This is a genomic window from Paenibacillus artemisiicola (assembly GCF_017652985.1).
GTDB lineage: Bacteria > Bacillota > Bacilli > Paenibacillales > Paenibacillaceae > Paenibacillus_Z > Paenibacillus_Z artemisiicola.
Genome location: NZ_JAGGDJ010000047.1, coordinates 1 through 44308 on the forward strand (window position 1 = coordinate 1; position 44308 = coordinate 44308).

Below are 44308 nucleotides of genomic sequence, written 5' to 3' on the forward strand. Positions count from 1 at the left end.
GACCCGCGAACCGTCCCGCGCCGATGGCGCGGAGGGCGGCCGGCCGGGCGAGGAGCCGGTCAGCGCGCTGCTGACGCAGGCGAAGCAGTACATCCGGGACCACTACGACCGCAGCTTGACCTTGAAGGAGGTCGCGGAGCAGGTGCACGTATCCGGCAGCCATCTGTTCGCGCTGTTCAAGAACTCCGGTCAGACGTTCCTCAGCTTCCTGACCTCGATCCGGCTGCAGCGGGCCATGGAGCTGCTGAGCGGCACGAATCTCAAGATTTACGAGATCGTCGAGCAGGTCGGCTATTCCGATCCGGCGTACTTCACGGAAGTGTTCAAGAAGCATACGGGCAGGACGCCGCATGAATACCGCAGCCGATCGCGCTAGCATCCGGGGGGAGACATCATGATCAACCGGTTCGGACCGACGCTGAAGCGCATCGTCATCCTCGCGTCGGCGCTTACCCTCGTCACGCAGCTGGCGCTTGCCTATATCGGCCTCACCTATATGGACGCCATCGACAAATCGCTGCACGAGAAGCGGACGCAGGACATGCTCTACCAGTTTCAGCAAAACGTGCTCGTCCAGCTGAACAACATCGACAACCTGATGCTCCTGCTTCAGACGCCGGAGTTCAGCGATTATTACAAGAACCTGATGCGCCTGCGGAGCGACGGCGTCGCGGAGCTCGGGATGCGGGAGCTGCAGCAGAAGTTCGACACGCTCGACCTGCCGCCGGATTCCGTGCAGGCGGTTTATTTCCTGGGCCAAAGCTTCGTCCAGCGCTCCATGGTGCAGCGGATCGGCTCCGGCTTCGTCGACCTGCCCCGGCTGGATCAGGACCGGCTGCATTATTCCAAGCTGGACCGGCTCATCCTGCCGGACCGCGAGCAGCTGACGCGGTATACGCCGGAGGATTTCGCGGGGGCGTTCCGCACGGGCAACCCGATGCTCGAGAAGAGCGACGTCAAGCAGCTGCAGTCGTTCATGGCGGCGCTGACGGGCCGGCTCGTCTTCTCGAACGGCAACGAGAACGGCGTGCTGACGATCATCGTGCTGAGCGACGACTTCTTCCGGCAGGCGATTCCGGCGCAATCGCCGGAGGGGACGTACTTCTCCGTGCTCGGCAAGGACAAGCGGCTCCTGTGGACGACGGCGCCGTCGAATCCGCTGACGGAGCCGGCTTCCGGCGCAGCCGGCAAGGGCGCCGACGCTATTGGCGCCGCCGAAAACGGTGCCGGCAAGGGCGCCGACGCGACCGACGCCGACGCGACCCGCGCTACCGCCGCGACGAACGCCGCGAGGAATCCCGCCGCGTCCGCCGCGACGAATCCCGCGGCGCCCGGCCTCGCGGACGACCCGTCCTACAACAACGCGGTGCGGCAGCTGTCGCCGTTCAACCTCAGCATCGTGTACACCGACAAGGGCGGCGCCGCGGGCGCGGTCCGGGGCGAGCGCCTGTACCAAGTGGCGGTCCTCTCGCTGGTGACGCTGCTGATCACGGTGCTGTTCGGCTGCTTGTACCTCAAGCAGGTGTTCAAGCCGTTCCGGATGATCTCCAAGCAGATCAAGAGCTTCTCGCTCAGCAGCGACTGGCTGCTGCGCTCCCTGCCGGACGACCTGATCAAGAAAGGCTTTCACGCCGTCTCCATGCGGAACAAGATCATTCTCGCGCTCATCGTCGCGGTCGGCGTGCCCGCCGTGGCGGACGGGGTGCTGTACGCCTGGCTGTCGAAGCACGACATCCGGCGCGAGATGCAGACGTCGGTCGACGTGACGGGGCGCTTCTCCGCGGTCAGCATCCATAACCGGCTGCAGTTCACGGAGACGATCCTGAAGGAGATCTCCGCCAGCCGCCAGCTGCAGGACTACGTCACGAACGATTACACGACGCCCCTCATGATGGGCGGTCTCCCGACCAATCTGCTCATGTTCCCGGGGCTGAACGACATTTCGTACTTCGTCCTGCTCGACGACAGCGGCAACTGCATCTATTCGTCCATCTTCTCGAACAACAAGAGCGCCTTCAACACGGACACGGACTACCTGGAGGACCGCGACGACCCGTACTGGATCACCAATTACAAGAACGTCTTCAACCCGCTGTCGACCGCGCTCGTGAAGCGGCTCGAGGGCTCCGGCGCGAACGGCGAAGCCACGTACCTGCTGATGGTGCCGAAGCAATCGATTTTCGAGAACCTCGATTCGGGGCTGATCAACACGTCCTACGCCATCTCCGACGCCAAAGGGCACACGATCTACGAGTCGGACGCGAACGCCGCGCTCGGGGACGCCGGCCGGTACTTCTACGCGAGCGGCATCCCGAACACGGACTGGAAGCTGAAGATCGGCTTCGTCTTCGGCGACGTGCTGGAGAAGAACCGGGAATACCAGGAGCAGTTCCTGCTATTCACGTCGATCGTGCTGCTGCTCGCCATCGCCGTCGCGGTCGCGATCGCGATCCAGCTCGTCAAGCCGATCCACCGGCTGAAGGAGACGATGCTGCGCGTCGGCGAAGGCGACCTGTCGCTGCGGCTCGAGGACGTCGACAACACCGAGATCGGCGGCATCGTGCGCAGCTACAACCGGATGATCGACCAGCTCGACCGCGTCATGCGCGAGGAGAACGAGCTGATCGCGATGAAGACGCGGGCCGAGCTCGACATGCTGCAGGCGCAGATCAATCCGCATTTTCTGTACAACACGCTGGAGGTCATCAACATGCGCAGCATGAAGACCGGCAACCTCGAGGTGAGCGCGATCGTCGGGGCGCTGGCGGACCTGTTCCGCTACAGCATCGCCAAGGGCTCGGACATCGTGGAGCTGCACAAGGAGCTGACGCATGTCGCGAACTACGTTACCATCCAGCAGATTCGCTTCGGCCACAGCTTCGAGGCGGCGTACGAGGTGCCGGACGAGCTGCGGAACCTGCCGATCGTGCGCTTCGTGCTGCAGCCGATCATCGAGAACGCGATCAAGCACGGCTTCGAAGGCTGGGAGGAGGGCGGCCTGATCGTGATCTCGGCGTCGGCGGCAGGCGGCCTGCTGCAGGTGCGGATCGCGGACAACGGCGTCGGCATGGACAAGGAGACGCTCGCGCTCGTGCGGGCCGACATGGAGCGGGAGGACGGGAAGGCGCACGGCGGGGAGAACGGCATCGGGCTGCGCAACGTGTACCGGCGCCTGAAGCTGACGTACAGGGAAGGGACGTCCATGACCATCGCCAGCGCCGAGATGCGCGGGACAACCGTCACCTTGACGGTGCCGCTGCTGACCTTGTAAGGTGCGCCGGGCACCCGTTCGCTCTCCCGCGGAGACGGCGCGATCGACAGGGATATCGACAACGTCCGGGCATGCCGGAAGTAAACGCAGCGGCTGTCCGCGGCTCCGAGAGGACCGGCGGACAGCCGCTTTCGGTTGGCCGGCGCCGGGTCGAATCCCCCGTGAAAGCCCGCCCGAACACCGTATGATTACCCCGTAAAATTGGAGGATCATCGTATACAAACGCTTTCATTTCCCATGCTATCCTTAATGCAGCAAGAAACCATCATCATAACTTCTCCGAGGGGGAAAAGAACTTGAGAAAATGGTCCATCATGCTGACGGCGGTCACGGCCGCGGCCGTCGTACTTTCGGGCTGCGGCAGCAACAACGGCGACAACGGGGGCAATGCCGCAACGAATAACGGCGGCAACGCCGCGACGACGAACGGCGGGGCGGACGGCGGCAACGCCGGCGGCAACGCGGCGGCGGGCAACGGCGGCGGCGCGAGCAGCGGCGAGGTCGTTACGATCCGCACGAACATCACGGACGGCGAGCTGTCCAAGGACCAAATCGCCGAATTCGAGAAAGCGCATCCGAACATCAAGGTCGAGATCGAAACGGTCGACGCGACCAAGCTGGCCGCGGAGCTCGCGACCGGCGACGCGCCGGACGTCATCCGCCTCTCCGGGGTGTTCGACCTGCCGAACTACGTCATCAAGGGCATCGCGCTCGACCTGACGGACCGCATGAACACGAGCGCCGTCATCAAGCAGGACGACCTGCTGCCGATCACGAACGTGTTCCGCTTCGACGGCAAGACGGTCGGCGCCGGCCCGATTTACGGCCTGCCGAAGGATTGGTCCAACGACTACGCGATCTTCTACAACAAGAAGCTGTTCGACGCCGCCGGCGTCCCGGTGCCGGATCCGACGAAGCCGCTCACGTGGCCGGAGGTCATGGACCTGGCGAAGAAGCTGACGATCAAGGACGGCGACAAAGTGAAGCAGTACGGCCTGGCCGCCAACGAATGGGGCAAGACCGAGCCGAACTTCAACAACATGCTCCAATACCTGCTGAGCGCGGGCGTCGACGTCAGCGCGGCGGACGGCGCCTCCGTCGACTTCAACCAGCCGGCGGTGAAGGACTACATCAACCTGTGGGTCGACGCGGTGAAGAACAACGTCGGACCGAACTCCGTCAACAACGACCAGACGTCGGGCGGCGACCTGTTCTTCAAGGATCAAGTCGCGATGATTATCGACGGTTACTGGTACAGCGGCGCGATCCGGAGCAACGAAACCGCGAAGACGCATCTGGCCGACTACGGCATGCTGCCGACGCCGACGGCGCCGAACGGCACGCGCGTGGCGCCGACGGGCGGCGCGACCGGCGCGATCATCAACAAAGCGTCGAAGCATCCCGACGAAGCGTGGACGTTCTTCGAATGGTTCTTCGGCGGCAAGCCGGCCGACGACCGCGCCTCGACCGGCTGGGGCCTGCCGATCTTCAAGAGCAAGATGGACCTCCTGCCGAAGGACACGGACTTCGACAAGCAAGTCAACGCGGTGCTCCAAGACGAGCTGAACTACACGAGCCAATACCTCAAAGTCAACCCGTACCTCGCGGGCGGCGGCTGGTCGATCTTCGACAAGTACGTGCAGCCCCTCTACTTCGGCAAATCGAACCTGGACGAAGCGATCGGCGGCATGACCAAGGACGCGAACGTCGCCATCCAGGAAGCGAAGGACGCCGTCGAAGCCTCGCAGTAATCCGATGCCTCGCAGTAACGCCTACCGGGGAGAGTTCCCAGCGGAACTCTCCTTTCTTCGCATAAAGGAGTGGAAAGCATGAAGGAGAAGACGAAGCGTACGATCGCGTTCTATTCGATGATCTCGCCGTGGTTCGTCGTGTTCATCATTTTCGGGCTCTACCCGATGCTGTACGGGCTGTACCTCAGCTTTACGAACTACTACGGCTTCAACATCAAGCATTTGAAATGGATGGGCCTGCAAAACTACCACAAAGCGTTCACGGATTCCGATGCCATGTATTCCCTCGGCCGGACGCTCTACGTCACGGCCTTCAACGTCCCGCTCAGCGTGGCGATCGGCCTCGGCCTCGCGCTGCTGCTGAACCGGCAGGTGCGCGGCGTCAGCGTCTACCGGACGATCTTCTATCTCCCGTCCATCGTGCCGGCGCTGGCCAGCGTCATCATGTGGAAGGTCATCTTCTCCAGCAACAACGGCATTCTGAACGGCATCTTGAAATTGATCGGACTGCCGGAAGTGAACTGGCTTGGCTACGACTATGCCACGACGTCCCTGCTCATCTTGCTTCTGTGGGGCGCAGGCGGCGGCGTGTTGATCAATCTGGCGGGGCTGAAGGGCATCCCGCGGGATCTATACGAGGCGGCTTCCATCGACGGCGCGACCCCGATCAAGCGGACGATCTACCTGACGCTGCCGCTCATGACGCCGGTGATCTTCTTCAACGTCATCATGGGCATCATCGGCTCGCTCCAAATCTACATGCAGCCGATCCTGCTGAACGGCACGGAGCTGCTCGCGCGTCCGATCCAGCCGAACTACCTGTATTTCGTGCACGCTTTCCAGCAGATCTTCGCCTTCCAGCGGTTCGCCTACGGCATGGCGCTGCTGTGGATCCTGTTCCTGGCGATTCTGGCGCTGTCGGTCATCGTCTTCACGACGAGCAAATACTGGGTTCATTACGAAACGGATCAGGAGTGATAGGACGTGAATACGCAATCGCAAAAAGGAAGCGTCCCGCTGTACGCGGCGCTGATTCTGTTCTCCGCCGTCTTCTTGTTCCCGATGTACCTGGCGGTCGTCAACGCGTTCAGCGCCTGGAATACGACGCCGGGCCTGCTGCCGGCGGGCTTTCACCCGGAAAACTTCAAGTACGCGGTAACCATGATCGACTTCTGGAAATTCGCCCGGAACTCGCTCATTCTGCTCGCGATCACGCTCTGCACCTCGACCTTCACGAGCGGGCTCGTCGGCTACGCCTTCGCGCGGATCGTCGCGCCGGGGCGCAACGCGCTGTTCATGATCGTGCTGTCGACGATGATGCTGCCGGGCATCGTGACGCAGATTCCGCAGTACATCCTGTTCCACAATTACGGCCTCCTCGATACGTTCTGGCCGTGGGTGTTCTGGGGCATCGGCGGCAATGCCTTCTACATCTTCCTGTACCGGCAGTTCTTCGCCTCGGTGCCGAAGGAGCTCGAGGAGGCGGCGCGCATCGACGGCTGCTCGATCCTGCGGACGTACTGGAACATCTTCCTGCCGATGTCGCTGCCGGTCGTGGCGACCGTCGCGATCATGAATTTCCAAGGCTCGTGGGGCGACTTCATCGGCCCGTTCATGTTCCTGAAGCAGGACCATTATCCGCTCGCGACCGCGCTCAGCACGATCAGCTACACGCAGAACGGCTCGAAGCTGGTGCTGCAGTCGGTCACGACCGCGGCGGCGCTCCTCATCCTGCTTCCCGTGCTGGTCATCTACTTCTTGGGACAGCGCTTCATCGTCGAAGGCATCGTGACGACGGGCGTGAAAGGGTAAGCCGGGCTTGAAGGCACGAGGTGCGCATCGGACAACCGGTGCGCGTCCCGTCCGCTTCCCGTCCGGCCGGCGTTCGCGGAGGACGAACGGCATGACGCCCACGCCGGCTCAAACGCGCAAAAAAGCCATCCCCGGCCGCTGCCGAGGATGGCTATTCGCGCTGCGTATCGGCGCGGAGACGGAACCCGCGCCGGCGGCTGCCGGACGGGCGCCCGCGCGGCCGTTCCGCCAGACGGAACCGCGCGATATCGCGGCTCGCCTGCCCGCCGCCGCTTCGCCGGCCTGCCGGCGCGGCGCCTAATCCAGCGGCGACCGGGGCGCCCTTACCGCCGCCCGCACAGCGCCGACAGCTCCGCGAGCTCGCGCAGCTCCTCCGCGTCCAGCGCGAACGTCATCGCGCGGACGTTCTCCTCCGCGTGACGCGGCTTGGAGGCGCCGGGGATGGCGAAGACCGTCTCGCCGTTCGCGAGGATGAGCCAGTTGAGCGCCACCTGGCTCGGCGACGCGCCGTACTTCGCGGCCAGCTCCTCGAGCCGGTCAATCAAGGGCAGCGTCCGCTGCAGGCCGGCGGCCCGGAAGCCGGGCGAGAACCGGCGCGGTCCCGAGAGGCGCTTGACCAGCCCGGGATCGCGGTGGAACTTGCCGCTCAGCAGCCCTTGCTCGAGCGGCGAATAGGCGATGATGGCGACGCCGAGCTCTTTGGCGGTCTCCAGGACGCCATTTCGTTCGATGCGCCGGTCGAGCAGGCTGTACTTGACCTGGTTGGACGTCAGGCGCAGGCCGTGCGCGCGCAGCGCCCGGTCGGCCTCGCGCATTTTCGCCGCGGAGAAGTTGCTGACGCCGACGTGCCGGATGCGTCCGGCCTTCGCCAGCTTCGCCATCTCGTTCATTTCGGCGGTCGCCGAGGAGAACGAGAACGGCTGATGCACCTGGTACAGATCGATCGGCCAGCCCTTCAGCCGGCGCTCGCGCTCGCCGATCGTGCGCGGAATGCTGCCCGCCGTCCGCAGGACCGGCCACCATTTCGTCGCGACGCGCGCGTCGCCGGGCGAGGCGCCGATCGCGTTCAGCGCGTCCGCCAGCGCCTCCTCGGAGCGTCCGCCGCCGTACACCTCGGCGGTATCGAACCAATTGATGCCGCCCGCGAGGCTGATGCGCACGATCGACGCGATGTCGGCGTCGCTTAAGGCGGGCCAGAACTTGCCGACCAGCCCGCTGCCCTTGCTGAACTGCCAGCAACCGAGGCCGAGCGGGGACAGCTCCAGATCCGAAGCCCCCATGCGCCTGCGCATCGCCGGTGCGGCCGGCCGGCCGCCATCCTGCCGGTTCCCCGGCTCCTTACGGCCGTCCTGCACGCCGGTCCCGGCCGCCTCGTTCGCCACGCTCGCTTCGTCCTGTCCGTCAACGCGGCGCGTTTCCGTTACTCCCCAGTCTTCCGCCATGTCCGATTCGCCCTCTCTCCCTATAATCAGCGATTCAAACGATTCCTCGGCCCAGGCCCGCCGACGGCAGGCCAACCGGCCCGCCTCGCGAACGAAGCCGCCCGCGGCCGCCGCGTTCGCGCGGCCGCGCCGCGCTTAACGCGCGTAGCCGATCGCGACTTCCAGCTCGAGCGTGCCGCCCGCTTCCAGCTCCGGCAGGCCGTCGCGCGTGTTCAGCGCGGCGTTCAGCGCCATCCACGGCTCCACGCAGACGAACGGCGAGCCGTTCACCTGCCACAGCACGACGTAACGGAACGCGTCGCTGTACGTCAGGACGACGGTGCCGCCGTCCGGTCCCGGGAAGGCGATCCGGCGCTGCGAAGCGTCGAGCAGGGCGACGGATTCCTTCAGGCCCGTCAACCGCACGGGGCCGTCGATCGGCTTGACGGCGTTGTCGTTGTAGTCGAGGTATTTCGTCGCGTCCGTCTCGTAGGCGAGATCCTTGTTTTCCGTGCGGAAATAAGGATGGAAGCCCGCGTAGAACGGCATGCTGCGGTCCGACAGGTTGCGGTACGTCTGGCGGATATGGAGTTCGCCGTCCCGCAGCGCGTAGGTGAACTGCAGTTCGAAGGCGAACGGGAATTCCGCCAGCGTGCTCTCGTCGCTGCGCAGCCGGACCGTCAGCGCCGCTTCGCCGTCCTCGGACGTCGACACGACGTCCCACGGGCGGTTGCGGGCGACGCCGTGGTTGCGCATCGCGTATTCGCGGCCTTCCCATTCGAATTTGCCGCCGGCGAGCTGGCCGCAGATCGGGAACAGCACGGGATTGCCGCCCCGGATATTCGCCTGCGGGTCCAGGAACGTCGCCCGGTCGAGGTAGAAGAGCTCGGTGCCGCGCAGCGCGCAGCCGATCGCGATGGCCCCGCGTTCCGGGCAGATCGTGACCGAGGAGTCCGTCTCGGCGTCCTTAAGCGTGTACAGCGGATAAGCGTCTTCGTGACGCGCGACTTCGTAGCGATGTTGGTGATTCATGCGTAATTGGCCTCCATTCATATCGGTCGGGATAAGAAAATCATACCATATCGCGCCGCCAGTTCTAAAGCGGACCGAAAGGAGGAGGCAGACCGGCTCCGAATCGGTCCCGCCGGCGCGGAATCCGCCCAATTCCGGCGCAACACCGGCCCGACTCCGCCCGGATTCCGTCATTTTCCAACCAGGTATATTGCATTGTTGAATAGCTGATGATATAGTATAGCTGTAACGCGGATAGCCGCTTCTTTTTTTGGCCGGCTATTCTGCATTGATTAATACTCAACGATAACAAATAGGGGCGCTGCGAATGAACGTGCAATTCAAGAAAGGCGTGCTCGATTTGTGCGTGCTGGCTCTGACCGCATGGGAGGACCGGTACGGCTACGAGCTGGCCGTGACGATGTCGTCGAAATTCGAGGTCGCGGTCGGCAGCGTCTATCCGCTGCTGAACCGGCTGACGCAGGAGGGCTTCTTCTCCACGTACCTCAAGGAATCGAGCGAGGGACCGCCCCGCAAGTACTACAAGCTGACGCCGCAGGGGCATTCGCATCTGATGGGGCTGATCCGCGAATGGCGGAGCTTCTCCGTCGCCGTGGACGAACTCATTAAGGAAGGTGTAGAGCGATGATCAGAGAGCAGTATTTGGGCCAGCTGCGGGAGCTGCTCGCGCCCGTGCCGGAGAAGCTCCGGCGGGAGTGGCTGTACGATTACGAAGAGCATTTCCGCGTATCGGCGGAGCACGGACGGAGCGAGGCGGACGCGGCCCGCGAGCTCGGCGATCCCCGGATCATCGCGAAGGAGCTGCTGCTGAACTACCGCGTGGACCAGGCGGACGGCAAGCGCGGCAGCATCACGCTCGTCTCGCGCGCGGTGTTCGCGGCGGTCAGCCTCGGCTTCTTCAATCTGATCTTCGTGCTGGGGCCGTTCGTCGGGCTGCTGGGCGTACTGGCCGGCATCTGGGCCGCCGCGATCGGCGTCGGGCTTTCCTCGCTCGCCGTCATGTACGAAGGGCTGTTCGGCGGCGCGTTCACGGGCATGCAGGCATCGTTCGTCGCCCTCGCCCTAATCGGGCTCGGCATGCTGCTCGGCGCCGGCGCGCACTGGCTGACCCGGGCATTCGCCAAGCTGACGTTGCAATATTTGAAATTCAATTCCAGAGTGATAAGGGTGAGAAAATGAGAAACTGGATCGTTATCGGCCTCATTTTGCTGGTCATCGGCCTGATCGGCACGTTCGGTACCTTGGGCGCGAGCGGGAATTACGCGTTCGGCACGGAGAAGGTCGAACGCGGGCAGGCGGTCGCGGCGGACGGCATTCGCGCCGTCGAGCTCAAGACGGGTAGCGTCGACGTGAAGATCGTGCCCGGCGAGGGAACGGAAGCGAAGGCGAGCCTGACGGGCCGCGCCAGCAAGAAGTACCTCGACAAGCTGGAGCTGAAGCTCGAGAAGGACGGCGACACGCTGAAGGTCGGCTTTCAGGATCATGCCGGCTTCCAATTCGGTTTCAATATCCTGAGCCTGAATCTCAAGCTCGAGCTGCCGAAGCGGACGTACGAGCGGCTGACGATGAACACCGGCAGCGGGGACATCGCCGTCGACGGCGTGCAGGTCGATACGGCCGAGCTGAAGGGCGGCTCCGGCGACGTCGACATCAGCCGGGTGCAGGCGAAGGCGGTCACCGTATCCATCGGCAGCGGGAACCTGCATTTCGAGGATGTCACGGCGGATGACGCCTTGACGGTCAAGGCGGCTTCCGGCGACGTGACCGTCAGCGGCGCGAAGGCGAAGCTGCTGAGCGTGGACGTGAAGAGCGGCGACGTGGACCTGGCCGACGCCGACGCGGAGCTGAAGGTGCAGACGGGCAGCGGCGACATTTCCGCGGAGCAGCGGACGCTGAGCCGGCCCATGAATCTCCGGACGGGCAGCGGCGACGTCGACATCATGACCGACGAGCAGCCGGCGGACGCGGAGATCGCGTACAGCAGCGGCTCGGGCGATCTCGACAACGATTGGGACGGCGCCAAGGGCTCCGCGGACGACGACGGCGTGCACCGTCTCGTGTTCGGAAGCGGGTCCGTCCGGGCGCAGGTCCATACGGGGTCGGGCGATCTCGACGTCGGCCGGCGATAACGGAGACCCTTCCGGGCTTTGCCCCGTCCTCGCGGCGGGCAAGGCCCTTTTTGCGTCTTTGGAACTACATTTTGCCCGGCGGAAAACCGATATTCTGAAGGAGGCGCCGCCGCGGGAATTCGCGGCGGCGAAGCCTCATAACGCCAACAACTTCACTCTGCCTGCGGGCTGCGCGTTCGCGAATTCAAGCCGGCTAGGCCGGACAGAGGGGACCGATTGGACAAAGGGAGAGGATTTTGGATCATGCAGGTTAAACGCACCGCCGTCATCGGCCCGATATTGGCCGCCGTTCTTCCGGTCGTCCTGTTCGAATGGTTCCGCTCGGACGCGGCGGCCGACGTCGCGCTGAAGGCGCCGCAGGGACATTTCTACTTCGTGACGGCGGTCGCGGCGCTCGCCGCGATCGTCGCGATCGCCGTCGGCATCGCGGGCCACCGGCTCCGCAACATCAAGGTCGGCTTCATGGCGCTCGGCTATTTGTCGCTGGCGGGCATCTTCCTCCTGCACGGCCTGACGACGCCGGGCTTCGTCATCCATACCGGCAACCTGCCGGCCATGTTCGCCCAGCTCAGCATCCTGCTGACGTCCTTGTGGCTGTGCCTGTCGGCGGTGTCCTCCGATCATTGGCTCATCCGGCGGCTGTCCGGATGGCGCGAATGGCTCATCCCCGTTTGGCTGCTCTTGCTGGGAGGGCTGGCGGCCTTCACGCTGCGGATGCCGCACGACATGACCATGATCCCGCTCGGCGGCGACGGGCCGTACAAGTGGGCGGCCGTGACGCTGACCTGCGCGGCCTGCCTGTGGACGATGTACCGCTACTGGCAATCGTACCGGCATGCCGGCTTCCCGCTGCAGCGGGCGATCGTCTACAGCGTCAGCCTCATCCTCGCGGCGCAGTACATCATCGTGGCCGGGACGATGTGGCGGCTCAGCTGGTGGCTGTACCATCTGCTCCTGCTCGCGTCCATGCTGGTCATGCTCGTCGGGCTGATCCGGCAGTATTTCTCCCAAGGCTCCTTCAGCTCGTCGCTGCGCGTGCTGTTCCAGGCCGATCCGCGCGCCTGGCTCGAGGCGTGCAAGACGCCGAGCGTGAAGGCGCTCATCATGGCGACGGAGGCGCGGGACGCCTACACGGCGGGGCACAACAACCGCGTCGCGCTCTACGCGCTGCGGCTCGGCGAGGAGATGCAGCTCTCGAAGGACAAGCTGCGCGCCATCGCGCAGGGCGGCGTCGTCCACGACGTCGGCAAGCTGCGGGTCCCGGACGCCGTCCTGAACAAGGCCGGCAAGCTGACGGCGGAAGAGCGGCTCGTCATCGAGCGGCATCCCGTCTCGGGCTACGACATGTGCAAGCAGCTCGGCTTCCTGGCCGACGAGCTGTCCGTGATCCGTTCCCACCACGAGAAATGGGACGGCACCGGCTATCCCGACCGGCTGAAGGGCGAGGAAATCCCGCTGCTCGCGCGCATTACCGCCGTGGCGGACGTCTACGACGCCCTGACGTCGTCCCGTTCGTACCGGCAGGCGATGTCGCACGAGGAGGCGATGGCCATCATCGCCGGGGGGAGCGGCGTCCATTTCTGCCCGGCCTGCGTGAAGGTATGGCAGCGGCTGGCGGCGGAGGACGCCGGTTTTTTCGCCGAGATCGCCGCCAGCAGCCGCACGCTGCGCCTCGTGCGCAAGGAAGCGCGGTAAGGGGTATTTAACCGTGCGCTGCTGTGGCGCACTTCCCCGTTCCTCCGGCGCTACTGCAACGCACCGTTCCGTTTATCTGGCAATGCTTTAATGCACTAAACCGCGAGGGCGCAAAGTCCCGCGGTTTTTGCGTTCAGAGGATATTTTCGGGTTTACGGCCAGATGTCCTGCGGCGCGACTTCCAAGGCTTTGGCGATGAGCAGCGTGGTCTGTCGCTGCGGCCGGCCGATCTTGCCGTTGCGCAGCTTCGAGATGGTTTGAAGCGAGATGCCGGTTGCGGACGAGAGCTGCTGGGCGGACATGTACTTGCGGGCCATCAGCACTTTCAAGGTAACGGATGGGTCCAAGGCGGCGGCTTCGGTTTCGGCGAGCGAGCGGATGTCCGTGGCGATGAAGGCGATGCACTTGAGAGTGCCGTCTCCGTGGAAGAACGGGCGGTACGTGATCTGGAGCTCCAGCTGGACGGATTCGGCCAACCTCTTGGTATGGACGATGAGATGTTCGGTGCGGCGATGGAGGGCGGCGTGTTTGAGCGAAGCGAGGATGCGTTCGCGCTCGCTGTCGTGGAAGAACTGGCTGAGCGATTCCTCTTCCACGGAGAACAAGCGGTCCACGACGGGAGCAGGGTAGTGTTTGTAATAGCGTTCGACCACGAGCCGTTCGTTCAGAATTCCGGACAACAGCACCTGCCCGGAGGCCGCCATGCGATCGATCCACGACTTGGCGCTGATGTCCTCGACGGTCAGCAGGAAGGCCGGTTCGTCCGCGCCGGCGATCGCTTCGCAGGTCAGCACGAGCCGCAGCGGATCGTCGTCGGACCAGGACCGGAGCAGGGACGTCTCATGGCGGTCGTCCGAGCGGAGCGCGCTGCTGCTCCATTCCGAGAACACCCTGTCCGGCGGGAGCCCTTCGAGGACGTCGCCCGAGCACCCGACCAGCCTGGAAAAGGCTTTGTTGGCCAGGTTGAAGTGGCAGTCGTCGTCCTGGCCGACGACGACGGCCAGCGGCGTTTTTAAGTTTTGAAAGACAGCGGTAGTCAGCGTCAAAGGCATTCCCTCACAATCTGTAACTAAGCTGGTTTATAGAACAGTATAAGAGGCGTTATCCGACTTTTCAACCGGGACGAACACAAAAAATTAGAAAGGGTTTTTTTTCGCTTTTAGTTCTGAAGGATCAGATGCCCGCATGCCCGTCCGATCCTCTTCGAAGGGCGGCGGGAAACCTCCGGCGCGCGGAATTCTTCAAAGGAGCCGCCTGCGTTTCCACATGCTGGGTTTCGGTCTGGCAACGTGTTAAAATTTCCAGGCAATTTGCGGCATTGAAGGCTTTTCAAAGCCGGTTCGATCCCGCATAATGATAATCTATCGCGCACCAGAGACTCCTACACCGAGAGGACGAAGCCGGATGGAATTGTGTACCGTCGATGCTTGCCGCAAACCTGTAAAAGCGAAGCGGATGTGCGCGATGCATCATCAGCGCTGGAGGAGACACGGCGATCCGGGCGTCACCAAGGTCCGCCGGGCCGCGGAGCCGACCCCGTGCAAGTGGGTCAACTGCGCCAAGCCTTCCTTGAGCAAGGGGTATTGCTCGAAGCATTACTACATACACCGGACGCGCGCGAAGGCGCGGCCGGAAGCCTGAGCGTCAGCGCCCGCGGGCGCTCCCCCGGCCTTTCCTGGCCTGGCCAGCCTATGAAGCGCTTCCCTCCCAAGGTATAATAGGGCCGATACGACCTATTGTACGGGAGGTTTTTTGCCGTGGGTACCTTTTCGCTCCGGACGAAAGTGCTTGTCCTCATCCTGTTCGTCACGACCGGCGTGCTGTCGGTCGTCGGCTACGGCAATTACGCCGCGGCCAAGCGCGCCATCATGGAAGCGCTCGTCGACAAAGCCGGCACGAAGGTTCAAAACGCCGCGGGCAGCCTGGCGTCCTGGATCGAAGCCCGGCGCGCCGAGGTGGAGGTCATGAGCCGCACCGATCAGGTGCGGTTCGGTTCCTCCGCGGAGCGCCTCGCGTATTTTCGCGGCGAGATCGGGCGCTCCGCTTCGCCCTTCCGCACGATCGGCTTCGCCGACCGGACGGGGCGCGCCGAGCTGAGCGACGGCTCGGTCATCGAGATCGGGGACGAGCCGTCCTTCCCGGCGGCGATCCGGGGCAAGGCGATCGTCACCGACCCCTTCGTCGGCAGATACGGCGGCGGTAGCATCGTCGTCATTCAAATTCCCGTCTACGGCCGCGACAACGCCATCATCGGCCTCGTCGACGCGGCGATCCCCGCGGAACGGGTGTTCCGGGAGCAGCTGAACGTCCGCGTCGGCCGCACGGACCGCGCCTTCGTATACAACGACGGCGCCGCGGTCATCGAGGCGCCGCCCGCGGCCGGCGCGCTCCGGCCGTCGTCGCCGCTCTCTTCGCCGGAGCTGCCCTTCGCGCCCGTCGCGCGGGACATGCTGCGGAATCCGTACGGCACGGCCCGGCTGAGCGGCGGCTCCGCCGGCGGTTCGATGCTGTTCTACGCGGCGGTCGAGGGCACGAGCTGGCATCTCGCCCTGAACGTGCCGCTGCGGGAGATCGAAGCCCCGCTCGCGGCGATCAAGTGGCGCTCCATCCTGTCCATCGCCGCCGCCGAGGCGATCCTCACGATTCTCTTCTTCCTCTTCTCGTACCGCGCCATCGGGCGCATCAAGCGGATTCTCGCCGTCACCGAGGCGGCCGCGGCCGGGCGCTTCGACGTGAACGACGTCCGGGACGCGGGCGGCGACGAGCTGTCGCAATTATCCAAGTCCGTCAACCAAATGAAGCAGCGGCTGAACGGCATGTTCAGTCAAATGGACGCCATGATCAACCAGAATCAGTTCGCGTTCATCGTGCTCGACAGCCAGTACCGGGTCACTTATTTCAGCAAGGCGGCGGAGCGCATGCTCGGCTACGCGGCGGAGGAGGTGCTCTACAAGGCGACGGGGCTTGCCTTCGTCGCGCCGGAGGACATCGTCCGGGAGGCGGAACGGCTGAGCGGGCGGTACGGCCGGCCGGTCCCGCCGGACATCACGGTGTTCGAGCTGCTGCGCAAGGATCAATTCGCGTACGAGCGGGAATGGAACTACGTGCGCAAGGACGGCACGCGCTTCCCCGTCGCGCACAGCTCGAACGGCATGCGCGACCGCGAAGGCCGCTTCGTCGGCGTCGTCGGCATCGCGCGCGACATCACCGGGCAGAAGCAGGCGGAGAACGCGCGCAACCGGCAGCTGAAGGTGATGGGCGCGGCGAAGGATCTGATCGCCACGTTCGACGAAGCGGGCAAGCTGCTCTATATGAACGAGGCGGGCCGGGCGATGCTGGGCATGCGGCCGTACGGCATGAGCGTGGACGAGGTGCCGAAGCGCACGGTCCAGGAGCTGCTCGACGGCATCGAGGACGCGCGGGAGGCGGGCTACCGGGAGAAGGAGGCGCTGCTGCGCACGCTGCAGGGCGTGTTTTTCCCGGTATCCAAGATCCTGGTCGTCCACCGCGACGACGATACCGGCGAGACGTTCTACTCCTGCATCGCGCGGGACATTACGGAGGCGAAGCGCGTCCAGTCCGAGCTGGAGCAGGCCAAGCGCGACGCGGAGAGCGCGAACGTGGCGAAGAGCCAGTTCCTGGCGCAGATCAGCCACGAGATCCGCACGCCGCTCGCCGGCATCATCGGCTTGACGGGACTCATGCAGAAGACCGGCCTGACGCCGCTGCAGCGGGATTATCTGCGCAAGACGCGGGATTCGTCCCAGGCGCTGCTCGCCATCATCAACGACATTCTGGATTTCTCCAAAGTCGAGGCCGGCCGCATCGAGCTGAACGAGAAGCCGTTCGATCCGTACGAGCTCGTCCAGAAGCTGGCGGAGACGCTGAGCGTGTTCGTCGGCGGCAAGGAGCGGTTCCAATTCGTCGCCGAGACGCCGCCAGGGCTGCCGGAGCGGGTCGTGGGCGACTGGCTGCGCATCGAGCAGGCGCTGCTCAATCTGTGCGTGAACGCGATCAAATTCACGGAGCGGGGCTACGTCCGGCTGCGGCTCGCGCTGCCGGAGGGCATGGCCGCGGACGAAGGGCGCGTCCGCATCGCGTTCTCCGTGGAGGACACGGGCATCGGCATGACGGAGGAGCAGCTCGGCCGGCTGTTCGAGCCGTTCGTGCAGGCGGACGCGGAGACGAACCGCAAGTACGGCGGAACGGGTCTCGGGCTCGTCATCGTGAAGCGGCTCGTGGAGCTGATGGGCGGCGACGTTCGCGTCCGCAGCGAGCTTGGCCGGGGAAGCGCGTTCTCCTTCGCGCTCGACCTCGCCGTGGCCGAGCCGCCGCGCGCCGGCCGCTTCGACATCCGGGGGGACGCGGAAGGCTCCGTCTGGGTCGTGGAGGACCATCCGCTTATGAGCGGCCTGCTGTGCGCCGTCATCGAGGACGGCGGCCTGACGCCGATCCCGCTCGGCTCGTGGAAGACCGCCCGGGAGCGGCTGGCGCGCTCCGGAATCGGCGTCCGGCCGTCCGCCCTGCTGCTGGACTTCGAGATGCCGGACATGTACGCGGAGGAGACCTGGCATGCCATGCGCGAAGCGGCGCAGGAGGCGGGCGTCCCGACGGTCGCGCTCACGACCGCGTTCGGCCGGGAGGAATTGCTGAAGCTGCCGCAGGAGCAGCGGCCCGACGACATCCTCGTCAAACCGGTCACGCGCGTCGGCGCGCACCGGGCGCTGCAAACGCTGTTCGACCGGCCGGCGCGGGACGCGGAGGCGGGCGCGCGGGAAGCCGCGGCCGCCGCGGAGGCGCCGGAATCGCCGGCGGGCACGATTCTGCTCGCGGAGGACAACGACGTCAACCGGATCGTCGCGGTCGAGCAGCTGCGGGCCGGCGCGTACCGGGTGGACGTGGCGCGGAGCGGGACGGAGGTGCTGCGGATGCTGACGGAGAAGCGCTACGACCTCATTCTGATGGACATTCATATGCCGGACATGGACGGCGACGAAGCCGCGCGTATCATTCGGCTCGATTCCAAGTACGACCGCATGCCGATCATCGCGCTGACGGCGAACATCATGCGGGAAGACCATGACCGGTACATGCAGCTCGGCATGAACGACGTGCTGACGAAGCCGATCGATCCCGCGGAGCTGACGGCGGCCATCGGCAAGTGGCTGCGTCCCGGCAAGGAGCCGGGCAACGAGGCCGCCAAGGCCGGGCCGAAGGAGCGGGAGGCGGCGAACGCCGCGTACGTGCCGTCGCCGGCGGCGGTAGACGCATGGTTGGACCGGGGCGTGCCGGGGATGCGGCTGGGCGAGGCGCTGCGGCGGGTCGGCGGCAAGCGGGCGATTCTGACGCATATGCTGACGCTCTTCGTCCGGGAATACCGCGGCTTCGGCGAACGGCTGGCGGCCGCGCTCGCGGCCGGGGATTACGCCGGCGCCCGGCGGATGGCGCACACGCTGAAGGGCGTTGCCGGCAATTTGTCCGCGGATGGGCTGTTCGAAGCCGCTCTGCGGCTCGAGACGCGGCTGAAGGAAGCGGGGGACGGCACGCCGGACGGCGCGCTCGCGGAAGCGGCGGCCGAAGCGGACGAAACGCTGCGCGGACTCCTGTCGGAATTGGCCGGCGTCATGCCGGATTTCGACAGCGAATCCTAACAATTTTCTAACATTCTATTGTTGGGTGGATCTTCCTATTGTATAGTTAAGAGGAATCCGGGTTCGTCCGGAGCCGGCGGCGCCGCGAACGGCGTCGAACGGACGGGCCTCTTCACGAGGTGAGGTGTCATGTACAAGCTCCTGGTGATCGAAGACGATAAGATGATGAGCGAGATGCTCTCCATGTACATGTCTGGCGAAGGGTACGAAATCAAACAAGCGGAGAACGGCGAACAAGGCCTCAAGCTGCTCGCGGCGTTCGACCCGGACGTCGTGCTGCTCGACCTGATGCTGCCCGACTGGGACGGCACCGAGCTGTGCATCCGGATGCGCCGGCAATCCTCCGTGCCGATCATGATCGTATCGATGAAATCGGAGGTTTCCGAGCGGGTGCAGGCGCTGCGCGCCGGCGCCGACGATTACTTGTGCAAGCCGTTCAGCATGCACGAGCTGAGCGCCCGCGTCGAGGCGCTGATCCGCCGGTCGCGGCTGATGCAGGCCGGCGCGGCGGGCGAGCGCCCGGAAGAGGGCGGGCCCGATGCCGAGAAGGAGATCAAGCTGGATGCCGAGCGCAGGCTGCTCCTCGTTCGCGGCGGCTTCGTCGAGACGACGTTCTCCGAATTCGAGATCATGAAGCTGTTCCTGTCCCACCCGGGGAAAGTGTTCACCCGCGAGGACCTGATCAACGCCATCCGCGGCTTCGACTCCTTCGTGACGGACCGCGCCATCGACGTGCATATCGTGAACCTGCGCCGCAAGATCGAGAAGAACCCCAAGGAACCGCATTACATCCGCACCGTATGGGGCGTCGGATACAAATACGTGACCGAAGTGGAAGCGCCGCACTAATACTTTCCTAACAGCTCCTATTCGCCGGCTTGTCCGGCGGAAGGGGCTCTTTGCTTGCGCGCCGAACCCGTTCGGGGCCGGGCCGGGTGAAGAAGCTAACGCCGCGCTCATGCCCGCCTGTTTCTTTTCTAATCGTTTTATGCGAAAATTTACCTATTTACGAGATAAAGAGACTAGGACCAATGGCAGCGTGGAGGATCGGTTATGAACGAACAGGATTACGGTAGCGGCACGACGTACATCGCGCGGAAGGGAGCGCCGGCGCTCGGCGAAGTGGTCGATTCCTTGACGGGGCTGCCGGGGCGGAAGGCGGCTTTCGCGATGCTCGCGCGCGCCGTCGTGCTGGCCAGGCAGACAGGGCGGCGCGTCTTGGCGGCGCTCGTGGACGTGGACCGCTTCTACATCGTCAACGAGACGAAGGGGACGGCCTTCGGCGACGAGGCGCTGCGGCAGATCGCGCGCCGGCTGAAGCGGCTCGAGCCGTGGTCGGGCAGCGTCTACCGGCTGAGCGGCAATACGTTCCTGCTGTTCCGGCTGGCCGGCTGGGACGCGGAAAACGACGACGCCGACGCGCTCGTCGGCGCGCTGAAGCAGGCGGCCGAGGAACGGCTGTCCGTGCGGGGGGAACCGCTCCATCCGTTCTGCAGCATCGGCGTGAGCGGGTACCCCGGCGACGGGGAGACGGCGGAGCGGATCGTGCGGCACGCCGATACGGCGCTGCGGCAGGCGAAGGCGGCCGGCGGCAACCGGGTCGTCTTCTACGCGGAGGACGACATGTCCGAGGTAAGCCGGACGGAGCAGCTGCGCGTCTCGCTCCGCCACGCGCCGGCCGCGAACGCGCTGTCGCTGCGCTATCAGCCGCTGTACGACGCCGCGGGACGGCTTCGCGGCGTCGAGGCGCTGCTGCGCTGGCGCCATCCCGAGCTCGGGGACATCCCGCCGGCGGAATTCGTGCCGCTCGCCGAGCGCAGCGGCCAGATCGTCCGGATCGGCGAATGGGTGCTCGCCGAGACATGCGGCATGCTGCGCCGCGCCCGGGCGAAAGGGATGCCGCCGCTCGTCGCGTCGGTCAACCTGTCGCCGCTGCAGCTGCGCGTGCCGGGCTTCGCGGAGACGCTGCGGCGCATCCTCGCGCAGACGGGCACGAAGCCGGAGTGGCTGGAGCTCGAAATCACGGAAAGCATGATGATCGGCGCCGACGAAGGCGTAAGCGAGGCGCTGCGGCGGATCCGCGCCATGGGGGTCCGGATCGCGCTCGACGATTTCGGCGTCGGCTTCGCGTCGCTGACGTACCTGTGCAAGCTTCCGCTGCACACGCTGAAGCTGGACCGCTCGTTCGTTCGCCATCTCGGCTCGCAGGACGCGGAGCAGGTCGTCGTGCGGACGATGATCGCGCTCGCGCACGAGCTCGGCTTCGAGGTCGTCGCCGAGGGCGTCGAGACGCCGGAGCAGCTCCGCCTGCTGCGGGAATGGGGCTGCGACTTCTTCCAGGGCTATTTGCTCGCCGGGCCGCTGGACGAGGAGGCGGTCGGCCCGCCGCTCCTGCGGGCGGCGCGGGAGCTTTTCGGCGCCGCGGGCGAGCGCTTGGAGCCGGCGCTGCGGCGATGAGCGGTCGGCGCGCGCGCAGCGCGCATACGCGGGCGCGGCCGGCGCGAACGCGCAATCAAAACGAGTCGGCAACAACAAAGGCAGCCTGCGCGCAAGCGGGCCGCGGCCGTTCGGGCCGGGTTCGCGTGCGCGGGCTGCCTTTTTTTGCGGGTTTCGGTCGCTCGAGAGGACAAGGGACGTCTAATCAGCACACTTCCAGGTAAAGCTTGGTACCGTCGCTGTATTGCAGAATCGCGACGTCGCGGATCATTTCCACCGACTTGATGCGTTTCCACTTCTTCCGAAAATCGAAGTTGTATTCCATTTCCTGCAATTTATTTTGCAGCAGCTCCATGTACGAAAGCTGCTCGGATGGATAATGTACCGGGACGGAACGATTTTTGAAGGTAATGACTCTGGTCACGGGAAGTGCACCTCCTCTTTAATGATGCCATTGTACAAGGCGAATCTTAGTCCCTTATAAAATGAACATGAGCCGGTTGTTTGTTTTGCTTACCCTTTTCTAACAGGTTTTAAAAACAAGGCGGATTGCCGCATGCCGAGCATCGATATCCGCATTCCGCCGACGACCCGCGCCCGCGGCGTAGTGGTATTATGCGCGGAATGCCGGAAAGTTTATCCGCGCTGCTTCAAGCCGGGAAGGAACGGGTAATGACGGGAAATGGAATGCGGGAGGATCAACGACTTGACATTCGTCTTTGCTAAAGCGTTATTCGCCAACATCAGCCTGCTGATCGCGCTGGCGTACTTATTCGATCTCGGGTACCGGTACCTGTTTCAATACGCACCCGCCCGGGTCAAATACGGCATCACCGTCGCCGTGTTCATTCTCGCCGGCTGGCTCGCGATGGCGTTCGGCTTGAAGACCGACGGCATGCTCGTGCTGGATTTGCGGTTTCTGCCGGTCGTCGTCGCCGTCCTCGTATTCCCGAGTCCGCCGGCGATCCTCATGATCGGACTCGGCATCGGCATCGGCCGGCTGCTGATGGGCTTCGATCAGACGGCGTTCGGCGCCTGTCTGAACATGGTCGTCCTTGGCGTCCTGTCCATGTGGCTGACCAAATGGCTGCACGCCAAGCCGTGGACCTTCTTCGCGAAGAGCGCTTTCGCGCTCGGCTTCGTCAACGTGCTCTTCGCCCTCAACGCGACGCTGGTCGTCATGGCGTCCCCGGACGTGACGGCGAAGCAATTTTGGCTGCATTACGGCTTGTATTCGTTCCCGCTGCGAATACTGCTGAGCGCGCTGCTGGTGTTCATCATCCGCGACTTTCAGAAGGAGCAGCAGCGGGTGGACGAGCTTCGCAAAATGAACATGCTGCTCCGCCGGCAAACCCGCGAGCTGCGGGCGGCGAAGCGCGACGTGGAGGCGAAGGCGCGCGAGCTGATGCTCGCGAACAAGTACAAGTCGGAGTTCCTCGCGAACATGTCGCACGAGCTGAAGACGCCGCTTAACAGCATCATCATGCTTTCCCAGCTGCTCAAGGAGAGCGAAGAGGAGCGCGGAGACCAAGGCGAGGAAGCCGGGGAGGAAGCCGGATACGCGGAGCTGATCAACGGGGCGGGCAACGATCTGCTGCAGCTGATCAACGATATATTGGACCTCTCCAAGGTGGAGGCCGGCAAGATGGACATCAACATCGAACCGCATTCGACCCAGGAGCTCGTGCAGACGCTGTACCAGCAATTTCTGCCCATCGCGGCGCAGAAGAACCTGGCGTTCGAGATCGAGATGGGCCCGCTGGTGCCGGAGGCGATTCAGACCGACGCGCTGCGGGTCAACCAAATCCTGCGCAATCTGCTCGCCAACGCGTTCAAATTCACGGAGTCGGGCGGCGTGCGCATCGTCGTCAAGGCGGAAGGCGGCATGCCGATCGAGCCCTCCGCGCTCCGGAAGCGCCGGCTGCGGAACTGGTATCCCGGAGCCTGGGGCCGGCCGGCCGTGCGCATGATTCCGCCGATGCGGATCTCGTTCGCCATCGCGGATACGGGCATCGGGATCGACGAGGAGAAGCAGCAGCTCATCTTCGAGGCGTTCCGGCAGGAGGACGGCTCCATCAGCCGCAAGTACGGCGGCACGGGGCTCGGGCTGTCCATCAGCCTGCAGCTCGCGCGGCTGTTGGGCGGCACGCTTTCGCTCGAAAGCCGCAAGGGCGAGGGCAGCCGGTTTACGCTGCGGCTTCCGGCGTCCGCGCAGGCCGGCGGGGAGTCGCCCTCCCGGGCGCAAGAGCGGGCGGAAGCGAGGTCGCAGGACGCCTGACGGAAGGACGGGAAAATATTTTTAAAAAAGCATTGACTCCTTCACACTCCTGCGGTATATTATAAAAGTCGCCTCAAGCGAACGAGGTTGTACAAGCTGGTGTAGCTCAGGGGTAGAGCAACGCACTCGTAATGCGTAGGCCGGGGGTTCAATTCCCTTCACCAGCACCATTTACTCCAATAACGGCGCGGTTTCCGAGCAATCGGCGATCGCGCTTTTTTGCATGCGGAGAAGGCAGCCGGGAACGGAAGTCCGGCGAATCGGAATGAAAAACTGGATGTAAACTGGAATGATTCCAATGTATCCGCATGGGTTGACACCGTTTGCTGAAAGCGCTACTATGGACACATCACTTCTTTGACTTATCGAAATTGGAACGTTCCCAAAACGAACGAAGGCGTTTGAACAAACGCGGCAATTCGGATGCGGACAATTCCGATTCTCGGCTTCAAGGAGAGATTTTATTTTTTGCGTCTTTTGGGAACGTTCCCAAAACCAGACGAAAACATGGGCGACTCGTTTTTCTCGTACTTTCGGGGAGATTGCTTCCAGGTTCCAGGGCAGCCATGCCTGACATCCAGGGAGTAGTGTGGTTGTTTCGACAAGATTGGGAACGTTCCCGAATATCGGTTTCCGAAGAAAACGCTATCGTGGCACCGGTATTATTTGCTAAAATGGGAACGTTCCCAAAAGCGTTCGAAGCCAAATGGCGCAAACGGGAAACGATAACAGAAAAGAGTGATCGCAAGTGGGGCCGACAATTCATGACGTAGCACGGCTGGCGGGGACGTCGAAGAGCACCGTTTCCCGCTATTTGAACGGACAGCAAGTGAAAAAAGAGACGCAGGAAGCGTTGGAAAAAGCGATCAAAGAATTGAACTTCCACCGCAACGCCAACGCGCGCCGGCTCGTGCTCGACCGGACGAACAGCATCGCGGTCGTGGTCGACAACATCTCCAACATCTTCTATTCCGGCATTATCCGCGGGATCGAGACGGTTGCGAATATGAAAGGCTATAACTGCGTCTTTCTCAGCTGGACGTCGAACTACGAGGACGAAATCTCGTTCCTGAACCTGCTGTACGAAGGGCAAGTCGACGGCATCATCCTCGTCAGCTTCCAAAAGCGGGCCAAGCAGGACCTGGAGCAGATCCGAAGCTCCAGCTACCCGATCGCGCTCGTCGGCGACCACGGCGAAATGGACGGTATCTTCTCCGTCGACGTGGACAACGCGGCGGGCGTGTACGAGATCGTCGAATACCTGCACGGCCTCGGGCACCGGAACATCGCGTACATCTCCGGCCCGGACCACGCGGCGGCGAACAAGTACCGCTTCAAAGGTTACCTGCAGGCGATGGAACATCTCGGTTTGAAGCACAACCCGGAATGGGTCATGCAGTCGGACTGGAGCAACCAGGGCGGCTATCAAGCCATGAAGAAGCTGCTGCAGGCGGACGGCTTCACCGCCGTCGTCGCGTCGAACGACGAGACGGCGATCGGCGCGCTGCGGGCCACGCAGGAGCACGGCCTGAACGTTCCGAAGCGGATGTCGGTCGTCGGCTTCGACGATATCACGATTTCCGAATGGGTGTATCCGTCGCTGACGACCGTGCGGCAGCCGTTTCAAGACATCGGCATGAAGGCGGCGCAAGGACTTTTCCGGAAAATCGACGGGAACGCGGAGGACGACGGAGACAACCATTATCTGTTAAAGCCGACGCTCATAATTCGCGATTCGTGCGGAAAATTATAGAAAAGAGGTGAGGTCGAATGGGCTCCAAGGTTAACAAATCGTACTACGGCTATTTCTTCGTCGCGCCTTTCTTCATCGGATTCGCCGTATTCGGTTTGGCGCCGATTCTGTATACCTTGTACTTAAGCTTCATGAAGTGGGACGGTTTCACCGACCCCGTCTACGTGGGCTTCGCGAATTACACGCGGCTGCTGCACGATACGTTCTTCTACCAGACGATCTGGAACACGCTGATCATCTGGGTGCTCTCGAACACGCCGCAGCTGATCCTCGCGCTGCTGCTGGCGCTGATCCTGAACGAGAAATTCATCCGGGGCAAGCATTTCTTCCGGGCGGTCTACTTCTTCCCGCACATCATTACGCCGGTCACGCTCGGCGTCATCTTCAGCCTCATGTTCGACTGGCAGACGGGCAGCATCAACAAGCTGCTCATGGACCTCGGCATCGTGCACGATCCCATCAACTGGTTCAACAGCCCGTGGTGGTCGCGGCTCATCGCTTCGGCGGTCATCTGCTGGCAGTACTTCGGCTTCAACATGATCGTCTTCATCGCCGGCCTGCAGGGCATTCCGAACGAAGTGTACGAAGCGGCGGAGATCGACGGCGCCTCGAAGACGCAGACGGCGCTCTACATTACGCTGCCGCTGCTGCGGCCGGTGTTCCTGTTCATCTTCATCACGTCCGTCATCGGCGGCCTGCAGCTGTTCGACGCGCCCCTCATGCTGGGCGACGGCCCGGACAACACCGCGCGGACGATGGTCATGTACTTGTACGAGACGGCATTCAAGAACTTCGATTACAGCTACGGCGCAGCGGTCGCGTACGGCATTTTCTTCGTCGTCATGATTTTCACGGCAATTACCGCCCGGGCCTCGCGGCTGAAGGATTAAGGAGGCGAAGCACATGGCTAAAGCCATCTCAAGAGGAATCCTGTACTTGTTTCTGATCGCCGTGGCGGCGACCTGTCTGATTCCGTTCTACAGCATGATCATCACGTCGACGCACACGAACTCGGATATCGCGCGGAAGCTGCTGCTCGTCCCGGGCGACCAGTTCATCGACAACTACAACCGGCTGAAGGACACGGTCAACATCTGGCGCGGCTTCGGCAACACGGTCTTCCTGACGGTCATATCGACGATCATCAACGTGTATTTCGCGGCGCTCGCCGGCTACGGCTTCTCGAAATACAACTTCAAGTACCGCGGCTTCCTGTTCCTGTTCGTGCTCGGCACGATGATGATTCCGGGACAGCTCGGCATCATCGGCTTCTACAAGCTGATGGATTCCTTTAACATGCTCAACACCTACTGGCCGCTGATTCTGCCGGCGATCCACAACGCCTTCGGGATCTTCCTGATGCGCCAGTTCGCGGATTCGTCGGTGCCGACGGAGATCATCGAATCGGGCCGGATGGACGGCTACGGCGAGCTGCAGATCTTCAACCGGATCGTGCTGCCGATCATGAGTCCGGCGCTGGCGACCTTGGGCATCTTCGCCTTCATCGGCAAATGGAACGACTTCCTCACCCCGATGATCATCCTGTTCGACAACAATCTGCAAACGCTCCCGGTCATGATCGCGAGCTTGAAATCGCAGTTCACTTCCGATTTCGGCGCGCAGTACGTCGGCATCGTCATCGCCGTCGTGCCGGTGCTCGTGTTCTTCTCGTTCATGTCGAAGCGGATCATCGACGGCGTCGCGGCAGGCGCGGTCAAAGGCTGATCCGAACCGAATTCCATTGAAAGAGGTGATGCCGCCGATCGGGCATGCATGACCGGAACGGTCAGGAGCGAACGCGCAATCAAGGGGTACGCATTTCACGCATTTCAAACGTCTCAAGGAAACCATGAAAAAGGGGAGATCGGTTTTGAAAACGAAAAAATGGCTGACGATGACGACATCGGTCGTACTGGCTGCCGGCCTGCTCGCGGGCTGCGGCAACGGCGGCAACGCCAACAACGGCGGCAACGCGGCGGGAGAAGCGAACGGCGGCGCGGCCAACAACGGCGGCACGAACGCGGGCGCGGCGAACGGCGGCACGAAGGAATTGTCCGGCAAGCTCGTCATCTGGACGTTCTTCGATCAAGTCAAAGACATGGCCGACCAGTTCCATGCGAAAAATCCGGGCGTGACGGTCGACGTCAAAATGTTCCCGGGCGACCAGTACCAGACGAAGCTGCTGACGGCGCTGCAGTCCGGCAAGGACGTGCCCGACATTTTCGACCTCGAGCGCGGCTACATCGGCAAGTTCATCGACTCCAAATTCCTGACCGACCTGTCCGCGATGGGCGGCGACGATCTGGTGAAGGACTACATTCCATACGTACAAGAGCTGGGACGCTCGACCGACGGCAAGCTGCGCGCGATTTCCGACCACTCCTCGCCGGGCGGCTTCTGGTACCAGAAGGAAGTGGCGAAGAAATACCTCGGCACGGACGACCCGGACAAAATCGGCGACATGGTCAGCTCGTGGGATAAAATCGTCGAGCTCGGCAAGAAAGTCGCGACGGACAGCGGCGGCAAAGAGCATCTGATCCAAAACTCCGGCGACCTGTTCGACATCGAAGCGTACAACACGGAGCCGTGGGTCAAGGACGGCAAGCTGAACATCGATCCGAAATGGCAGACGGTCTACGACGCTCAAGTAAAAATCCGCCAAAACAACGTCGACGCCAAGCTTCCGTTCATGTCGGCGGGCTGGGGCAACGCGCTGAACGACGGCAGCGTCGTCCTGACGTCGATGCCGGCATGGGCCGGCTTCATGATCGACAACAAGGACAACAAGGCGAACGGCAAATACGGCGTCGCCAAAACGCCGGAAGGCTTCTACGTCGGGGGCACGTACCGCGGCATCTACGACAAATCGGACAACAAAGACCTGGCGTACGAATTCATCAAGTACATCGCGGGTGAAGAATGGCAGCAGCACAACCTCGAAAAGACGGGCAACATGCCGGGCAACGGCAAGGTGTACGAAACGAACCTCGAGACGTACAAATCCGCCTTCTTCGGCGATCAGAACATCCTGAAGCCGTACTATGAATCCGTCAAGGAAATGCCGGCGATCAAAGCCGACAAATACGGCGAGGACATCCTCAGCAAGTGGAGAAAAGCCGCCGGCGACGGCGTGACGAACAACAAGAGCTTCGACGACGTCGTGAGCGCGTTCAAGAAAGAAGTGAAAAACACGTTCCCCGAACTGAACGTAGACTAATCGGTCAGCACAAGGCGCGGCTGCTTCTCCCGGAGAGGCAGTCGCCCATTTTTGGAAGGAGAATCGGCCCGATGAGCAGCATTCATGAATACGTAAAGCAACTTCGGATCATCGACGGACATGAACATCTGGCGACCCCGCTAATCCGCAAGCACGAAAACCAGGACTTTTTCTCGCTGATGCATTATTTGGACTCCGACCTGATTACGGCCGGCATGGCGCGCGGCGCGCTGGGCCGGAAAGCCGGCACCGACGAAGAGCGGGCGGCGACGTTCCTGAAGCATTGGGGGCGGACGAGCAACACGACGTACGCGCGGATGTTCCGGACCGCGATGGAGGATCTGTACGGATTTCACGATTGGAGCGTTCCCGGCATTCTGGCCGTCAACGAGAAAGTCAAAGCGGCGACGCACGATCCGGGCTGGTACGACAAGGTGCTGTACGAGAAATCGGGCATCGACCTGGCGTTCACGCTCATTCAGACGACGAAGCTGGACTATGAACGGTTCCGCCCGATCATGTTCATGGATTTCACCTTTAAATTGCGAAATCGAAAGGACATCCGCGACGTGGAACGCAGCGCCGGCGTGAACGTACATACGTTCCCGGCCTATCTGGACGCGGTGGATGCCTTATTGCATAGATTCAAATCGGAAGGCATGGTGGCGACGAAGCTCGGCCACGCCTACTGGCGCTCGCTGGCCAGCTCGAAGCCGACCTTCCAGGAAGCCGAAGCCGTATTCAACCGGCTGATCGGCCGCACGCTCGAGGACGGGCTGTCGCAGGCGGAGTCGGAACCGCTGCAGGATTACCTCATTCATTTCGTCATCCAGCGTTCCGCCGCGTACGAGCTGCCGATCCAGATTCACACCGGGCACCACGAGACGAGCGTGTCGAGCAACGGGAACCTGATTCCGAATTCGAACGCGTCGCTGCTGCTCCCGCTGCTGGCGGAATACCAGGACGCGAAGTTCGTCCTGCTGCACTGCGGGTTCCCGTACCACGAGGCGTACCTCAGCATCGCCAAGAATTATCCGAACGTGTACACGGATTTTACGTGGACGTACATCATTTCGCCGACGGCGGCGAAAGGAATTTTGCACCAAATGATCGAAATGGTGCCGCAGACGAAAATTCAGGGCTTCGGCGGCGATTACAATTACGTCGAAGGCACGTACGCGCACCTGAAGCTCGCGCGGGGCATCGTCGCGGACGCGCTGGCGGAGAAGATCGCCGAGGGCGCGATGAAGGAGAAGGACGCGATGCGCTTCGCGGACCGGATCTTCCGCGATAATCTGATCGAGCTGTACCAGCTGGAGCTGTAAGCGAAAGGACGGGGAGATAGCATGGGTTGGAAGGCGGAATGGAGCGGCGGCGGCCGCGAGCTTCGGGTGTTCGCCCCGGGAAGCGAGGACGGCGCGAACTGCATGCGGTTCGGCCGGCTGCTGGCCGTATGGGACGCCGAGGGCCGCGAGATCGGCGAGCTGCCGATCGGCGAGATCGCCGAGGACGGCGGCGGCGGCCTGCGGGTGACCGGCGCGTCGGAGCTGTACGAGGCGGAGGCGGTCTGGACGGCCGCCGCCGACGCGCGCGGCGTCTACGACGTGACGCTGCGGTTCGTCTATAAAGGCGAGGCGCCGGGCGCGTTCGGGCTGACGTTCGGGTGCGAGCTGCTCGGCCCGGGCCGGCCCGACTGGATGATCCCGGGCGCGTTCTACAAGGAGAACCGGTTCGAGAAAAACCTGCGCATGTATCCGCGCTACGACTTCCGGGGCGGCGATCCCGGCAAGATGGTGTCGGACCGCTGGTCGTTCCGTTCGGACCGCGCGGCGCTGCCCGCGGTGTTCGCCTGGAACGACGGCATGTGCGGCGCGCTCTGCACCGGCGAGACGTCGGAGCTCGGCTTGACGGGTCTCGGCTTCCGCGGCAACGAGGCGGGCACGGCGATCTGGCTCGACTTCCCGTACCGCGAGACGCCGGTCACCTTCGTCGGCGACGCGGTGCCGCGACCGGCGGACGTCGCCGTCGCGGCGTTCGCGCCGGGCCAGGCGGTCACGCTGAAGCTGCACGCGTACGCCGCGGGCCCGGATCCGCACGCCTATGATCCGTTCGTGCGCCGGATGTACCGGCTGGACGCGGCGGAGCACGGGCTGAACCCGTGGATGGGCCTGGAGCAGGCGGCGGAGCTGACGGCGCACGGCCTCTACACGTGGCATTACGATCCCGAGGAAGGGATTTTGAACGAGACGGCGGCGTTTGACCGCGAATTCAATAATAACGTCAAAGGGATGGGCGACCGTCCCCATATGCATGTCGGCTGGGTCAGCGGAGCGCCGTACGCGTACGCGCTGCTCGCCTACGGCCGGCGGAAGGGCGTAGAGGACTACGCGTCGGCCGGCACCGCGGTGCTCGACAAGATCGCGGGCGGGCTCTCGCCGAGCGGCATCTTCTGGGCGTCGTGGGTCGCGGGCAAAGGCTGGACCGCCGGCTGGAATCCGAAGTCCGATTGGCTGCAGGCCCGCACGATCGCGGAGGCGACGCTGTTCATGGCGCGCGCGCTCGCGTTCGAACGGGAGCGCGGCGAGGCGCATCCCGCTTGGGAGGCGGCGGTGCGGTCCAACCTGGACTTCGCGGCGTCCCGGCAGCGGGCGGACGGCAACTTCGGCTCGTATTACAACTGCCAAAGCGGCGACGTGGAAGAATGGGACGGCGCCGGCGGGCTGCTGTGGATTGCCGCGCTGCTGGAGGGGGCATCCTATTTCGGCGAGGCGCGCTACGCGGAAGCGGCCGTGCTGGCCGGCGGCTACTATAGCAAGTTCGTCCGCGACGAGTACATCTACGGCGCGCCGGAGGACGTCCATCTGACGCCGACGTCCGAGGACGCGTACAACGCGGTCGCCTCGTACGTGCATCTGTACGAGCACGACCGCGACCCGCAGTGGCTGGCGCTGGCCGCGAGCGCGGCGGACTGGATGATGACGTTCCGCTGGACGTACAACCTGGCGTTCCCGCGCCATACGCTGCTCGCGCAGTACGATTATCGCTCGCGGGGCGCCGACCAGGCATCGACGTCCAATCAGCATTTGCATAATTACGGCTTGTTCTGCGTGCCCGAGATGCTGCGGCTGTGGACGTACACGAAGGACGCGTATTACCTCGACCGGACCCGCGACCACATCGCCTGCTTCCTGCAGTTCATCGCCCGGGAGGACGGCGACTTCAACGCCTATAAGGGCATGGTCACCGAACGGTTCTACAACACGAACTGCTTCCAGCCGAAGGGCATGATGCTGACGCTGTCGCATTCGTGGTGCATCGGGCTTATCCTGTACGCCGCCCAAGAAGCGCAGGCGTACGCCGAAGACCTGAAGCTGTAGCGGTTCGGGCCGGCGGCCGGAGGCAGACCGACGGCAGACCGAGACAGCAGAGAATCCGGTGGGCGAATAGGAATGCGTTGCAAGGAAGCGAAGCGGCAGGAGGAACAAGGGAAACGCCGCACGCGCCGTCGCCGAGGACCCGGAGCAGCCGCAAGCCAGTCAAGATCCAATCCCGAATGGAGGTTCACGCATCGTGCAAGTAGCAGGAATCGATATCGGCACCACATCCATCGCGCTCGTCATCGCCTCGGACAAGGGCGAGACGGTCAGCGCGGCGACGAAAGCGAACGACGCCGCCCTGCCGAGCGAACGAAGCTGGGAGCATGCGCAGGAGCCGGAACGCATCGTCGCGCTCGTCCGCGAGCTGATCGCGGACAGCGCGCCATACTGGGACGAGGCGGCAGCGATCGGCATCTCCTGCCAGATGCACGGCGTGCTGTACGTGAACCGGGAAGGCTGCAGCGTCAGTCCGCTCTATACGTGGCAGGACGGGCGGGCCGATCTGCCCATGGCGCGGGGCGACGGGACGTACGCCGAGCAGCTCGGCCGGCTGTCCGGCCATGCGGTCAGCGCGGGCTACGGGCTCGCGACCCACTATTACAACCAGCTGAACGGCGAAGTGCCGAAGGACGCGGCTTATCTGTGCACGATCGGCGATTACGTCGCCATGCGGCTGACCGGGTCGGCCGCGCCGCGCATGGACGCGTCGAACGCGGCCGCCCTCGGGCTGTTCTCGAACCGGCTGCTGGCCTTCGACCTGTCGGCGCTCGCGCGCGCCGGCATCGACGCGTCGCTGCTGCCTCCGGTCTGCAAGGGCGACGGGATTCTCGGAACGACGCCGGACGGCAAGCCGGTCGCCTGCGCCATCGGCGACAACCAGGCGAGCTTCATCGGCGCCGTGCCGCGGCTCGAGGGGACGCTGCTCGTCAACGTCGGCACGGGCTCGCAGATGTCGGTGTACGTCCCGAGGCAGGAGGAGGTAGCCGGACTGGAGACGCGCCCGTTCCCGGGCGGCGGCTTCCTGCTCGTCGGCGCGCCGCTTAGCGGCGGCAAGTCGTACGCGCTGCTGGAGCGGTTCTTCAAGGCGGCGTGCCGCGCGTTCGCGGACGTCGATTTGGACGACGCGGACATCTACGAGCGGATGAACGCGCTCGCGGGCGAGGCGCTGGACGACGGGCTCGGCCAGCTCCGGTTCGCCACGCAGTTCTACGGCACGCGCCACGATCCGCTCGTGCTGGGCCACGTGGCCGGCATCGGCCCGGCCAACTTCACGCCCGGCCATTTCGCGGCGGGCGTGCTCGGCGGCATCGTCGACGAGCTGCTGGGCTACGTGCACCTGCTGCCGGGACGGCTGCTCGGCGGCGTGACGAACGCGGCCGGCTCCGGGAACGGCATCCGCCGCAACCCCGTCCTGCAGCGGCTGCTGCGGGAGCATCTGAACCTGCCGCTGCAGCTGGCGGAGACGCAAGAGGAGGCGGCGTTCGGGGCCGCGGCGTACGCCGCGGCGGCATCGGGCGCGTTTCCGGATTTGAACGCGGCCATGGCCGCAATGAAGAAGGGATGATCGAACATGGGAGAGAGCAGAACCGATTGGTCCGGCCGCAAGCTGGCCATTATCCACACGACGCCGCTGACGGTGGAGCCGCTGAAGGGGCTCGCGCTGTCGCTGATGCCCGGCCTTAACGTCGTCAACCTTGTCGACGATTCCGTCCTGCCGCAGCTGGCGGCGAACGGCGGACGCGTCGAAGAAGTGCGCGGCCGCTGGCGCGATTACGCCCGGATCGCCGAGCAGCTAGGCGCGGATTGCATCCTGAACGCCTGCTCGTCGATCGGCGAGCTGTGCGCGCAGGTGCAGCCGGAGATCGGCGTGCCGATCGTGCGCATCGACGAGGCCGTGGCCGAATACGCCGTGGCCCGCGCGGCGCGCATCGGCGTCGCCGCGACGCTGGCGACCACGCTCGAGCCGACGCAGCGGCAGCTGCGCGCCAAGGCGGAGCAGGCCGGCCGCGAGGTCGAGCTCGTGCCGGTCGTCGCCTCGACCGCCTACCAGCTCCTGCTGGCGGGGGACAAGGACGGCCACGACAACGAGCTGGCGGAGGCGCTGCGCGAGCTGGCGGCGGACACGGAGCTCGTCGTGCTGGCGCAGGCGTCGATGGCCCGCGTCGTCGAACGGTTCGCGCCGGAAGAGCGGGCGCGCTTCCTGACGAGCCCGGAGCCGGGCATGAACCGCGTGCGGGATACGCTGGCCCGCGCGCGCTGACGAACGGCGCGTTACGAAACAGATCGTTAACCGACAGAGATAAAAAACAGCGGATACCGAGAGGAGAGAAATCATACATGTCTCATCAAACGAAGCCCCAAAACGTCATCACCCTCAAACGCGCGCTGGAGTTCGCAGAAGCGGGCCGGTTCGCGATCGGCTCGTTCTCGCCGCGATACACGCCGATGATCGCGGCCGTGCTGCAGGCCGGCCAAGAGGCGAATTCGCCCCTGATCGTGCAAATCTCGCATAAGGAGCTGATCCGCTACGGCATTACGCCGGCGGAATTCGGCGAAGAATTCTACTGCCAGCTCGGCGAGCTGAACATCACGGTGCCCGTCGTGCTCCATCTCGACCACACGAAGGAGCTGGCCGCGATCGCCGAAGCGATCGACGCGGGCTTCACGTCCGTCATGATCGACGCCTCCGAGAAGCCGTTCGACGGCAACGTGAAGGACAGCAAGGAAGTCGTCGATTACGCGCATGCGAAGGGCGTCTCGGTCGAAGCGGAGCTCGGCATGATCGGCACGACGGACTTCGTCGAGACCGACAAGGACGAAGAGCTGTATACCGACCCGCGGGAAGCGGCGGAATTCGTCCGCCTGACCGGCGTCGACGCGCTGGCCGTCTCGTGCGGCACGGCGCACGGCGTCTACAACGTGAAGCAGCCGAAAATCGACTATGACCGCCTGTCGGCCATCCGCGCCTTGACGCCGGTCCATCTCGTCCTCCACGGCGGTTCCGGCGTGCCGGCGGAGATGATGCAGCACGCGTTCCGCCTGCCGGGCGGCGGCGTGAGCAAGGTCAACATCGCCACCGACCTCGAGCTGTCGCTGCTGGCGGCGCTCGGCCGCGAAGAGCGGATGTCGAACGTCGAGTGCAAGTCGCTCTCGCCGGAACGGCTGGCCGTCGGCCGCGGCGCGGTCAAGCGCACCGTCATCGACAAAATGCAAAACTTCGTCTGCAGCGCCGGCCGCGCGGACCGTTTCCGCCTGTAAGCGGCCGCGCGGCGGCTCTATGAATAAGTGATCGCCCAACACGTTTTGATAGGAGCTGACTTCATCGATGAAAGACAAGAAGCTGTATATGATCGGCAACGCGCATCTGGACCCGGTATGGCTGTGGCAATGGCAGGAGGGCTTCCAGGAAGCGAAAGCGACGTTCCGCTCCGCCCTCGACCGGATGAAGGAATCGGAGGATTTCATCTTCACCTCGAGCTCGGCCGCGATGTACGAATGGATCGAGAACAACGACCCCGGCATGTTCGAAGAAATCCGGAGCCGCGTGGCCGAAGGACGCTGGAACATCGTCGGCGGCTGGTGGATCCAGCCCGACTGCAACATCCCGAGCGGAGAGTCGTTCGTCCGCCAAGGCCTGTACGGCCAGCGCTACTTCAAGGAGAAGCTCGGCGTGACCGCGAAGGTCGGCTACAACGTCGACAGCTTCGGGCATAACGGCATGCTGCCGCAAATCCTGAAGAAGAGCGGCATGGACTACTACGTCATGATGCGCCCGATGCCGAACGAGAAAGGCCTGCCGGGCCGCACGTTCTGGTGGCAGTCCGACGACGGCTCGAAGGTGCTGACGTTCCGCATCATGTACGAGTACCTGTCATGGGGCAAGGACCTGGAAAACCACGTCCGCCGCTGCCTCGGCGAATTCAAGGAGCCGCTGAACGATCTGATGCTGTTCTACGGCGTCGGCAACCACGGCGGCGGCCCGACGAAGGAAAACATCGCCAGCATCCGCCGGATGAACGGGGAAGCCGATCTGCCGAAGCTCGAATTCGCGACGCCGGACCGATACTTCGACGACATGGTCGAATCCGGCCTGTCCTTCCCGGTCGTGCACGACGACCTGCAGCACCACGCGAGCGGCTGCTACGCCGCGCATTCCGGCATCAAGCAGTGGAACCGCGAGGCGGAGAACCGGCTGATCGCCGCGGAGAAATTCTCGGCGCTCGCGTCGTGGATCACGGGCCAGCCGTATCCGCAGGCGGATCTCAGCCGCGCGTGGAAGAACGTGCTGTTCAACCAGTTCCACGACATCCTGGCCGGCACGAGCCTGGAAGCGGCGTACGACGACGCGCGCTACCTGTTCGGCGAAGCGATGGCGATCGCCGACCGCTCGCTCAACTACGCCGTCCAATCGCTCTCGTGGAATATCGGCATCGAGCAGGACGAGTCCATGCACCCGATCGTCGTCTTCAACCCGCACGCGTGGCAGAGCCGCGTCAACGTGGAGCTCGAGGTCGGCGGCATGAAGGACGCGAGCGTGCTGCTCGACGAGACCGGCAAGCCGGTGCCGTTCCAGACGGTGAAGTCGCAGGCGTCCGCGCGCGGCCGCTACCGGCTCAGCTTCATGGCGGACCTGCCCCCGCTCGGCTACCGCACGTACAAGCTCGTGAAGGAGTCCGCGTCGCTGAAGCCGGTCGGCGAGCCGATCACGGCGAGCGATCTCGTGCTGGAGAACGGCCTGCTGCGTCTGGAATTCGACAAGCACACCGGCTTCATCAAGAGCCTGAAGGACAAGGAGCTGAACTTCGAGGTCATGAAGGACGGCGCGCGTCCGGTCGTGATCGAAGACAAGTCGGACACGTGGAGCCACGACGTGCTGCATTTCAACGGGCCGTCGGAGACGTTCAAGGCGGCGAAGGTGCTCCGCATCGAGCACGGGCCGGTCAAATCCGTCGTCCGCGTCGTCAGCGAGTACGGCAGCTCGAAGCTGGTGCAGGATTTCGCCATGTACCCGGGCAGCAAGCAGATCGACGTCAGCGTGACGGTCGACTGGCGCGAGAAGTTCAAGATGCTGAAGCTCGTGTTCCCGGTCAACGTCATTTTCAGCAAGCAAACCTATGAAATTCCATATGGCACCATCGAGAGAGAGCATAACGGCGAAGAAGAGCCGGGCCAAAACTGGGTCGACTACACGGGCATCGTGCAGGAGACGAACGACGTGTACGGCCTCAGCCTGATGAACGACGCCAAGTACAGCTACAGCATGCACGCGAAGGAAATGGCGCTGACGGTGCTGCGCAGCCCGATCTACGCCCATCACGTGCCGTACGAGCCGGACCCGAACGGCGAATATTCGTTCATCGACCAAGGCATCCAGCATTTCAACTACGCCCTGCTGCCGCACCAAGGCACGTGGGAGCAGGCGGGGACGGCGCGCCGCGCGGCCGAGCTGAACTGCAAGCCGGTAGCGGTCATCGAGACGTTCCACGAGGGCAAGCTGCCGCAGACGGATTCGTTCGTCAATGTCGATCAGGACAACATCATCGTGAGCGCGGTCAAGAAGGCCGAGGACAACAACGACCTGATCGTCCGCTGCTACGAGACGGCCAAGCGGGCGACGTCCGCCGCGATCCGGCTGCCGAAGTGGAACCGGGTCATCCGCGCCGACTTCAAGCCGTCGGAGATCAAGACGTTCCGCGTCCCGGCGAACGCCGAGGCGGCCGTCTCGGAGACGAGCATGCTGGAATGGGAGCTCGCGTAGCATGACGCGGCGGGAGGAGACGGCCGCGGAGCTGCGCGCGGCGGGCAAGTACATGATGGACAACGGGCTGGCGTGGGGCAACGCGGGCAACATCAGCGCGCGCCTCGGCGACGGCGGCTTCCTGATCACCGCGACGGGGACGTTTCTGGGGGAGCTCGGCGAAGACGATTTCGCCGACTGCGCCCTCGCCTCCGGCGGCGCGGGCGCGGTCCGGGGGACGGGCAAGGAGCCTTCCAAGGAAGTGCCGATGCACGCCGCGGTCTACGAGGAGCGGCCGGACATCGGCGCCGTGCTGCACGCGTCGCCGTTCTACAGCACGCTGTTCGCGTGCGCGTCCGAGCCGGTGCCGTCCGGGTTGTTCGTCGAGACGATGTATTACCTCGAGCGGATCGAGCGCGTCGGCTACCATCATCCCGGCTCGGCGGCGCTCGGCGAAGCGGTGCGGGCCAAGGCGAAGTCGGCCAACGTGCTGCTGCTCGAGAATCACGGCGTGCTGGTATACGACGCGAGCGTCAAGGAAGCGCGTATGGCGCTGCAGACGCTGGAGATGGCCTGCCGGATGATCGTCGAGGCGCTGGGCGCCGGCATCGGACTGAACCGGCTGCCGAAGACGATCGAAAGCGATTTTCTGGAGAAGTCCGGCTACCGGCCGAGAAGGAAGTGGGAAGGATGAGCGGGATGATCGGCATCGTCGCGGACGATATCACGGGCGCGAACGACATCGGCATCATGTACGCGAAGGCGGGGCTGCGCACGGACGTCTATCCGCTCGAAGCATGGGACCCGGACGCGGTCGCCAAGGACCGGCCGGACGTGCTCGTCATCGACACCAACTCGCGGCTCGACCGCCCGGAGGAAGCGTACGCGAAGGCCGCGAAGGCGACGCGCGCGCTCCGGGAGGCCGGCTGCGTCCGGTTCGTCAACAAGACGTGCTCCGTCTTCCGGGGCAACGTCGGGCCGGAGTTCGACGCCATGCTGGATACGCTCGGCGCCGCGTTCGCCGTCGTGGCGCTCGGCTTTCCGAAGAACGGCCGGACGACGCTCGGCGGCGTGCATTACGTGCACGGCAAGCTGCTGGAGGAATCGGAATTCCGGCGCGACCCCGTCCATCCGATGACGGAGTCGAACCTCGTCGCGATCCTGCAAAAGCAGACGGAGCGGAAGGTCGCCCTGCTGACGATCGAGACGGTCGAGCGGGGGCCGGAAGCGCTCCGCGCCGAGATCGAGCGGATGCGGACGCGGTGCGCGTACCTGATTCTCGACGTGCGCGACCAGGCGTCGCTGCGCATCATCGCCGAAGCGGCGAAGGAGGAGCCGATTCTGTGCGGCAGCTCGGCGCTGTCGGAGGAGTCGGCGCTCCTGATCGCGGCGGAGCGGGCGGCCGCGGCCGGCGGCGGGCAAGGCGGAGCGGCCGGCGAAGGCAGGCCGAGTGGCCAAGGCGCGTCTCCGCTTGCGGCGGGTGCCGGCGCGGAGCAAGGCGCGCCGGGGGGCGGCGTGCTGTGCGCCGCCGGCAGCCTGATGCCGCAGACGGCGGCGCAGCTCGCCTACGCGAAGCGAAGCGGCGTCGCGGCGCTCGAGCTCGATTCGCTCGTGCTGCTGCGGCCGGAAGAGAAGGACGCGCATCTCGAAGCGCTCATCGGCCTCGCCTGCGCGGAGCTGCGCGCGGGGCGCGACGTGGTGGTGCACGCGTCGAACGAGCCGGAGAAGGTCGCCGCGACGAAGGCGCTCGCGCGGACGCTCGGCAGCGGCAACACGGACATCTCGCGGGTCGTCTCGGGCGCGCTGTCGTCCGTCGTGGCGGCGGTCGCGGAGCGGACCGGCCAGCGCAGCCTGCTGATCGCGGGCGGCGAGACGTCGGCGGCGGTATGCGGCGCCCTCGGCGTCCGCGGCCTGCGGCTGCTTCGGGAGATCGAGCCCGGGCTGCCCTCCTGCCTCGCGCTCGGGGGCACGCCGTACCGGCTCGTGCTGAAATCCGGCAGCTTCGGCAGCGACACGTTTTTCGTCAAGGCGATCGAGCACTTGAAGCGGCTCGGCGACGATATTGAATAGGGAGTGGTTGCGGTGAGCGACGTATTCAACGGACTATTTGCGAAATATCCCGATCTGGAGCCGTGCCGGGAATCGGTCCGGCAGGCGTTCGAGGCGATGGAGGCCTCGTTCCGCAAGGGCGGCAAAATGCTGCTGGCCGGCAACGGCGGCAGCGCCGCGGACTGCGAGCACGTCGTCGGCGAGCTGATGAAGGGCTTCATGTCGCCGCGGAAGCTGCCGGCATCGGAGCGCGAGAAGATGCTGATCCACGGCGAAGAAGGCGCGTACATCGCCGACCGGCTGCAGGGCGCGCTGCCGGCGATCTCGCTCGTCAGCCAGAGCGCGCTCGCGACGGCGTACATCAACGACGTGGCCGCGGACATGGTGTTCGCGCAGCAGGTGTACGGCTACGGCCGGCCGGAGGACACGCTCGTCGTGTTCAGCACGTCGGGCAATTCGGCCAACGTCGTCCGCGCCGTGCAGGTGGCGAAGTCGCTCGGCCTGGCGACGATCGGCTTGACCGGCCAAGGCGGCGGCCGCTTGAAGGAGCTGTGCGACGTCACGGTCCGCGTGCCGTACGCGGGCACGCCGGACATCCAGGAGCGCCATCTGCCTATCTATCACGCCTTGTGCATGATGCTCGAGGAGGCGTTCTTCGGATGAGCATGCTGCTGGGCGGATTCGACATCGGCGGGACGAAATGCGCGGCCGTCCTCGGCATCGCCGCGGACGGCAAGGTCGAGATCGCGGCGAAGCGCGCCTTCCCGACGCCGGCGACGCCGGAGGAGACGATCCGGCAGTTCGGCGAAGCGATGGAAGCGCTGCTGGCGGACGCCAAGGACGCGGGGCCGCTGCGGGCGATCGGCATCAGCTGCGGCGGGCCGCTCGACAGCCGCCGCGGCCTCGTGCTGTCGCCGCCGAACCTGCCGGGCTGGGACGGCATCGACGTCGTGTCGCCGCTGCGCGAGCGGTTCGGCGTGCCCGTCGCCCTGCAGAACGACGCCAACGCCTGCGCGCTGGCCGAGTGGAAGTGGGGCGCGGGCTACGGCGTCTCGAACATGATCTTCCTGACGTTCGGGACGGGCATGGGCGCCGGACTGATCTTGGACGGCCGGCTGTACGCGGGCATCTCCGACATGGCGGGCGAGGTCGGCCATATGCGGCTCGAGGACGACGGCCCCGTCGGCTACGGGAAAGCGGGCTCGTTCGAAGGCTTCTGCAGCGGCGGCGGCATCGCGCGGCTGGGACGGGCGATGGCCGAGCGAAGGCTGGGGGAAGGCGGCGCGACCGCGATCTGCGCGGACGCCGCGGAGCTGGACGGCATTACGGCCAAAGCGGTGTTCGACGCCGCGAACGATGGCGATGCGCTGGCGCTTGAGGTCGTCGGCCTCGTCGGGCGCAAGCTCGGCCGAGGCTTGGCGCTCCTGATCGATGTGCTCAATCCCGAGCGCATCGTCATCGGCAGCATTTACGCGCGGCAGGAGGCGCTGCTGCGCCCGATCGTCATGGAGGAGCTGGCCCGCGAGGCGCTGCCGCTGTCGCTGTCGGCCTGCGAGATCGTGCCTTCGGGGCTTGGCGAGCACGTCGGCGACGCGGCGAGCCTGTCGGTCGCTTTGCACGCGCTGGGATAAACGAACATCATTCGATTCGCGGATAGATCGCGGGAGGAGCGGGGAGACATGTTTGCATTCAACGAGAAAGGCGCCTTTCGCGCGTCTTCGATCGCGTTCGGGCCGTTCGAGGTCGCGGTCAAGCTGGACGGACGGGCGCTAGAGACGCTGGCGCCGCGGGGCTTCGAGCCGGACGCGGAGCAAAGCGGAGGCGTGTACCGGTACGCCGACGAGGGGGAGACGGTGCGCGCTTCGGTGCGCGTCGAGGTGCTGGCGGACGGCACCGCGCTGGCGAGCGTGAGCGCGGAGACGGCGAACGACAACGATTTCGGCCCGCAGCGCATGTTCGCGGCGGAGCACGCGATTATCGTGACGGTCCGGCCGTCGGAGCCGATCGAAGGGCTGATGGCGAACTACCAGCATAAGGACTGGTGGACGCGGCCGCATTTCGACGCCGATCCGGCGCGGCTGCCGGGACGGACGCAATCGATCCTGTGGCGGTCGGCCGGCGGCTACCGTCACCTGCTACCGGTGACCGGCGCCGTCTGGCGCACGGACGCGGCCGGCGCGGAAGGCGGCTTTGCGCTGCGGCTGTCCGCCTACGAGAGCGGCCATCGCCGCTGCGACACGCTGGCGTTCGCGCTGTCCGCCGGCGACGATCCGTACCGGCTCGTGCAGGCGAACGTCGACGCCGCGCTGCAGGCGCTGGATTATCCGACGCTGCCGCGCGAGCGGAAGACGTATCCGGCGCCGCTGGACCGGCTCGGCTGGTGCAGCTGGGACGCCTTCTACCACAAGGTCGACGAGGCGGGGCTGCTGGAGAAGGCCGAAGAGCTCCGGAAGCTCGGGCTGCCGGTCGGCTGGGTCATGATCGACGACGGCTGGTCCGAGATCAAGGACGGCAAGCTCATGAATTTCGAAGCGGATCCGGTCAAATTCCCGGGCGGCCTGAAGCGGACCGTCGCGGCGCTCAAGGAGCGCTTCGGCATCCGCCACGTCGGCGTCTGGCATACGATCGCCGGCTACTGGGGCGGCGTGCACGCGGACAGCGCGATCGCGCGCGAGAACCGCGAGTCGCTGTATCAGGTGCCGCGCGGCAACCTGATCCCGTATCCCGAAGCGGGCCGCGGCTTCGGCTTCTGGCACGCGTGGCACGGCTTTCTGCGCCGCCAAGGCGTCGATTTCGTCAAGGTGGACAGCCAGGCCGCCGTGCTGAACTATTTGAAGGAGCGCCGGTCCGTCGGCGAAGCGGCCGCGGCGGCGCACGGGGCGCTGGAAGCGTCGGTCGCGCTGCACTTCGACGGCACGATCATCAACTGCATGGGCATGGCGTCCGAGAACGTCTGGCACCGGCCGAAATCGGCGGTCTCGCGCAACAGCGACGACTTCGTGCCGCAGGAGAAACGGGGCTTCCCGGAGCACGCGCTTCAGAACGGCTACAATTCGTACTATCACGGCGTCTTCTACTGGGGCGATTGGGACATGTACTGGACGAACAACCACGACGACAAGCAAAGCGCGGTGCTGCGCTCCGTGAGCGGCGGCCCGATCTACATCAGCGACGCGCCGGGCAACACGAATTCGGCCAACGTCTGGCCGCTGATCTATGCGGACGGCGCGATCATCCGCTGCGACGGCACGCCGAATCCGGCGCCGGACTGCCTGCTGGCCGATCCGGCCGAGACGCCGGTGCCGCTGAAGCTGTGGAATACGGCCGGCGGCGCGGGCGTCGTGGCGGCGTTCCATATCCATCGCGAATCGGCGCCGGTCGACGGCTTCATCGGTCCGGACGACGTGCCTGGCCTGGCCGGCGACGAGTTCGCGGTCTATGAGCATTTCACGCAGAGCTGCTCGTTCCTCGCGGCCGGCAAGCGCGAAGCGATCCGCCTGGAAGAAGGCGGCTACGCGCTGTTCGCGGTCGTGCCGTTGACGGGCGGCATCGCGCCGATCGGTCTCGCGGACAAATATATCTCGTCGGCGGCGGTGACGGGGTGCGAAGCGCAGGGCGCCGCGACGGTCGTGACGCTGCGGGAGGGCGGACGGTTCGTCTTCGCCGCCAAGAAGCAGCCGCCGCGCGCGAGCGTGGACGGCGAAGAAGCCGCGATCAAGCCGATCGGCGACTACGTGTACGAAATCGCCGCCGGTTCGCCGGACCGCGCCGTCCGGATCGAGATCGCGACGGCGTAACGGCATGCGGGAGGAGCGATACGGATGAACAAGCTGAACATCGCGCGCGCGGCGGTGCCGGTGCTGGGCGAGGCCGACGCGGCGGTCGTCGGCGGCTCCCTCGCCGGCATCGCCTGCGCGCTGGAGCTGGCCGCGGCGGGGAAGCGCGTCTGGCTCGTCGAGCCGCGGACCTATATGGGCCGCGAGCTGACGGCGACGCTGCGGCCGTGGCTCGCGGCGCCGGAAGCCGGCGCCCCGGTGCCGGCGCTGCTGGCGCACGTGCTGGAGGCGCAGCGGCAGGCGGGCGGCGCGGAGCGGCTTGAGGCGGCGTCCGCGCGCGGCGTCGACGCGCCGCTGCACCCGGACGCCCTGAAGCGGAGTCTGGAGGATCTGCTGGAAGCGGCGGGCGTGAGATTCCTGTACGCGACCCTGCCCGTCGCGATCGCGCGCCGGAACGGGCGCGCGTCGGGCATCGTCGTCGCGAACAAGTCGGGGCGCCAGCTCATCGCGGCGCCGCTCGTCGTCGACGCGACCGAGACGGCGCTCTGCGCCGCGCTCGCCGGCGAAGACGTGTCCGGGTATGCGCCCGGCGCGGAGGCGCGTTATTGGCGCACGCTGGAATTCGTCGGCGCGGGCGAAGACGCTTGGTCCGGCGGGCTGCCCGCGGAGCTGGCGGTGCCGGCAGAGATCGGCATCGACGGCGGCGCCGTCCGGCTGCGGCCGGGCTATCGCGGCCCGGGCCACGTCTACGCCGAGTTCGCGCTGACCCTGCCGAGAGCGAACGCGCTGGACGCGGCGCGGGCGCGCGAGCTGGAGGCGCGCCGCCGGGGCATGCGGCTCGCCGTGCATCTGCTGCAGCGCGAGCCGGCGTTCGCGAAGGCCGTGCAGAGCGCGGGCTCGCACCAGCTGCACGGGCCGTTCCC

At 64.8% G+C, this 44308-nt stretch carries 34 protein-coding genes and 1 tRNA gene; 31 read left to right on the forward strand and 4 right to left on the reverse strand.

Annotated elements, in window-relative coordinates; translation table 11 throughout:
* From I8J29_RS28215 to I8J29_RS34030, 5 genes are all read left to right on the forward strand, one after another.
* Positions 1 to 376 (forward strand): helix-turn-helix transcriptional regulator (locus tag I8J29_RS28215; RefSeq protein ID WP_208850686.1); only part of this gene is annotated, 376 nt, incomplete at its 5' end.
* 18 nt (positions 377 to 394) lie between these two features.
* Complete coding sequence (locus I8J29_RS28220) at positions 395 to 3271, forward strand: sensor histidine kinase (RefSeq protein WP_208850687.1); 2877 nt, start codon at positions 395 to 397, stop codon at positions 3269 to 3271.
* A gap of 296 nt (positions 3272 to 3567) precedes the next feature.
* Positions 3568 to 5022, forward strand: a complete 1455-nt coding sequence (locus I8J29_RS28225) for an ABC transporter substrate-binding protein (RefSeq protein ID WP_208850688.1) — start codon at positions 3568 to 3570, stop codon at positions 5020 to 5022.
* Positions 5023 to 5100: 78 nt separating this feature from the next.
* Positions 5101 to 6000 carry a carbohydrate ABC transporter permease gene (locus I8J29_RS28230; protein ID WP_090639259.1) on the forward strand — a complete coding sequence of 300 codons (900 nt, stop codon included), beginning with the start codon at positions 5101 to 5103 and terminating at the stop codon, positions 5998 to 6000.
* Between the two features lie 6 nt (positions 6001 to 6006).
* Positions 6007 to 6834, forward strand: a complete 828-nt coding sequence (locus I8J29_RS34030; RefSeq protein WP_208850689.1) for a carbohydrate ABC transporter permease — start codon at positions 6007 to 6009, stop codon at positions 6832 to 6834.
* Positions 6835 to 7157: 323 nt separating this feature from the next.
* Here the strand turns inward: I8J29_RS34030 and I8J29_RS28240 are convergent, their stop codons facing one another.
* Positions 7158 to 8126, reverse strand: a complete 969-nt coding sequence (locus I8J29_RS28240) for an aldo/keto reductase (protein ID WP_208850712.1) — start codon at positions 8124 to 8126, stop codon at positions 7158 to 7160.
* Between the two features lie 285 nt (positions 8127 to 8411).
* On the reverse strand, positions 8412 to 9287 hold the full coding sequence (locus I8J29_RS28245) for an aldose epimerase family protein (protein WP_208850690.1): 876 nt from the start codon (positions 9285 to 9287) through the stop codon (positions 8412 to 8414).
* 307 nt (positions 9288 to 9594) lie between these two features.
* Between I8J29_RS28245 and I8J29_RS28250 the strand changes: the two genes are divergently transcribed.
* The 4 genes from I8J29_RS28250 to I8J29_RS28265 all read left to right on the forward strand — a co-directional run bounded on the left by I8J29_RS28250 (position 9595) and on the right by I8J29_RS28265 (position 13111).
* The gene (locus tag I8J29_RS28250) at positions 9595 to 9915 is read left to right on the forward strand and encodes a PadR family transcriptional regulator (RefSeq protein ID WP_090639252.1); all 321 of its coding nucleotides are present in this window, start codon (positions 9595 to 9597) and stop codon (positions 9913 to 9915) included.
* Entirely contained in the window at positions 9912 to 10466 is a 555-nt protein-coding gene (locus tag I8J29_RS28255) for an HAAS signaling domain-containing protein (protein ID WP_208850691.1), read from the forward strand. The genes I8J29_RS28250 and I8J29_RS28255 overlap by 4 nt, the downstream gene beginning before the upstream one ends.
* Positions 10463 to 11416 (forward strand): DUF4097 family beta strand repeat-containing protein, encoded by a 954-nt coding sequence (locus tag I8J29_RS28260; RefSeq protein WP_208850692.1) that lies wholly within the window; start codon positions 10463 to 10465, stop codon positions 11414 to 11416. The genes I8J29_RS28255 and I8J29_RS28260 overlap by 4 nt, the downstream gene beginning before the upstream one ends.
* A 243-nt stretch (positions 11417 to 11659) precedes the next feature.
* Positions 11660 to 13111 carry an HD-GYP domain-containing protein gene (locus I8J29_RS28265; RefSeq protein ID WP_208850693.1) on the forward strand — a complete coding sequence of 484 codons (1452 nt, stop codon included), beginning with the start codon at positions 11660 to 11662 and terminating at the stop codon, positions 13109 to 13111.
* Positions 13112 to 13263: 152 nt separating this feature from the next.
* Here I8J29_RS28265 and I8J29_RS28270 read toward each other — a convergent pair whose 3' ends face one another.
* Complete coding sequence (locus I8J29_RS28270; protein WP_208850694.1) at positions 13264 to 14157, reverse strand: helix-turn-helix domain-containing protein; 894 nt, start codon at positions 14155 to 14157, stop codon at positions 13264 to 13266.
* Between the two features lie 358 nt (positions 14158 to 14515).
* On the opposite strand from I8J29_RS28270, the gene I8J29_RS28275 reads away from it, so the two are divergent.
* From I8J29_RS28275 to I8J29_RS28290, 4 genes are all read left to right on the forward strand, one after another.
* Entirely contained in the window at positions 14516 to 14752 is a 237-nt protein-coding gene (locus I8J29_RS28275; RefSeq protein ID WP_090639243.1) for a hypothetical protein, read from the forward strand.
* Between the two features lie 116 nt (positions 14753 to 14868).
* The gene (locus I8J29_RS28280; RefSeq protein WP_208850695.1) at positions 14869 to 18762 is read left to right on the forward strand and encodes a response regulator; all 3894 of its coding nucleotides are present in this window, start codon (positions 14869 to 14871) and stop codon (positions 18760 to 18762) included.
* 129 nt (positions 18763 to 18891) lie between these two features.
* Positions 18892 to 19611 carry a response regulator transcription factor gene (locus I8J29_RS28285; RefSeq protein ID WP_208850696.1) on the forward strand — a complete coding sequence of 240 codons (720 nt, stop codon included), beginning with the start codon at positions 18892 to 18894 and terminating at the stop codon, positions 19609 to 19611.
* 204 nt (positions 19612 to 19815) lie between these two features.
* Positions 19816 to 21219 (forward strand): putative bifunctional diguanylate cyclase/phosphodiesterase, encoded by a 1404-nt coding sequence (locus tag I8J29_RS28290; RefSeq protein ID WP_208850697.1) that lies wholly within the window; start codon positions 19816 to 19818, stop codon positions 21217 to 21219.
* Positions 21220 to 21403: 184 nt separating this feature from the next.
* Here the strand turns inward: I8J29_RS28290 and I8J29_RS28295 are convergent, their stop codons facing one another.
* Entirely contained in the window at positions 21404 to 21622 is a 219-nt protein-coding gene (locus I8J29_RS28295; protein ID WP_090639236.1) for a hypothetical protein, read from the reverse strand.
* A 282-nt stretch (positions 21623 to 21904) separates the two neighbouring features.
* On the opposite strand from I8J29_RS28295, the gene I8J29_RS28300 reads away from it, so the two are divergent.
* From I8J29_RS28300 to I8J29_RS28385, 18 genes are all read left to right on the forward strand, one after another.
* Positions 21905 to 23476 carry a sensor histidine kinase gene (locus I8J29_RS28300; protein WP_208850698.1) on the forward strand — a complete coding sequence of 524 codons (1572 nt, stop codon included), beginning with the start codon at positions 21905 to 21907 and terminating at the stop codon, positions 23474 to 23476.
* A gap of 95 nt (positions 23477 to 23571) precedes the next feature.
* Positions 23572 to 23646: transfer RNA gene (locus tag I8J29_RS28305), tRNA-Thr, on the forward strand.
* 578 nt (positions 23647 to 24224) lie between these two features.
* The gene (locus I8J29_RS28310; RefSeq protein WP_208850699.1) at positions 24225 to 25229 is read left to right on the forward strand and encodes a LacI family DNA-binding transcriptional regulator; all 1005 of its coding nucleotides are present in this window, start codon (positions 24225 to 24227) and stop codon (positions 25227 to 25229) included.
* 17 nt (positions 25230 to 25246) lie between these two features.
* A complete protein-coding gene (locus tag I8J29_RS28315) occupies positions 25247 to 26119 on the forward strand; it encodes a carbohydrate ABC transporter permease (protein WP_208850700.1) in 873 nt (290 codons plus the stop codon).
* 13 nt (positions 26120 to 26132) lie between these two features.
* On the forward strand, positions 26133 to 26954 hold the full coding sequence (locus I8J29_RS28320; RefSeq protein WP_208850701.1) for a carbohydrate ABC transporter permease: 822 nt from the start codon (positions 26133 to 26135) through the stop codon (positions 26952 to 26954).
* A gap of 145 nt (positions 26955 to 27099) precedes the next feature.
* Positions 27100 to 28446 carry an ABC transporter substrate-binding protein gene (locus I8J29_RS28325; protein ID WP_208850702.1) on the forward strand — a complete coding sequence of 449 codons (1347 nt, stop codon included), beginning with the start codon at positions 27100 to 27102 and terminating at the stop codon, positions 28444 to 28446.
* A 71-nt stretch (positions 28447 to 28517) separates the two neighbouring features.
* On the forward strand, positions 28518 to 29771 hold the full coding sequence (locus tag I8J29_RS28330) for an amidohydrolase family protein (protein ID WP_208850703.1): 1254 nt from the start codon (positions 28518 to 28520) through the stop codon (positions 29769 to 29771).
* 21 nt (positions 29772 to 29792) lie between these two features.
* Positions 29793 to 31823 (forward strand): YyaL domain-containing protein, encoded by a 2031-nt coding sequence (locus tag I8J29_RS28335; RefSeq protein WP_208850704.1) that lies wholly within the window; start codon positions 29793 to 29795, stop codon positions 31821 to 31823.
* 193 nt (positions 31824 to 32016) lie between these two features.
* The gene (locus I8J29_RS28340) at positions 32017 to 33387 is read left to right on the forward strand and encodes a sedoheptulokinase (protein ID WP_208850705.1); all 1371 of its coding nucleotides are present in this window, start codon (positions 32017 to 32019) and stop codon (positions 33385 to 33387) included.
* A 6-nt stretch (positions 33388 to 33393) separates the two neighbouring features.
* Positions 33394 to 34083, forward strand: a complete 690-nt coding sequence (locus I8J29_RS28345) for an aspartate/glutamate racemase family protein (protein WP_090639216.1) — start codon at positions 33394 to 33396, stop codon at positions 34081 to 34083.
* 77 nt (positions 34084 to 34160) lie between these two features.
* Positions 34161 to 35081 (forward strand): class II fructose-bisphosphate aldolase, encoded by a 921-nt coding sequence (locus I8J29_RS28350; protein ID WP_208850706.1) that lies wholly within the window; start codon positions 34161 to 34163, stop codon positions 35079 to 35081.
* A 67-nt stretch (positions 35082 to 35148) separates the two neighbouring features.
* On the forward strand, positions 35149 to 37581 hold the full coding sequence (locus I8J29_RS28355; protein WP_208850707.1) for an alpha-mannosidase: 2433 nt from the start codon (positions 35149 to 35151) through the stop codon (positions 37579 to 37581).
* A gap of 1 nt (position 37582) precedes the next feature.
* The gene (locus tag I8J29_RS28360) at positions 37583 to 38254 is read left to right on the forward strand and encodes a class II aldolase/adducin family protein (protein WP_208850708.1); all 672 of its coding nucleotides are present in this window, start codon (positions 37583 to 37585) and stop codon (positions 38252 to 38254) included.
* Positions 38251 to 39630: a four-carbon acid sugar kinase family protein gene (locus I8J29_RS28365; protein ID WP_208850709.1), complete on the forward strand. Its 1380-nt coding sequence runs from the start codon at positions 38251 to 38253 to the stop codon at positions 39628 to 39630. Before I8J29_RS28360 ends, I8J29_RS28365 begins: the two co-directional genes overlap by 4 nt.
* Positions 39631 to 39642: 12 nt before the next feature.
* The gene (locus tag I8J29_RS28370) at positions 39643 to 40272 is read left to right on the forward strand and encodes a D-sedoheptulose-7-phosphate isomerase (RefSeq protein WP_338113309.1); all 630 of its coding nucleotides are present in this window, start codon (positions 39643 to 39645) and stop codon (positions 40270 to 40272) included.
* A complete protein-coding gene (locus I8J29_RS28375; RefSeq protein WP_240546548.1) occupies positions 40269 to 41240 on the forward strand; it encodes an ROK family protein in 972 nt (323 codons plus the stop codon). The genes I8J29_RS28370 and I8J29_RS28375 overlap by 4 nt, the downstream gene beginning before the upstream one ends.
* A gap of 48 nt (positions 41241 to 41288) precedes the next feature.
* Positions 41289 to 43406, forward strand: a complete 2118-nt coding sequence (locus tag I8J29_RS28380; protein ID WP_208850710.1) for a Sip1-related alpha-galactosidase — start codon at positions 41289 to 41291, stop codon at positions 43404 to 43406.
* 24 nt (positions 43407 to 43430) lie between these two features.
* Positions 43431 to 44308, forward strand: an 878-nt coding sequence (locus I8J29_RS28385) for an FAD-dependent oxidoreductase (protein WP_208850711.1), incomplete at its 3' end; no start/stop codon positions are given.

Bases quoted from the DNA above. Each gene is read 5' to 3' on its own strand.
- I8J29_RS28365 (WP_208850709.1), top strand. From the start codon at position 38,251: ATGAGCGGGATGATCGGCATCGTCGCGGACGATATCACGGGCGCGAAC.
- I8J29_RS28315 (WP_208850700.1), top strand. From the start codon at position 25,247: ATGGGCTCCAAGGTTAACAAATCGTACTACGGCTATTTCTTCGTCGCG.
- I8J29_RS28255 (WP_208850691.1), top strand. From the start codon at position 9,912: ATGATCAGAGAGCAGTATTTGGGCCAGCTGCGGGAGCTGCTCGCGCCC.
- I8J29_RS28330 (WP_208850703.1), top strand. From the start codon at position 28,518: ATGAGCAGCATTCATGAATACGTAAAGCAACTTCGGATCATCGACGGA.
- I8J29_RS28285 (WP_208850696.1), top strand. From the start codon at position 18,892: ATGTACAAGCTCCTGGTGATCGAAGACGATAAGATGATGAGCGAGATG.
- I8J29_RS28240 (WP_208850712.1), bottom strand. From the start codon at position 8,126: ATGCGCAGGCGCATGGGGGCTTCGGATCTGGAGCTGTCCCCGCTCGGC.
- I8J29_RS28250 (WP_090639252.1), top strand. From the start codon at position 9,595: ATGAACGTGCAATTCAAGAAAGGCGTGCTCGATTTGTGCGTGCTGGCT.
- I8J29_RS28375 (WP_240546548.1), top strand. From the start codon at position 40,269: ATGAGCATGCTGCTGGGCGGATTCGACATCGGCGGGACGAAATGCGCG.
- I8J29_RS28265 (WP_208850693.1), top strand. From the start codon at position 11,660: ATGCAGGTTAAACGCACCGCCGTCATCGGCCCGATATTGGCCGCCGTT.
- I8J29_RS28230 (WP_090639259.1), top strand. From the start codon at position 5,101: ATGAAGGAGAAGACGAAGCGTACGATCGCGTTCTATTCGATGATCTCG.
- I8J29_RS28260 (WP_208850692.1), top strand. From the start codon at position 10,463: ATGAGAAACTGGATCGTTATCGGCCTCATTTTGCTGGTCATCGGCCTG.
- I8J29_RS28245 (WP_208850690.1), bottom strand. From the start codon at position 9,287: ATGAATCACCAACATCGCTACGAAGTCGCGCGTCACGAAGACGCTTAT.
- I8J29_RS28355 (WP_208850707.1), top strand. From the start codon at position 35,149: ATGAAAGACAAGAAGCTGTATATGATCGGCAACGCGCATCTGGACCCG.
- I8J29_RS28360 (WP_208850708.1), top strand. From the start codon at position 37,583: ATGACGCGGCGGGAGGAGACGGCCGCGGAGCTGCGCGCGGCGGGCAAG.
- I8J29_RS28275 (WP_090639243.1), top strand. From the start codon at position 14,516: ATGGAATTGTGTACCGTCGATGCTTGCCGCAAACCTGTAAAAGCGAAG.
- I8J29_RS28220 (WP_208850687.1), top strand. From the start codon at position 395: ATGATCAACCGGTTCGGACCGACGCTGAAGCGCATCGTCATCCTCGCG.
- I8J29_RS28380 (WP_208850710.1), top strand. From the start codon at position 41,289: ATGTTTGCATTCAACGAGAAAGGCGCCTTTCGCGCGTCTTCGATCGCG.
- I8J29_RS28320 (WP_208850701.1), top strand. From the start codon at position 26,133: ATGGCTAAAGCCATCTCAAGAGGAATCCTGTACTTGTTTCTGATCGCC.
- I8J29_RS28335 (WP_208850704.1), top strand. From the start codon at position 29,793: ATGGGTTGGAAGGCGGAATGGAGCGGCGGCGGCCGCGAGCTTCGGGTG.
- I8J29_RS28350 (WP_208850706.1), top strand. From the start codon at position 34,161: ATGTCTCATCAAACGAAGCCCCAAAACGTCATCACCCTCAAACGCGCG.
- I8J29_RS28290 (WP_208850697.1), top strand. From the start codon at position 19,816: ATGAACGAACAGGATTACGGTAGCGGCACGACGTACATCGCGCGGAAG.
- I8J29_RS28345 (WP_090639216.1), top strand. From the start codon at position 33,394: ATGGGAGAGAGCAGAACCGATTGGTCCGGCCGCAAGCTGGCCATTATC.